Here is a 57671-nt window from a genome sequence, read left to right as displayed (position 1 = left end):
CAGAAGACACCACAGCAGGCGCTGTTCTGGAACCCGCAGGCGACTGAGGCCCGTGTCCCGGCATCACCGCCACCGTCGGCCCGGTGCTCGGCGACGCTGCACCATGAGGCTGCCCATGCAGCAGCGACAGCCACTCATCCACGCTAGCAGGGCGATTTTGAGCTTCTACCGTCATCCCCCGCATCACCGCTTGGCTGACAGCCGGACTCACTTGAGGCCGCAAGTCGCGGGGTGAAGGCATCGGCTGGCTAGTGCGTAAAATTGCAGCCACCGGTACTTGTGCTGTCAGTAAAGTGTAAAGCGTCGCCGCCATACCGTAAACATCTGTGGCGGGCGTATATTTTCCTTGAGCGAAATACTGTTCTGGGGGCGCGTAGCCGTCGGACACCATATTAGTGTGACTTTGGGTTGCACCGGGAGTAAACTCGCGGGCAATGCCAAAGTCAATCAGCACGACTTCCTGAGTACCTTGGCGCAAAAGAATGTTTTGCGGCTTGACATCTCGGTGCAGCAAACCCTTTTGATGAACTGCCTTCAAAGCAGCCCCAATTTGAGTGATGTAGAGAATTGCAAGATTTTCTGGCAGCGGATTATTTGAACCGACTACATCTGCCAAATTCTGACCGGCGATGTAGTCCATCACCATGTAAGGCTGCCCGTCTTCCACAAAGAAATCGCTGACGCGGACAATATTCGGATGGACGCAGGAAGCCAACCGCCTCGCTTCGTCTTGAAACTTGCGATCGAACTCAGCAAAATTGGGTTGCTGCCGCAGAGATTCGTTGAGGGTTTTAATGACTACAGGCTGTCCTAAATAGCGGTGATTTGCCCTGAAAGTTATTCCAAAGCCGCCGCGGCCCAATTCTTGTTCGAGGGTGTACTTTCCACCCTGTAAAGTTTTGCCGATTAGCGCATCCATAGGTTCAGGCGATCGCGTACCAGATAATATGGCTGATTATGGCACGTATGGTCGGCTAAGTTACCAGTCTAAAGGGCGATCGAGGATTGCGATCGGCTCTAAGTAGCAGGTTGGCTTCTAGCTGACGTTGATACTTGCCTCCGGCCTCTGACCAGATGTGAGTGTATCCGATGCTCTTCTGGGAGCGCTGAAATATCGGGATTTTTTCTCCCATCATCATTCAAATTCCTCCTTTTTTCAATTTTCAATTAGGACTTGTGTCACTTTTTGTAACAGAGATGATTGACTGTTTTCACCTATTTTTAAAACATTTTGAGTTAGCGTACTAAAATGTAAAGCTGTGATGGGATGCTCGCTCAGCTCAGATGTGGGAATTGACTCTGCGCCATATCTCTTCCCAATCAAATGATAGGCTCTAAACCCTTTCTTAATCGAGCCGGCAATATTTTGCCTTGGAGGTACATAATACTGAATAAATGTTTTGTTCTTCAAATCCAAACATATCATATTTTGGATTCTGTTGATAGGTTTAATCTCGCTGTTGTAATGGGATACCAAAGGTAAAAATCTACTACTATTTTCACTTTTGTTTTTTCGATCTATTGTTAGTTCTCCGCTTTCCAAGTCTTCAATAATACCAGTCCGTCCAATTAAGGTTGGCGTATACAAGTCGTCTGTATAACAACTAATATACAGCTTTTCTGCGTGATCTACAAAATATTTTTGATCGTTAACTAATTTTTCTGAATTATTTCTTTGCCTTCTTAAAAATCGAAACTTAGATTCTATTTGTTTTAAGTCGTATATGACATTTTTTATGTATATACAACCATCTTTGTAAAGAAATTCTACCGCAACCGCTTTAGGTTCCTTGTTTCTGGGGCTGCGGACATAAATACTAAAAAATTGTTTTTCAGGAAATGATTGAGGAGTAATAGGCAAGCCCAACTTTGGATTTAAAATACTCTGCGCGATCCAGTTCTTAATTCCCAACTCAATCAATACCTTCTGAAATTCTGGGGAAAGATTTATCTTGTATCGTTCGCAGAAACTTTCCCATTGTTTGCTATCTGCTTGTTCTTTTAGATAACAAAAAATAGAGCCCTCTACATCCAATATTTTCCCTTCTGTAAAAGCTTGCGTCTCCTTGTGTAGACTATCTCGAACTCGATCGATTTTCCAATTTGTATAATTAAAAACCGCAAAATTAGTTTTTTCATCTCCCACAGCACGAAATTTTGGTATATTTATCCCCTGTGTGCTACAAAACTGTCCCGTCTCCAAATAGTTAAATCTTTTCTTTAACTGTGAATAGAAATCTACTTGCGATTGATTATCTATTGTTGTTGATGGATACCACAGATTGTCTTTTGCCTGATAAGCCATCGAACCTGCTTCTTCCTCCAAAAGTTTATTGAAAACCAGATAGTTTTTTCCTGCTTCGAGTTGAATATCTGACCATTTAATAGATTCCGTAATTCTCCAGCAAACTTCGTCCTCACCGTCAGGTCCTTGTTCGTAGGTACTGACAGTTTTTCCATCCTTGTAAAATGCGATCGTAGATACCCCTTGATGTTTCAGGAAGCATTGCAGAATTTGTCTGTCAGATTCAGTTAAATCGACTCCTGTATTGTTAATAATCTCTAAGAATTCTACAGATTCTATGTTTTTGATAAAAGGGTTTTCCAAGTAGTGGTCAGCCTGAAAATGAAGAGACTCAAAAGCAATATTGCACTCACTTAAAAACCTCTCAAGTTTTGTCATGAGGTTTTGGTAATGATAAAGCTGAGTTTTTTTGAACTTGTCATAATTTTTGGGATTTTCATCAAATTGCATAAAACAAATATCATTTTTGCTGCGAGCATCTAGATCGCGATAGAAGTAGTAATTCTTATCTTTGTATAGCTTTTTGTAGAGCAACAAATCTCCTAAGTCTTCTCCATCTACAGTCTTGTATTTCTTTTTGTCTTTCTGTAATAAGAATTTTCGGCTTTTTCTAGAAAGTGTTAATGTTAGTACATTATATGGATTGTATTTGATGAACAAATTATGTCCCCAGACAAAAAGAGCATCTTTCGATTTTTTACTGGGATTCATGGAATGAAGTAAGAGTAATTCTTCAAAACCCTTTATGGTATCAACGGATAAGCCTTGAGAAAGAATATAAAACGTGAAAATAAGATTGAAAATTCTTTCTCGATCGCTAGAATTTTCAGTAAATAATTTTTGCCATCCAGAATGACTTTTATTAGGGGATAAATAGAACACGTATTTTTTGCCATTGGTGTAGGAGAGGAAGTATTGAATTTCTGAACTTTCCCGTTTATCCCCACGTTCATCCAGACGTTTTTTGATTTCCTTCTTAATGTGTTTATGCTGCTTTTTATAAAAATTAGCCTGTGCCTCCTCATTTTCAGAATTTTCCTCGTCAGCCGGCCTATATTCAAGCTGAAAATGTTCTATCCCTTGTTCATTTTTAAATAAATACTTAAACAGTTTTTCGGCGACTTTTTGTGGATTTTCTAAAATTTTGAGTTGGTTGGTTCGCGATATATCTGATAATGCTTCTACTTTATTTTTCATGTTATTTCTCCTTTTGAAACAGAAAGTCTGTGAGGATATTGGATTGTACTGGAGAATTGCGATCGTCAAAGAAAATCAAATTTCCCGAAAATAGCGTGGGTGAGTATTGTTGATTTTTTTCTTGGGCGGCGTGCAAATTAAGAAGTAGCCCCCTTGCGGTGCTAAATTCTGGATAGTCTGAAACAATTTCCTTGAGCTTGTTTTCGGTTTTATCCAGCGTCTTTTTTGACAGGCGATTTCCCGAAGCTACGCTCCAAGCTTTAACATCAATACAAAATAACGTATTCTCCTGGACATAGTACAAATCAAACCGCTCGTATAGCTTACGATACTTTTTGAAATCTTGCAATGGCTCAAAACGATAGCTGGATTTTATGTCTTTCCAGTTTTTACCTTGGAAAACTACATCTTCAATCCAGCGTTCCACAAAATTTTCAGCCAGTGAGGGATACAACACATCGTAAAAGAAATGCGGACGCGGAATATAAGTATTAAAAGCTTCCGGTTGTGGCATCAACTTGTTGTACAGTTTGTAGATTGAATCAGTCGAAGGATCTAGGGAGCTAATTTCATTACCTTCTAAGTCATAGCCTCGCTCGCTGATTTTTAGATATTCAGGATATAACCGCTTCTGGTAAGGATAGATTTTTTCCCCATTGATGCTATCACTGATAATCTGGAATTTTTTACCGCTTTCTTCCTCGGAAGCTAAATATGGCGTAAATTCAACTTGTTCTGGGTTGTGATAGAATAATGACTCAATAAAATCAGCAGTAAATAGCCCTGAATCTCGCAACTTTTCCAGATACTTGGCTGGGTCTTTGAAAACTATTGGGTCGCGCAACGCCTCCCACGTTTTTGTGATGTCAAAAGTATGTTTATTAAGATGAAAGCGATCGATTTCCTCCAACATTTGTTTTCTAAACGCTTGGAAAGCCCGAGTGGTATCAATCTCATCAATAACATGATCGTCATAATCCTTAATCGATCGTTTTTTCTCTTCTTCTCGAACGCTTAAGTAAACTTTGTGGTTGTTAACGGAAAATTTCCGAATTTCCTCCTTTTCTTTTTCTTTCCCTTCCAGGTATCTGTAAAAATTCACTAAATTTTTTCTGGTTTCTTCATTAACAAATATTTTTACTACTTGGTTGGGAAAATCGCGTCTCTCAGATCTGCCGATAGCTTGCAAAACTTGTTTCCCTAATAAAATCTGGTGTTGCTGCTGTCGAAATTCTTCAGATTCAGGTCTGCTGAGGTATTTGTTGAAATCTTTGATTTCAATATCAGACTCTCCCAAGCTTACATTACTTTTCATTAAGGCAAAATGGTAATGAGTAATAGCGTATCCAGAATCTTTGGATTTGTTCAGCGATGGGCCCATTACTGTATAGTAACTGTCCATTAACAACACTAAAGAGTCGAAATCTTTTTCATCGCCGCTAGAGTTTTTAATAATCGGATTCAATCCTTTGGAAGCTGATTGATAAGCTGATATAAAGAAAATTTTCTCCCCTTCTTTTTCAACCAGCTCATTCAAATACGTGTTTTGAGCTTTTTTGTCGCAATAAAGACTGTTGAATGATGCCTCGTACAAAATTATTTTAATCCGAATGTTACTCTGATATTTTTGATGCTTCACTTGCACGTAATATATATTTGGATGTTCTGCTGACACCTCAAATATAAAGTCAGCACGATTGAGTAGCTCGCAATATTGAATCAACTTTTTAATCCAGCGTAAAGTTTGAGTAAAAGCAATTGTTTCTTGAATATAGTCATCCTCAAACAGGTAAAACAAGAAACGAATAAACTTTTGAAGTTCTTGGATTTTGTAACTTCCCAGCCAATTCGCATCCTGTTTGAGAGCGTCGATAAAACTTTTTAAAATCTTTTCTTCAAATCGTTCCACAACTTTTTGAGTTGCGTTATTTGGGAAAGACAATAAATCCTCACCGAAAAACTTTACTGCAATCTGTCGCTTCGCCTCACGACTCTCTCTGATGTTTTCGCAAAGCGATACTTCTTCCTCGCTCATTTCCTTAAAGGAACTTTCACCGGATTCACTAGCATTACGCAATTTATCTTTGAAATACTGCATATCATAACTCGTGCTTAAATCTCCTAAAATTCCTCCTGTTGCTGAAATCAGGAAAATCACATTACTATTATTGCATAACATGGAATTTATCTTGAATTCAGGCGAAGTCAATATAGCGGTACTACCAATAGAAACTTCTCTAAGGGCGCGCTCGATCAGATTATTTTTAGGATTTTGATAACGAGAAATTTCTTTGATATTTACGATCGACTTATAACTTTCATAGACATAGGCAATATTTAAGTATTTTAGCAGTTGATTTTGCGAGGGGCTTTCTTCACTTGCCTTTTGGACTTTAGCTATTTGTTTCGACCAAATTTCTAAAGAACGGGATTGAGAATCTTCAGCATCTAAGACGTTAGCTAGAAAATCTTTGATGGTTTTGATTTGCGATCGCACAGCGAGAATGGCATAAATTAACTCTGCTACAGAGGTATTATCTGCAACTTTTTCCTCTGTCATTTGGACGTGCCCGCCAGAAGCTTTGGTTAAAAACAATTTTTGCAGGGGTTCTAGGTTGTAGATGTATAAGTTGTTGTATGCAAAAATGTTCATTAAATCATCACAGATTTTATTGTAAAGCTTTTGAGGAATCAACAAACTTCTATTATTCTCAAATTTTGAAATTACTCTGGATAACATTTCAAACTCTACTATAAGGGGATTTTGTTCATCATTATTGTCGAAAATCCCAACAATTTCTTCCATTGATTCGTCAAGCCCATTTTTAATTTTTACTATTTGTTCTAAAAATTTGATAGAGTTTCCCTCCTCAAAGGTCAACCGTTGATATATGCGGGCGAATTTTTGCAGTTTGGGTTCTAGGGCTTTGTCTTTTTCAAAATGTTCTTGAAATTCGTAAAAAGCTCCCTTGTTCTTATCTATAAAATTTAAAAAATCTCTGTTTTCATTGTTTTGAGTTGAAAACAGCATCGAAAATTCTCTATTGATAGATGACAGCGCATTATTGATGGCCAGTTTTTCAGGAGATATGATATCAATCTTCTTCTCTAGCATAATTTGATAGCCATCTTCCTGCTCATCCAAGGCAAGGATAAACTTTCGGGAGTTGTCTGTATGCTCAATAACGTATTTATCGAGATGACTGCTTTTCTTTACCCATTTTGTACCGTTGTGGATAAAGTACGGAATAAGCGTTTCAAATTTATCATACGTGAGCATCAAAATTCCAGATTTATTTTGCAGAAGATGGAGTGGGAAAAATATTTCAATTAACTTTGAGCATTCAGCAGGACAATTTCTTTTATCTAATTCACATTTGATAAAAAATTCTAAAAAGCTTTCAATTAAATGATTCAGTTCCCGTCTGGCTCTCGTAATTTCAGAATCATTAAAATCCTCATCTCCCAAACCTGTGTTTTTTACATATTCAAGGCGTTTAATCACCTCTTTTACTTTCTCAAGGTTGCGTTTATTTTCCTGAACCTTTTCCTCCGAACATACTTTTTTATCGATTTTCCAAAATTTTGTGTTTTTGAGAATAGAAGATATCAATTCCTTGTATAATTTGATATACTCATCCGTCGTTTTCATTTCTAACGAATTTATTTTATAGACGGGAATATTTTGGTATTGGCTCTCAACTGAAGTTGGAACACATAAGTGTTCTCTCAATGGCGCAACATATATGCCGATTATTTGAAGAGTTGAATGTTCTTCTATGGTTTTATAAATCGCTTGAAACAATTGGTGGGTTTTTCCTGAACCCGTACCATAATTGATAAGTTTTAGTTGGGGACGGTTTTCGAGAAAGCTATCTTCAATAGTTGTAAGGTAGGAATTAATAATTTTGCAACGAACTGCTTCTAACTGCTGATTAAGATCGTCTGTTTGCTTTTGCATTATGTGTTATCACCTTATCTAGAGTAAATACATATCGTGGGATAGTCTTTTCTTTGACTGATACCCATAGTAGCGCCTGAACTCTTGTGCTTTGTATCGTAAATTGCTAAACACCAGTTTTTTGGCATCTTTCTGTGCCTGTTTGGTGTATACTAGATTCCCATTCACCACTCCAAAGAGCGATCGCACTCCTCGATCGACGTTGCCATTCCTTCCCGAATTGATTCCCGCATTCCCGGCACTGAGAGAAGATACAGTGTTTCCTGAACATATGCGGAGTCTGATTCAGACAATAATACTGTATTGCTAGTTTGTCCTGCGATCGCGATCGGTTGGTGCGACTGACTCATGGGAGCGATCGACTGCTGCAACTGCTTCTGGGCTTCATTGATTGGAATCATAATCTTCCACTTTTCTAAATACGCTTTTCTCGATGATGCTCGGTGGCTGTAGACACTCCCTTAATTATGAGCGATCGCTCCCTTGCTGACTTCTATGATATCTATCTAATTCCTTGATGCTATAACCAGTTATCTAAAGGTTCAATCATCAAGGTTGGCAAATGTCGGTGCTAAAGCCAGTGAAAGCCGAGCTTGCCAATCCTTTGCCTCCCCTTCAACCCCAGGATACTCGAGCTTAAAGTTGTCCCAATCTAGATATGCTGAACCCGGTGATTCTGTCCAAGGAAATCCCGATTTCCAAGAAAATTTTGGTGATGCAGCCTGATTCTTCCAATCTTCACTTGAATGAAGCACTTGATAAAGAATGTCAAAGGACAATGAAGTTTGCTCCGCTAAGAGTGTTGCATCATACAAATCTTTGCCTTGTGGATAAGTATCGGTTTCTAACCACAGCAATTTCCATGCCAATGACAGTTCTTTAGAAGCTGCCCACACTAACCTATTTTCACCAATTGACGAAGGGATATAGACCTCAATTGGATCGCACAATAGTTCTTCATTAAAAACCACATCCATATGCAAATCTCCTGAAGGAAAACCGTCTGCTTTCCAAGGAAAAATAATCCTCCTACCTGATGCACGTTCATAAGTCCAAATCTCTGTTATGGAGATTTTGTCAACGTCAATAATCGCATTACCTACATGAGGATTATCTGAAACTATCTGAATTAATCCATTGAACAATTCTCTTGATAAAGGGGAATTGACGCTAATAATATCGTGAGGTCTAAAAACCCAGTCTATATCACCGGGTTCTCTCGCCACATCTCCTAACCATGCTTTCAGTAATAAACTACCTCGTAAGACAAGGTGATCTTTCCAGATTGAACAACTAATAATTTGCAGCAGATAATCCATCACTTGCCGACGCATATTCAGCCATTGAGTTCTAATCTCTGGATCTTGAAATATTGGCTCTCCCAGACGAAATGCTCCCCGAAGATGCTTTTGGGGAATTAGTGCCGGCTCGAAAACTGTTGGGCGTTCAATTTCCTGACCTTGTTCTGAAACAATGATGTATGTCTTCGGATCGTATTTCATTAATCCTCCTTTATATTATGCTTGATAGTTATTCATGTGAAATTGGTGAATTTTTCCCTATTATACATCCTATCAGCGAATTTTATATTGTGCTTAATAATTATTAAGCCTGTGAAATTGGTGATTATTTATTTATTATTCGGGCTATCCTCGGATTTTCTATTGTGCTTGATAATTATCCCTGTGAAATTGGTGATTCTTTCCCTTGAATCCAACCTGCGTCAAGGTCAAGATTACTATCATAGACCACAAATTCTGCTTCGACATCGATCGCTAAATATCTCAAAGTAGCGATCACTTTTAAGAGAGTTTGAAGTTGTTGTTGAGCTTCAACACGACCAACGGAGATACAACGCTGAGTGACAAATCGCTCGTGATATTGGTCACTCCGAGTCTGGAAGAGATTACGAGAGAGATGAGCAGAATGTCTTTCGGCAATGTCAATCAGAGGCAGAATATCAGCAGAAGGTTCAAGCAACAGTTTGATATGATGCTCAAAATAGCGATCGCATGGATGGTTTAGTGCTTCGGCATTAGACTGCGGAACACTCTGATTCCACTGTGGCACCTCAATTTTGATGCGTGTCACCGTGAAGCCTTCAGCATTTAGAGATTGGCTTGAATCAAATGCCGTCTTTAACTCGTTTGTCAGGCTACCTTGCCCATGCCGCGTCAACATTAGTTGAGATACAGTAACCCCACGGTCTAGAACTATATGGAGAAGTTTTAGACCATGATTAATGCCCCATTGTTCAAGCGCCTCTACTCTGTCCAAGTCCTTGAGGCAAACGGTAATGTGAGTTTCAAATTTTCCAGTGAATTCCATGAATTCTTCCTAATAGGTCGGCTCACCGGAGTCGCAGTATAATGCACTATTGAAACGCTTGTCTCGGAACCCTGGCGAGTTGGTAAGCCCCCCGACTCTCCAACAATTGATATTGATTTGGCTGCAATCCTAATTGCTCAAATTTGTCTGGATATCCCAGCACCAAAATAGAGGGAGAAGTTGGGTTTTTAGATTCCTTAATGTAGTCGATCGCCCTTCTGATAGCTCGGTAGTAAGTCACCGGCCCTTGGGTATAAAAAACCAGACTGGGTTTCCAGAAACCAACCATAATAAACTCTTCCCCTGGCAGTTTTTGTTGAACTGCCACCTGTGCTAACTGTCTCAGAGGTAACTGGCGGTTGATATCGACCAAATTGTAGGCGGGAGTAAGACCAAAGATGATAAATGCTACTAACCCGATGAAGTTAGCAACCAAAATCCAGCGCTGTTGCCGCTGCCAAAGTAAAAGTGCGATCGCCACCGCCGCAGTTATCCAAATCGTACCGCCTACAATCAGCAATCCCGACTGCTGAATTGCTTGGGGAAAATTGGGCATAGCCGGGTCGTCTCCGAGCCAGTTGTAGCAGTAGAAAGTTGCTCCGGCTATAATCAGTAAAAATATGACATTGAAAATGTATGTAACTAACAACCCTCGCGGTAAAGAATTAGGTTTTTTTTCTAACTTTATCCGCCTGTTTTGGGGTTCATTGCCTGCAATAATATCGCTCCACAGCAGCGTTACCAAAATCGCAGCGGCGGGGATTAAAGGCAATACATAACTGGGCAATTTGGTCACGGCGATCGTAAAAAAGCCAAAGATGCAGCCGAACCAAAATAGGGCAAATAAACTCAACTGAGCCGATCGCGGTTGACGACGCCAGTAACTGCGCTGCCAAAAACGGGTGCGGGCGATCGCCACGGGCAAATAAATCGACCAAGGTGCAAAACCAACTAGCACTACAAAAAAGTAAAAATACCAAGGCGCCGAGTGCTTGTTGACTACTCCAGTAAAACGCTGGAAATTGTGATAGCCAAAAAAGCTGTCAATATAAGTTTGACCGTTGGCTAAAATAACCAAAATGTACCAAGGCAAGGCGATCGCCAGAATAATCAAGATTCCAGACACCGGACGCATTTCGCGCCAAAGTTGCCGAAAATTTCCCAAATAAAGCCCGAAGCAGCCAACAATCAGCGCTGGCAAGACAATTCCCACAGGCCCCTTAGCCAGAATTGCTAAGGCAATTAGTACGTAAAAAGTCAGATACCACTTATTGGGAAATCGGGAAGCGGAAACAGTGGAAAATTCGGCTTGTTCTCTCTGTTCTTCTAGAGTGTAACCGAGAAAAAATGCGAATAGTGCCGAACACATACAACTAACTAATAGCATATCGGAAACGCCAGTCCGTCCCCAGGCAATAGTTTGGGGATTTAAAGCTATTAGGGCAGCACCAATCCAGGGAGTAGAAAGAAAGAGGGGAAGACGGGGAGAGGGGGAGAGTGGGAGAGTGGGAGAGTGGGAGAGTGAGGGAGGAAACATAGTTACATTCATCCGTGTATCCGTGTCCGTATCCCTGTCGTGCCCTTCCTCCTTCCTTCTTCCTTCTTCCTCCTTCCTTCTTCCTTCTTCCTTCGATAGGGTATAGAATCCCATGCAAGTCAGACCGATCGCGCACAAGGCTGAGGGAAGACGCACGGCCCATTCGTTAACGCCCAGAGTGCGGTAAGCCACCGCCATCAGCCAGTAAATCAACGGCGGCTTGTCAAACCTGGTTTCGCCGTTGAAATAAGGAGTGATCCAATCCCCTGTCAGCGTCATTTGACGGGCGGCTTCGGCAAACAACGGTTCGGTTTCGTCAACTAAACCGATGTTGCCGAGATTCCACAAGAAACCTACCCAGGCGATCGCGCACAGCCATAAAATCGATAGCAGCAAAGGTGCGATCCTCTTCGAGGACTTCGCTAACGGGCGCTTCCTAAACTCTGACAAACTTTTAATAACTTCCTTCACGCAAACTTCCTGCGATTTTAGATTTTAAATTTTCGCTCGCATAGAGAGTCTACCGAAAGATTCGCATTCTCGAAACTCCCAAGTCGATCGAATCCGGTTAAACTCAGATGTTACACCATTCTCAACAAGGCTTTTATGAACAGGCTTTCCGGCCTGTTCCACAATAAAATTCACTCTTTGTGGAACAGGCCGGAAAGCCTGTTCTTGAGAATGGTGCAAGATATCAGTTAAACAGAGATGTTGCACCATTCTCCACAAGACTTTCATGGGCGGGATCTCCTGCCCAACCCCTACTCCCCACAAAAAAATTCACTCTTTGTGGAACAGGCATCTTGCCTGTTCTTGAGAATGGTGCGGCTATGTGAGTTTAACCTCACATAGCCGCACCATTCTCAACAAGACCGGATCAACCGGCTTTCTCGACCAAAATCTCGGCACCTGCAGCTAAGGGTTCACGGCTGCAAAATTAATTGCCATTCTCCGGCTGTGCGGTTCCAAGCGGGCGAGGGTGTCTCCCCGGCGACGTAAGGCCCCCAGTAGTGGCGAGAACCATCCTGAGCAAAAACCACTAAAATGTCTCCCCGTTTGACTTGTAACTTGCCCTCCGGCAGCGATAGCATCAGTCCCTTGTCACCACCTTCTCCGGGCGCAAAATCCCAGTGCGCGGGTTTGCCGTAGGATTTCTCGGCTTGCCGTTTCGACAGCAGGGCCACTCGCACTGGGTGTTCGCTGCGGTTGCTGACGCGCAGACTGCCGGCGGCTTTAGCATCTACAGGGATTGAGGAAAGCAATTCCTCCTCTGACTGTGGGGGGGTTGGTGTTGAGTCGGGTTTGGGCTCGCTGGCGGTGTCTGCAGAAGCTGTCGCGACTGGGGAAACGGGGGGTATTGGGGGGAGTGCGGTGGCTTGTGAGGGCCAATCGCTCGACTGATTGGAACCGTTGGAGATAGTGATTTCAAAACGTCCTAGAAACATTCCTGTAATTAGGACGATCGACACTCCAATTACAATCTGGTAAATTTTAAGTTTCATAAATTTTAGGCTTAAAGGATAGACTGCACCCGCAATGAGTCTTAACTATTTTTAATGTAAAACCAGGGGCTGCTGTGCCACAAGATACAGTTACACTTAAATTTATTGACCGTTCTCGGCGATAAGTCGCCGATCGCTCAATACCATCTTAGATGTTAAATTTGAGATTTTAGATGGCGACATACTGACCCCGGTAAGGATTTGGAGTTGGTCGGGAGGGGCCTTTGTTTACTCATCGGTATAGCTTTTCATACCAGTTGAAAAAAAGAGTGCCACTATATGCGCGTACTCCAAACCCCAATAGTAATCAGTAATTCCCCATCTCAAATCTCAAATCTCAAATCTCAAATTGTATAACTTTTATGCAGAATACCCGAATTAACAGATTAATTGATGTTCTGGGCGATCGCTTCCGAGGCTGGCTGAGCAATCCTTGGCGGCGGATTTCGCTCCTGCTAATTAGTCTGCTATTCGGCACTTTTTTGGGAACAGCTATTTCGACGATCGCCGGACAATCTGCGGATTGGGATATTATCGCGGCCGGGCTGTTGGTGTTGTTGACGGAGTTCGCGAGCTGGCTGGTTTACGGCAGCCCGCGGCCTGTAGCCCGTTCTTTTTGGGTGGATATGCTCTATGCTCTGAAAATTGGCGTGACTTACAATTTATTTGTGGAGGCTTTCAAACTAGGCTCGTGAACGAACCTGACGGTCAACTGAGTACAGTTAGACCGCAGGCTTCTTTTTCCTTTTTTTCAAAGGCTTTTTTGAGTGACGGAGTTCCCCCGCCACTTTTGTAACTCAGACCAATTTTTCTTATGAGTTTGGCTGAATTTTCATCTCGCTCCAAAGATTCTCCACATTGACAAGAATGCCACCGTTCCGATAATTCTTTCGGGACTTTGTTGAGGCAGTTCCAACAGTGCTGGGAAGTTCCCTTTGGATCAACAAATAAAACACTTTTACCTAGTTTCCAGGCGACATATTTCAGAACGTTGGCGAATTGCCCGTGAGCAGCATCAAGCATGGATTTATTCAAACCACTCTTAGCTGACTGACCGTTAGGCAAATAAACCAAATTACCATTCTCAATATCAGTCTTGGGCTTGGCACGTCTAGTTAGATTTTTGACGCTCAAATCTTCAACAACTAAAACCTCACACTTGCTAAGTAGCTCATGTGCAGTTTTAAATTGAAAATCTAATCTAGCTCTAGCTACGAACTGATGGAGTTGGGAAACCTTGTCCTTGATTATTTTCCAAGGTTGAGAACCCTTGACTCTATTAGCTAACTTCGTTTGAAGCCTTGCTAATTTCTGAGCCGATTTCCTCAAAAATCTAGGATTCTCAACTCTTTCGCCATTGGAAAGATAGACGTAATTAGTGACTCCCAAATCAATGCCAACAGTATTTTCGACCGTCGGTTGAATTTCTGCAACCGTTACGGGAACCGTTTTATCTTCTAGCGTCAGGGAAATATACCACCCATCTGCTTTTCTGATAACTGTACCCGTCTTAACTTTGAATCCTTTTGGTATGGAACGGTGAAAGACCATAGGCACTTGACCTATTTTTGTGAGGCTAATACAAATCCTGTTTTGTTCATCTTTGACAATATCTAAGTTGTCTAATTGAGGGTAACTGAAGGATTTGTAGTAGTGAAGCCCTTTGAATCTTGGCTTGCCTCTACGATTGCCGTTTTTGTCGGGCGTGGTGAAGTTTGAAAAGGAAGTTTCAACTCGGTTGACGACATCTTGCAAAACCTGGGAATCTAACACTTTATAATCAGGGAATAATTTTTTAGTGTTTTTCAGGTCAGCTAATTGTATCGTCTGCCACTGTACATATCCGCCTTCAATGTTTGAGAAAACATCACCTTTCCTGGTTAGAGGATTGCCTGACTCATCCTTTTTTCTGCCATCCCTAGTTTGCACTCTAGTCAAGGGAATATTTCGATAAATCTCCTCAACAGGGACTATCGAAACAATCAATGGGCAAGCGTTGATAGGTGTTCTCGTGATTTCCCACCACCTAAATCTTTCGCCGAGTCGGTAGTTGTACTGCCGACGGCAGAGTTCTAAATGAGCCACAATAGTTGCTAGTTGGGGCTTGGTTGGTTTGAGGCGGTATTTGTAAGTGAGTTGCATTTTTAGCTTCTTTTTTCGACCTACCTTAATATACCATTTCTTTTGTTTTAATATCTAGGAAGTACATCAAAGTTAAAGGTACTCGCAATGTCTAATTGTCGGTTTCCGTACCTACACCCGACGAGCCTTTCATCCCTGCGGTAATTCCCAACGGGGTACTTCGCGCAGCGCTCAGATTAATCCCCTCTAAATATACCGAGGGACTTCCCGGCTGGGAGTTAAAAACTTTTTGAATCGGCGCGGGTTTAAGATGAAATATTTGTCAGTTGCGGATAGTATTTGTACAAAACCAGCCCCCGCTAGCGAGAGTTTTGAGCTGATGAATCGATCGACTGTAACCCCTATTGAAATTTTACATCGATGGCAAGCCGGCGATCGCCCGATCGCTCCCGACTTCGATCACCTGGCTTTTTGGGAACTTGCGGATGATTTGCGATCCTCTTCGAGGGCTTCGCTAACGCGCGCTTTTGGCATTACTCCTGACACTGTAGCCGATGTTGTCCGCTGCAAAACCGATTTATTCTTTTCTATTATTGACGAGCTGCATACTTTACCCCTAAAGTCAACTGCTTTTCTCGAAACTTTGTGGAATCTTTGGCTGCCGCTGGCCATGCAATTATCGACTGCCAAACAAAGTTTAAACCGTCCTTTAATTCAAGGAATTTTAGGAGGGCAAGGAACCGGAAAAACTACTTTATGCCAAGTTTTGAGGCTGATTCTGGGAAAATTGGGATATTCTACTGTCAGCCTTTCTTTAGACGATATTTATAAGACTTATGCCGATCGCCAACAACTCCAAAAAGCAGACCCGCGTTTAATTTGGCGCGGCCCCCCCGGCACTCACGATATTGACTTGGGAATCGCAGTTTTAGACAAGTTGCGCGGTTCTCAAACTCGCGAATTAGCAGCAGTTGACAATCCCAAATCTGATGCCCTCAAACCGGATATAATTAATAAAAATATAGAAATTCCCAGATTTGACAAATCTGCCTACGGAGGTGCAGGAGATAGAAGTCAACCCGAAATTATTTCCGGTGCGGATATTGTACTTTTTGAAGGTTGGTTTGTCGGCGTGAATCCGGTGGTTGATGCCCAATTAAACGAGTTTTTGGCGGCTGCACCGTTTCCGATTTCCACAGAAAGCGACTGTCAGTTTGCGCGCGATATGAATGCGAAGCTGCACGACTATCTGCCGCTGTGGAACCGATTAGATCGGTTGATGGTTTTGTATCCCCAAGATTATCGCATTTCTCAAGTGTGGCGCAATCAGGCGGAACGGGAAATGATGGCGGCGGGGAAGTCGGGAATGTCAGAAGCCGAAATTAATCGGTTTGTCGAATATTTCTGGAAAGCGCTGCATCCTGAGTTATTTATTAAGTCGATGGTGGAGGGCGATCGAGTGGATTTGGTAATTGAAATTATGAGCGATCGCACTGTCGGCAAAATCTGTCGGGCGATCGACTTAAATTTAAGCGATTAGGAAGACTTAAAATTAACGCTTTAAGGACACAACCTTGTTGTGTCCCTACCGTATTGCAGCCTTTAAGGACACAACAATGTTGTGTCCCTACTGTATTGCGGCTTATCGTGCACTCACTTGCAGGACTTATGCAAAAAGTGGTTTGACGCGCGAATTAGAGGGGTAAGGCGCGCCATAAGCACCCTACAATACAGAGGTTTTGCATCCAGGATTGAGAATTGCTAAATTAGCTGCCGGGAGTACCAAGTTCGATCGCTTTCTGCATCAAATCGTCGGTAACTTCGCCCGGTGTACCTGCAGGCGTAATGTCCTGAGCCATCGAACGAAAAGCATCGGGATTGCCGCTTGAATCGGCAGGCAGTGGGATCTCTGTAGGAGCGGGAATATCAAATTTAGGTGCAGTTGCAGCGGCTGCAGCTTGAGCGCCGGCACTCGTGCGATCGATGTCACTAACGCTGAATTCTTTTGAAGCTTCGTAGTCTGCTGATACATCAACGGTCGGCAACTTTTGTTCTCCAGCTTCCGCGCTTTCAGTGATCTGCTGAGCGTCAAAGTTCTCAATGTTATTTGGTTCTGTATTGATTTCAGACATAGCCGACTCCTTGCTAGTTTTATTTAACAATTCACTGTATCAATTATTACTTATCTCCCCGGCTTTTTCATCTACCCGCAGATGTATCGTTGGCTTCTATCTTAAGGATGATTTATTCTAGGGTGGCGGCTCAACATTACACAACTTTCCGAAAATAATGCAACTTTAGGCAAGCTCAAAACCCATACATACTCAGCCATTCCCCGTTGTTTAATCTCAAATCTCAAATATCAAATCTCAAATCGTATTACCTCTCGGGGATGGTGACTTGTACTTACAAATCTTGATATTTATATATTCTGGAAACATTTTTAAGGAATTTTATTTATGAACTCACCCGCCGCGACCAATCCTCACTCTCTCTCCAACGACACTCAAAACATAGTTCAGGCAATCAACGGGTTGGGTACAGATGAAAAGCTGGCGCTGCTCTACTTTGTTTATGAAAAAATGGGAGATTCAGTTACACCAGCCGCTCCCGCCGCTGCTGACCCACAATTAGCTCCCATGCTGCTTGATGATTTTTACAAGCTTTCCCATGACCAACAACTGAATATAATGCGAGGTATTGTTAACCGCGACGACACGCCGTATTCTCACGCTTACGGAGCTTTAACTGCTAACAATCAGTTGGTGGTTTGGTATGCTTGGGCTATTGGTATGGGGGAAACAATTGTCGATATCCCCGAAGGATATGAGGCAACTGAGGCTGTCAATGGCGTGTTGGGTCAATTTGAAGGTCTTGAGTTTGAACAGCAAATTTCGGTGCTGCGCGACGTAGCTAATAATATGGGCTACACCGATGTTAAACCAATTGCTACTCAGGCCGAAGTAGGGAAAACTTCTAGTCTTTAGATAAGAGTCTGCTGTTGCAACCTATCCTACACAAACTCTCCTCCTAGCAGAGAGAGACTCAAGAATAAAGGAATTACCCAAAGCCTCTATATGTAGGGTGCGCCTCGGCGCACCCTACCGCTATAATTAGTAGGTAAAACCTTTTTTTGCTCTTAGTCCTATTTATTCTTTCGTGTATTAGAGAGGAACGAAAGTCTTTCTATGGAATGAGAATTAAATAACTTACAATTTTGATGGTTTGTGGGATGGGCGTCCCGCCCGTCCAGAAAGGGCGGGCGGGACGCCCACCCCACGCCCTATCGGAAACACTCCCCTGATACAAGGGGAGGAGAGGAAGCAGGATTATTCTTGTTTCCCTCTTTAATAAGGGGGGACTTGCCGGGGGTGAATTTGACTTTTGCAAGAACTCTAATCATCAATCTTATACCAATTATTAAAAGTCGAAGCACCCAGCGCCGGACTTAGGTGTGGGTGTTTCAATACAGATGCTCCCGTATAATCTATATGTAGCCCTATTTTTCATAACAGGTATAAAAAAGGTTGTCAGTCAGCAAATGAGTTTTTTCGGGTAAACTTTTCGCGGGAATTCCATCCGAAATATCGAACCTTTTTGGGGTTGACTTTCGACCGTAATTGTGCCGCCGATCATCTTGACTAAAGAAGCACAAATAGCTAGTCCTAAACCGGTGCCTGGATATTGGCGAGTTGTGGTTTGGTCGCCTTGGTGGAACTTGTCGAAAATGTGGGGAAGAGCCTTTTCACAGATGCCGATTCCTGTATCCCGAACGGTGATAATTAGCCGATCGCAATTTAATTCCCGCACCTCAATGTAGATGCTGCCCTCATGGGTGAATTTAACCGCGTTGGAAACGACATTGGCCAAAATTTGCCGCAGGCGCAACTTGTCATTAACTATAAACTGATCCTGCAAGCACACGCTGACGGACATGGCCACATTCTTATCGGTGGCTTGATTTCCGAATTCCAAGGCCACATCCATTACTAAATGCGCTAAATGAAATTTTTCAATTTTTAATTCTGTGCGGCCACTCTCGATTTTGGAGAGGTCGAGGATATCGTTAATCAGCAGTAGCAGATTTTTACCGTTATGTAAAATGCGCCCCACCATTTCTTCTTGCTGGGCGGTCAGCAGTTGTTTGTGCTGGCGCAGCAGCAATTGGGAAAACCCGATAATCGAATTCATGGGAGTTCGCAATTCGTGGGACATGATGCCCAAAAATTGCGATTTTAACTTGGCTGCTTCTAGCAGTTGCAATTTTTGCTGTTCAATGCGTCGCCCCTGATTTTCCAGTTCTTCCTGCTGACGAATTAGCAGCTCGTTTTGCAAGTCTAAAAGCTGTTCCTGCTTTTTTAATTTTTCGATCGCCAGCGCGTTGTTAATCGCGATCGCAGCTTGTTGTCCCATAACCGCCAGCAGTTCCTGAGTATGCCTGTCCATCGCCGTGCTGTCTTTCCCGTTGCCGATGGCCAACACACCCAAACGCCCGCTTTGCCCCCACTCGATCGCCGCTGCACAAGCCGCCGCCGGCAGCAAGCCTTTGCGGGACTCCGACCGCCACAGTACAGACTCTCCCGTCGCAAATGCTTTCCACAGCAGCTTGTTTTCCACGTGCGGGGTTTTGCCGTCACCAAAGTTTTCCGTGCCCCCGACAGCGCTGAGTTTGAGGGCGGTGCAATCGGACTCCAGGAGAGCAACTAGGCAAAATTCCGCTCCTGCGATCACCTCCACAGTCGCGTCCGCGATGGCTTGCACCAATTCACCCCAATTACCCGCGCGCTGGCTCAATATATTGGTAAACTGCTCTATCACCTGTAAATCCCGCCCAGCTTCTATTACCGTCGGGGCTTCGCACAATTTTTCAGCGTTGAAGTTAGCTTCCGAGCGCGGTTGATGGCGCCAAAACTCTTGTTCTGCTTGGGGATCGGCTTGAGTTTGTTTGATCGGTTCCATATCCATGTAGGTTCCCACCCACTCCAAAACTTCCTGACTGTCGGGGTTAGCGGGCCATCCTCTGGCCACGTTCCAGCGGTATGTGCCTTCTCGCGTCTGCAGACGAAATAGAATTTCGTAGCTTGGCGGCGGGAACTTAGAAGTGTGCGATCTCGCCAACAGACGAGGGCGGTCTTCTGGGTGGACGCGCGCCAGATAGCCGAAACCTAAAGCTGCTGCTGCTGGTACCCCGGTGTACTCCTCCCAGCGCTGACTGAAATAAGTCGCCCGGCCGTCAGCATTTGTTTTCCAAACTATCTGAGGAATTGCCGAGCACAGGCGATCGTCCTGAGTTTGGCAGTCGCCAACTTGCGGTTGGGGGGATGTTATTTCAGATACTTTGTGTAAGATTTCCGAGTCGGAAAACTCCGAGGGAAAAGACTTATTGCCGTGATACTGAGTCATAACAGGTTATATAAATAAGCGTTGGACTAGAGCCCTAACACCGATTAAAGACTCGTGCTGCTAGCTTTATTGATTTTGAGGGCCCAAGTGCATCAAAATTTTTTATACTTTAAATTTATCTGGGTAGTGGTATCCTTACCTCTATCAACGGGCGGACAATGAGATAATTCAGTTAAACTATTGAAACATTGAGAGCTTACCTGTCCCGATCGGGCTCGTGCAGGCATCGCCGCAAAATAACTTAAAAATTAACTTGCATTCTTGGCGGCTGCATGAGTATGCTTAAAAATGATGTGCGACCTGTAAAACCCTAAATCAGGACACATTCTCAAATTTTCTCAGTTTAGCTGAGTCAGTTGACGATATTTTAAAAATTTAGCGGGCTATTGGAAGAAAGATGAGTAAAATTCGCGTTGCTTTGGTAGAAGACCATGACCTGACAAGAGTCGGCATCCGCACTGCTTTACAACAGCGTGAGACGATAGAAGTTGTCGGCGATGCAGCTAACGCTACAGAGGGATTGAAACTGCTTCAGTCTTCAAAACCTGACGTGGCAATTGTAGACATTGGCTTGCCGGATTTTGATGGCATTGAACTTACACAAAAGTTCAAGAAATCGGTAGCGGAGTCCGATCCTGATACAAAAATTTTGATCCTGACTTTTCAGGACAATGAAGAAGAAGTTCTGGCAGCTTTTGCCGCCGGAGCTGATTCTTACTGCATGAAAGATATTAGCTTCGATCAGTTATTAGATGTAGTAAAAGTAACTCACGAAGGTAACTCTTGGATCGATCCGGCGATCGCCCGTATCGTCCTGAAACAAGCTCGCACTCAGGAACCTGCGCCGGAAGAACCGAAGGCTGAGGGCAAAAGAGTCACAATTAAGGCGGCCGAACCTGAGTTTAGTCACATCATTGAGACTTACCCTTTAACCGAGCGGGAATTAGAGGTTTTGGAACTGATCGTGCAGGGTTACAGCAATGCTGCAATCGCCGAAAAGCTGTACATTACTGTCGGTACAGTCAAGACTCACGTCCGCAATATTTTGAACAAGTTGTGCGCTGATGACCGCACTCAGGCAGCCGTTCTCGCCCTGCGTTCTGGCTTGGTTGGATGAAGCCTTATCATCAGGCCAAATCAAGTTAAAAGTAGGGTGCGCTGGGCGCACCTTACTGCCACTGATTTATGGTGTGCAGTGTACACCGACTGACTAATTGTTACCAAAAAATTAGGGCAGGCAGTGTGCACTAGCCGAGCAATTGTTGGTTGTTAAAAAAGTGATAAAGTTTAAACCCGCATCTATCCCAGTACAGATATTTTTTTAAATATTAAAAAAAACGAATCTACCTTAAGATAGATGCTAAAAAACTATCGTAGTACCAATACTTATTGTTGAGCGATCCCCAGTTAAATAAACTTCGATCGCACTGCCGATATGGCGCGATTTCACTTCATAAAAGGCGCAGGCACAGGCCAGATGACGATACTTTTAGGAATAGTTAAGCCTTAAAGAAATTATATCCGTAGAGTGATGCTGAGTTCGCTTAAATTTGCGAAATTAAAAGTATCTACTGCTACTGAAATATTTTAGAAAGAGGTATTATGGCCGCTCCCATTGAATTCAAGTTATTTGCTCCCTACAACAAAGGAGCTGCCTTGATTGGCTCTTTTTCTAATTGGGAAGATATTCCGATGGAAAAGGACGAAGAAGGTTATTTCCGCACGCGAGTTGAGTTGGAGGATGGCGTTTATCAATACAAATTCCGCGTTCAGTCGAAAAGCTGGTTTGTGGAACCAGATCAGTGGGTAGATGTGGTCGATCCCTACGCGACTGACATCGACAATCCCACTCAAAACGGCATTGTTCGGATCAAAGACGGCGATCGCATTATCGATACCTATGTTTGGAAACACGACGACAAACCGCTGCCAGCCGATCGGGAATTAGTGATTTACGAAATGCACATTGCCGACTTTTCCGGTGGCGAAGATGATCCCTTCGCCCGCGGCCAGTACAAGCACGTCGTCGAAAAACTCGATTACCTAGTCGAACTCGGCATCAACGCGATCGAACTCATGCCCATCAAAGAATACCCAGGCGATTACAGTTGGGGCTACAACCCCCGCTACTTCTTCGCTGCCGAGTCCAGCTACGGAACCACAGAAGAACTCAAAAATCTGATAGACGAGTGTCACGGGCGCGGTATTCGCGTCATCATGGACGGGATTTACAACCACTCGGAAGCATCGAGCCCCCTCACTCAAATCGATCACGATTATTGGTACCACCACGAACCCCGCGATCCTGACAACAATTGGGGCCCGGAATTTAACTACGAATTCTACGACGAAAACTTAGGAACTTTCCCGGCGCGCCAATTTGCTGGCGATACAGTCCGCTTCTGGATTCAAGAATATCATCTCGACGGCATTCGTTTCGACGCGGCGCGACAAATTGCTAACTACGATTTCATGCACTGGGTAGTTCAAGAAGCCAAAGATGCCGCCGGCCCCAAACCGTTTTACACCGTTGCCGAATACATTCCCGACGATCCCAGCATCACCAATCTAGACGGGCCGATGGACGGCTGCTGGCACGACAGTTTCTATCACTCCATAATTCCACAACTCTGCGGCGACAATTTTGATTTAGAACGTCTCAAAGAGGTAATCGACTGCAAGCGGCAAGGTTACTTGGGTGCTACGAATGTAGTCAATTATTTGAGCAATCACGATCACGATCGCGTTTTTGCCGAATTGGGCGATCGCGGGATTTTGGATGAAGCCGCCTTCAAGCGGGCGAAGTTGGGAACCGTGCTGTTAATGACAGCAGTTGGCGTGCCCCTGATTTGGATGGGCGAAGAATTTGGCGAATACAAAGCCAAAACAATTGAGCAAGCTAAAATTGACTGGACGCTGCTAGGAAATGACCTGAATAAAAGTTTGTGGGAATACTACAAAGGCTTGATTCACCTGCGTAAAAATAACCAAGCACTTTACACAGAAAACATCGACTTTTTCCACGAAGACCCCGACTCGAAAGTTTTTGCTTACACTCGCTGGAACGATGAAGGTTCGAGAGTTGTAGTAGTGGCGAATATGTCGGAAAATTATCTGGCAGGTTACAGCGTTCCCCACTTCCCGGCAAACGGAACTTGGCACGAATGGACGGGGAATTATGATATTGAATCTGGCGATGACAATATTATGATTGACTTGCCGGAATACGAAGCGAAAGTGTTTGTTTGGCAGTAAGGCAACGGAGGACAAAGACTTTCGCCGTTTCCCTACCCCAAAATAATCATTATGTAGGAAAAGGGCACTGCCTTTCGTCGTGTCAACTTAATCTATCAGTCCGCCAGTCCTCCCACCCGGCAGTCCGCCAGGGACTGAAGTCCCTGTCTAATAGCTGAAGTCCTCTGAAGAGGACTAATGAGTTTTTCAGTCCTCTTCAGAGGACTTCGGCTTTGAGGCAGGGGTTTCAACCCCTGCCGGACTGCCGGAGTGCGGGTTTAACGCTAAGTTGACACCTATGGGCATGGCGCCGTGTCCTACTCTCCGCGCCGGAAACGGCGAAAGCCTTTGTTCCTACAGATATCGCTCAAAAGAGAAGCTTTTGTTTGTTCCCCGATTGATTTTCTAGGCACAATTGGGTTATAGCCGCCGCCGGTATTGGTTTGCTAAAGAAGTAACCCTGACCCATATCGCACTTATGCGATCGCAAAAACGCCAACTGTTCTGCTGTTTCCACTCCCTCAGCAATCACCTGTAAATTCAGGCCCTGTCCCAAGGCGATCGCCAGTTTCACAATAGTAGCACCGTTGCTGCCCGTCACCAAATCGGCCACGAAGGATTTGTCTATTTTTAAATTATTGAGGGGAAAGTTTTTCAGAGACCACAGCGAAGAATAACCCGTGCCAAAATCGTCCAGAGAAATGTGAATTCCCATGTCCTGCAACTGCTGCAATACCGACACTGTAAAGCTCACATCTGTCATGGCAATGCTCTCGGTAATTTCTATTTCTAAATATTCGGGATTTAACTTGGTTTCTGATAAAATTTCAGCGATGATTTGTACCGTGTGAGGTTGCAGAAACTGGCGGGCTGATAAATTCACCGCTATCCGCATCGGCGGCAATCCCAGTAACTGCCACGCTCGATTTTGCAAGCAAGCAGTCCGCATCACCCATTCGTCAATTTGGCAGATTAATCCTGTTTCCTCAGCTAAGGGAATAAATCGATCGGGAGGAATCAAACCGCGTTCGGGATGCTCCCAGCGAATCAGAGCTTCCACGCCCACTATTTTGCCAGTATTTAAATTTATTTGCGGTTGATAGTACAGGACAAACTCAGATTTGTTGAGAGCTTTGTAAAGATGATTTTCTAAGTTAAGATCCTCGGAGACTTTACTGCCGATCGCCTGCGTGTAAAACTGATAATTATTGCGACCTTTCTGTTTAGCTTTGTACATCGCAGCATCAGCATTTTTTAGCAGAGTTTCTGCATCTTCTCCGTCGTAAGGAGCCAAAGCAATTCCCAAGCTCGCCTTAATATAAAGTTCCAAACCATCAAAATCAAAAGGACTGCTTAAACTCTGGATAATTAACTGGCAAATCTTAGTTGCTTCCTCCGGGGTGTTGATATTGTACAGCAGCACAGTAAATTCATCTCCGCCCCAACGAGCCATCGAATCCCCCACGCGCAAACAGTTAGTCAACCGCCGAGACACACTTTGCAGCAACAAATCGCCCACAGGATGACCGAGAGTATCGTTAACATTTTTAAATCTATCTAAATCTAGAAAGATTACCGCCAGCATTTCTCCATTTTGGTGAGCGCTAGCTAAAGCTAAAGACAGCCTTTCATTAAACAGTAATCTATTAGGTAAACCAGTTAAGGGGTCGTGAGAAGCTTGATGCCGGATCATCGCCTCTACACGCCTCTGCATTGCAGCCATGTACAGGTGAGTTCCTAAAGATTGTGCTAGCTTCTGTTCCTCGCTAGTCCACTTTTGAGCTTCGGCTGTTTTGATTTCTTTCCAAGCTGCAAAGGACTGTCTGGGACGATCGTTCCGGGCGTCCGAACTGCAACGGCCCGCCCACAAAATTTCGGTTTGTATAGGGCTGCGAAAAACGGTGAGACAGCCGATGCACTGTTGGCGGTATTGCAGCGGTACGGCCAAAAATGATCTAATGGAAGCTGCGACTAAATTGGCAGATACAGATTTAAGTTGAGGTTCTTTATAAATATCGGAAATTGCGTACAAGTGCGGTACGATAAAACTGGAAACATTGCTGTCAATTGAGCTGTAATGCTGCGAATATAGATTTTCAAAAATACCTAATTGGCTTGTATGATTAGCAGTTTGTCCTCGATCGTCTTGGCTTGCCCTCCACATAATCTGCTGCCAAAACGGGCTGAGTTCAAGGTCGATGTCTGCAGGCTGCTGGCCACAGGTATAAAGCAAAGCCGGCCGATCGCCAAACTCGGCTGCAAGGTAGAGTCGCCCTCCCGAACCACGCAAATGCTTGACAGTTTGTTCGAGAACTGCTTTCCGAATTTCGTTGAGTTCCAGAGGAGAATGCAGCAAACTGGTAATTTGGTTGATAACGGCTTCGTCGCGTGCTTGCTGTCTAGCTTGACTGAGTAGAAAAGATTGGGCGATCGCAATTGAAAGTTGATCCACAAGCAACTGCACCATTTTCAATTCTCGATCGCTAAACCGTTTCGGTTGGCTGTGATGAGACACCAACAGTCCCCAAAGGTGATTTTGATGCAAAATCGGCACCGTCAGAGAAGATCGTGCCCCCATAGCCTTCAGATATTCAGCGTGACAGGGGTCTACAGGACGATAGCTAATATCTTCAACTGCTAAAGTTTTGCCGGTTTCGGGACAATCTAACCGATTAATTGTTTGATGCTTCAATTCCACATCTACAATCACTCGCTGCCGCGCTTTGAGAAACATTTCCCGAGCACTCTGGGGAATGTCGCCTGCTGGAAAGCGCAAACCCAGCATAGATGGCAACTTGTCGCCGTCGATCGACTCAGCAATCACCTCACCGCTACCGTCGGCCTCAAAGCGATAAACTTTTACTCGATCGCTTTCTAAAAAGCTGCGGATTTCTCGCGCCGTTGTCGTCAAAATCTCTTGGAGTTCTAAAGAGTTGCGGATGCGATTGGTAATTCGATTGAGTAAAATCTCTTGTTCTAAAGTCGATCGTGACATTTGTGTAACTTTGGTGCGGGTCATCGCTTTTGATCTCCCGGGCTGCTGACAGCATTTTTGCGAGCCACAGTCTTAACTTGTCCTGTATTATACATTACAACACTTTCGCGGCGTCTAGGGGCTTGACCCAACCCTGGAGCGAGAAACTCGGTTTCTGGGGATATTTCTGGTTTTTAGACAAATTTCGGTGAGAAACCGGGTTTTTCACAGCACTTATATCAATTCCGGTAACGCCGGAATGATGGTTGACTGTTGACTGTTGATTGTTGACTGTTGACTGTTGACTGTTGACTGTTGACTGTTGACTGTTGATTGTTGATTGTTGACTGTTGACTGTTGACTGTTGACTCGATTTTATGATTCCGATGCAACCGGAAACGATATGACAAGGCAAGGAAAGATCGTTCTGACCATTAGTGAGGACTCAAGTCCGATCGAGTTCGATCGGACTTGAGTCCTCAATACAAAGCAATTGCACAGCTACAAGACAAAAGCTATAGAGAAACCGGCTTGACCAACCCGTATTCTGCCCTCTGGAGGGAGAATACTGGTTGGTCAAGCCGGCTGGCAAGTATTTATACCTTAAAAGGTCTCGTTAAGCCGACGCCCAAATTTCCCGAATTCTGTCCGGTAAAAAGCCAGCTATTTCCTGAATTCGCTCCTCGGACAGCTCATCCTTCGTTGCGGAAAATACAGCGGCGATCGCAGTTTCCGGTTTTACTCCTGAAGGAAGTGCGCCTTCTAGTTCCACCCTCCGTGCAAACAAATTGCCATCGATCCCCGCAGGTGCAGGCGGGCCGGTCAAAGGCTGACGTATGCGGCTGAGCAATCCCACCAGCGGATTGGTATCTTTCCAGAGGTCTGCTATTTCTTGTTGCAGGGTTTTGTCATCCGTAGGCAAAACTTCTTTGTGCAATTCAGATTCCACGTGCTCGATGGCTTCTTTTGTCATCACATCGCGCATGACCCGGTAGACTATTTCGGTAATGTCGCGGGCATCAAAAATATCCTCCAAGTGACCGTTTACCATCACTTTTTCCAAAAACGGCATATCCTTTGAAGCGATAGGAACTGCCGATCCTTCCTGGTGGAGCGACATCGGAGGATTAGTCTCCATTTTGTGTAACAGTTTCTGGCCTTTTTCTGTTAACTCAGCTTCTTGAAATGCCACTAAAGGCGGCAATAACTCAGCTCCTCCATAAGGCTCGCCACTAAACTGAGCTTTGATAAATTCCCTTTGGTTGAGGTAGTCCAAATGACCTAGCAATTCCGCTTCCGCCACCGGGTGACCGACATATTCTTCCGCTGCGTTCCTAATTTCCGACTCTCCCCTGGCGTTTCCGCTGCCAATCTTTTTGAGCAAAATGTAAGTCAGGTCGTCTCTGATTGGAATTGTCATTAAAACCTCCTAGGTTAATATCCGGTAAAGCTTAAGTAAAAACTGAATTTTTTTACTGGCTTAAATTGTGATGATTACTGCTTAAAAACATTGAAGTATAAAGTAGAGTAATCAAGTATCTCTCAGCAGGTGGAAGTTATTAAAATCAAGTAGCGGTTAGAATCTTCCTTTAGGTAGATCCTTGTATGGAAACCCATCTCTAATGTGGTTAATATCCTAAAAAGCTGTCGCCACTATTCAATGCTATTAAGCGAGGATGCTTTATTGGTAAGAGTTTTCGTAATTAGTGCGTATTTTTACCAAGGCTGACGCACCAAGAGGGGCTCACCTGGTAATTGGCGCTGGGAGATGTAGAATTAAGCAGATGCTATGGGGTCAATCAACTGCGGTCGTTTTGCCTGCAGCTTGTAGCGATATTGTATCGGCTTAGACCAAAAATTGGTCATGGGAGAGCTACAACAAATACGAGCCAATCTGTTTCAAGTGCCGCAGCGCCACTTGAAGAATGCCTCGGAGACAAATTTTTTGATGGTTGCGATCGGCATTTATGAATTACCCTAATTGGAACAATAAATTGGAATCCTCGTCTTTTACTAGCGGTCAACCCCCGGTTGACCAGCGTCCTTTAGTTTTGGCTGTAGACGACAACCCGGACAACTTAGAGCTGCTGACACAAATACTCGATTTATTCGGCTGCGAGTGCGTGGGAGCAGTTGACGGGTACGCAGCTCTTTCAGCAGCAGTCGATCGACAGCCCGACCTAATCGTACTCGACATTTGCCTGCCCGATATAGACGGTATGGAAGTAGTAAAGCGCGCCCAACAAAACCCCCAGATCAGACATATTCCGATTGTTGCTGTCACAGCACTAGCAAAACCAGAAGACCGCGCTCGAATTCTCCAAGCTGGCTGCGTGGAATACCTTTCCAAACCTTTTAACATCAAAGATTTAGAAACAGTTATCCGCCAGCACATCAACTCTCCACTGGCTTTGGTGGAGTTTTAGATTTATAATTAGAATCACGAACTTGAGGTGCAGAGTCCAAAATTGCGATCGTCCCAGTGCGGCCTGTCTCCAAGGTCGCATCGCGGAGCAAATCAATGACTCCCACGCCCAAAACCTTTTGGATTAATTCTTTCAGTGGCAATTCCAGAAGAGATTCTAATTGTGTTCGCACCTGCAACGCCAAATCTTGCTGACCGTTCTGAGCCAGCAGTTTTTCCGGTTGAGTAAGCCCATTTTCGACAACAATTATCAATTTGTTATCCAAAAGATTGCAGAGCGCCTGACTCGTTGGGTGTCCGAGTTGAGAGCGGTACAAAGCTTGAATTCCCTGCGAAAGAGTCCGTTCTAATTTACCCCGAGTAGGTTCTAAGGTTTCCCCTGTCATATTTTTTCTTTAAACCATAATAGATAAAAAAGACTGTTAGCAGTTAACAGTTAACTGTTAGCTGTTAACTGCTAACTGCTAACTGTTAGAAATAACCGTCGCGTTAGCCGACAGTAACTTCATTAGTTTCCACCCCAGTTGCACCCTTAACACCTTTAGCAATTGTCACCAACTTGTTGACAATTTCCTGACTGGGAACTGTACCTTTGAGAACTACCGTAGTGCCAAGTTGAGCCACATAAACAGTCTCAATATCCGCAACATCTGGATTTGCATCGAAAGCCTGAGCCACCCGTTTAGCTAAACCGCTTTGATCGTATTCTCCGTTCAAGCCCATGCGTTCCGGCGGGATTGTCTGAGCGCTCGCAGCAGGTTGAGCTTGAGCTTGAGATTGAGCTACAGGTGCTTGGTAAGCAGGAGCGTCAACTGTTTCTTGATTGTCTTTTTTTTCTAAACCAAACAATCTTTTTAGCCAGCCCATAGAGTTTGTCCTCCGACAAAGTTTGTGTTAATTGACGTGTTAATTGACGTGTTAATTCACGGTTGGCAAATCGCCCTGTAATTGTTATTCTCAATACCAGGAATTACGATCGCACTCTTGGATGCAGAAACCGAGTTTTTTTTACAAAAAAGTATCGTTACAGCCATCCGCCCCGGTAGAAAAACCAGGTTTGTTGAGTTTGGTGCGCCCATCCTAAATACAATTTACTGTTGTACAACTACGCCGATCATCTGCCTGGAGACATAATTCTCCCGCTCTCAAACAAATACTTGCGCTGACCATTCCGGCAAATCAAACTTAAACCCTTCTTCCCCAACTTCTACTATTTTGTTGTACATCCACTCGTGCCAAGTTCCCCCAGCCGGAAACTTAGGAATGCTGTTACCAGATAGATAAGTATCCGAAAAATTAGCGACAACTACTGCTCGCGTTCCCTCATCGCTCCAGCGGTAATAAGCCAGCACTTTGGCTTCGGGATTTTCGTGGATAAATTCAATATTGTCGGTATAAAGTGCCGGCAAATGTTGTCGCAGCCGAATCATGTGTTTGTAGTATTCCAATAACTCATGATTTGGCGGATTTTTCAACAAAGACCATTGCAGGGCGTTGCTGATTTATGGTATGAAAGGCTAAATATGCAAGTCATAGAAACCAGTATCTACAAAGCTTCGGGATTTTCAACTTATTTTTTTTCATACCCTGATTAAGCAACGCCCTGAATTTTAGTGCGGAAATAACCTCTGTCATTTTTTTCTAAGGGATATTTTTTCCATAAGGAAAGGAAAAGAAGCCGAGCAGTGTAGCTGCTTTGTTGTTGGAAGCAAAGAGTTTGAATTCAATTGCAGCGGCCATGAATAGCTTGTTTGCAGAACTTATAAGTGTGATTAGTATTAATTTTTACAATTTTGCAAATCTGTCGGCATCGTTGTTAAGAGTTAACCCTGTAACTCTTATGTTGTAAGGTGTACAGTGGGCAGCCGGAGGATTTAGTAGTGCACACTACGCACCAGCACGCGGGGAAGCATCTCATATTTGTAAAAACAGTTCTTCTGGCTCCTTCCTTCTTCCTTCTTCCTCTTTTCTCCTGGCTCCTGGCTCCTGACTCCTAACTCCAATTTCTAGCTTGGCTGCTTTCATTGAGATGCTCCCGCACCCGGAAACCTGATTTTAATCAAAAATGTAGTTAAAGTAACTAAAAATTATTAAGCGCTGTTTATGAAAAATAGTCGGGACTGTTTTTAGTTAGTAGTCTGAAACCCTAGATTTTCCGTTGGTAGCGAACTTGCCTTGGAGCCTTGAAACCCTTATTCGACGGTGGGTATCAAAAACTGTCCGAAGTATTGTATGAAAAGTAATTTAACTTTTGATAACTAAATAAATCGTGGTCAATATTTAATATTTGTAACTAAAGAAACATTTTTTACCCTACAGGAATAATACCGTAGAAAGATGTCATTTAATGCGGAAACAGCGAGGATGAGCGTGTAATTATCAGGCAAGGGAAACCAGAAAAATGAATCCTTTATTCAACTGGGTTTTCCTGCGACTTTAAGCCAAGTTTGAGCCGAGAATAGCAATGATTATTTTTGCTTATGTCTTGGTATCACTTGTTTTATAGTTTTTGACTGGTAAACTTTGTAGAACCTTTAATCAGCTTTAACGACTGCTGCTACCTCAGTAATTGGTAATTGGTGAAAATCTCATTCGTCCCTATTACCCGTTAGATATTCTGAGCAGTGGCTTAAGGCTCTAAAAGTTTAATGTGGGATGTTGGCGAATTACCGTTACTGTAAAACTCTGGAGTGTTAAAAATGCTAAAACAAATGTGTTGGTTGCCCAGATTGGGACGCAATGGAGAAAAGATATTGCACTTACGCACCGATGCCCGTCAAGGGTGGCGGCCTTATACAGCTTTTCCGCAGTTCGCTGTATCCGACTACCGGGAACCGGGCGGTTCTAAGGGATGGGCAACATATCAGAAGCTGAGAACTCAAGGGTGGAATTTAATATCGACCGCAGAAGGGCAGCAGTCGATTTTTGGCGAACAGAAAAGTGCTTAAACAACCCGAAACCGCAGCAATAAAAGAAGAGGTAAAATCCTCTTCTTTTTATTACTTTTGGAGAGAGCAACTGGGTTTTTAACCATCCTACTTGGTAGAATGGGTAAGGTGTGCAGTGCTCACCTTACCTAATTTTCAGATGTTTGCCAGTTGCAAGTAAATTAGGCGATCGCCCTTTCTGTCTCTGCTGTAGTTGCTAGGTTATGGAGCACCGGCTGGCGAGTTCTCAAGTTAAACCGGTATCCGTGGGGGAGGATGTGCAACTTGGCGCCGCAAATCGCTAAAGCCTCATCCTTCAACAGTCCATCTACATTGTCGTGGAGTTTTTCCGACTCGTCGATGACAGTTACAGCGCTTTCGCCAATGACTTCCAACTCGTCACCGTGGACTAAAATAGCTGTATTTTCGTCAATACCAAATCCCAACACGGCCGGTTGCAGCAAGAGTGCCGAAACTAAGCGTCCCAGACGACCTCGCTGGGCGAAATGCTGGTCGATGACAACTCCTGGAAGGAAACCCATTCCGGGGCCCATTGCTACCACATCAACGCGGGGATTTGTCTCCGAGTCTCCTTCAATAATCATCATGTCTGGCATCATTGCCGCGCCGGCACTGGTGCCCCCAATGATAATTCCTTCAGAGAAGCGTTTGTGCATAGCTGCGTCGAGTTTTGTGTCTTTCAAGCAGCTAATAATCCGCGCTTGATCTCCGCCGGTAAAGAATATGCCAGTGGCTTGTTCGATCGCTTCTAAATACTCTGGATTGCCGGCCTCTTCGGGTTTCTGGGTGTCAACAACTCGCACATCTTCAGCGCCAAGTCGCTCAAACACTCGGATGTAATTATCTCCTACTTCTCCCGGCAGGCTTGTCGCAGCCGTCATGATCACAATGCGGGCTTTAGTGCCTCCGGCGCAGCGCAAGAATTCCCGCAGAATTTTGCAGTCCCCCTCCTTGTCTTCTGCGCCACCAATAATTAGCAACTTCCCCTGAATTTCGTTGCTCGCCATATTATCTCCACTGTTAATTTATTAATAATTTCACTAAAACACAAACTTCTTTTTCCCGAAAACCGCCAAAAGGTATATCTAGATACCAAAAACCTCTCCGACTTCTACCCCTCCCGGACGCATACAGCTCAAGCGTTCTGCTTGTTTTTTACTCTTGCTCCAGGCTGTAACGATGGTTTTGTAAACAGTCCTGGAGGCACTAGACTAAAGAAACCGGAAATAGGAACGAAAATTCTGCGTGTGAACGGAAAACCTTAACTGAGAAACCCCGGTTTTTGAGAGAGCTGTTGCGTCCGGGACTGGTAAAAAATACCGGTTTCTGCCTCTAGGACTATCTATTTAACTCATCCTTGACGATCGACAAAACAAACTTACCCCCCCTAACAGGAGATAGGGGGGGTCAAGAAATGAGCTTAAACTATGGGGCCCACGCGCGCGCGGTGATCAATCCGGTTTCTGATCCGATTCTTCGCTAATCCTCCTCTGATTGCTCGTAGAAATCCGGTTGATGAGCGTAAGTCCTCAATTAGCCCGATCGCCCGTTAGTGCGAGCGATCGATCAAATTGCTCAATATGGTACTCGCGCGTTCTAAAGGTAGGTGTCTGGGTTTGCCGTTCCAGACAATCTGATATTCGTTGCTGTTTTGACCATCGCCGTAGCCAGAAATTAGCTTCCGGTGAAATGCTTCCTCAGCTAAGTGGTGAACTTTTTCCCTGAGAGCAGTTTGTGCGATCTTCATAATTTGCTGCCTCTTAAATTTTCTTTCACTGTCATAAACAATTATAAGTACAGAGTGTACCTCTCAAAAGTTATAGCTTTTTTTTGGGAGGGGGGAAAGAAGTAGTCATTAGTCATAAGTGCTTAGTCATCAATGCTTAGTCATCAATGCTTAGTTATCAATGCTTAGTCATCAATACTTAGTCTGATGTTGAAGGAAGAAGGAATATTTTCCCACTCTCACCCTCTCCCCCTCTCCCCATCTCCCCTACTCTCCCACTCCCCCTTTCGGGCAATACTCAAGGCAGAATGGGTCGGAGTATTTGTCTCACTGCTGGAATATCTATGCCCGCAGGTAGTATCCCATGCACCGACTATAAAGTTACCGTAAAAAATTAGGTCAAAGGAGGTTAGAAAATGCTGCAAGAAAAAACCACTGAAACAGCCCGCGTCAATGCTCGAAAAACCGATATTTTTGATGTTTTCAACTTCAAACACTATATCGGGCCCAACCCTTATTTAGACACCGCGGCTTTAGTTTTTGATTTCGCGGTGACGGGGGCGAGCGAACCTTTGCCGATCGCACATTACCAGGAAATTATTAGCGAGCGCTACCCGCAACTGCTGCACGAAACTTTCTCAAACCATGCCCAACTGTTCGGCCGTACCGCCTCAGAAGTAGCAAAACTCGACATGGGTTTGCACTTCCAAAACTGGAACATCAAGCCGTTTTCTCAGTTTTACAGAATCAGCATAGAAGCACTTCACGCCCGCACCGCCAGAGCCGTAGTGTACGCAGTTTGGGATTGGTTTGAAGCCATCAATCAAAATCAAGACTTTCCCTTGGAATCACAAATGGGCGCGCTGCAAAATATGTTCCGGCAGTCAGTTTACGGAGGCCCGACAGTTTATTCGTTAATGCGATCGGCATCCCAAAAAGGCATTCCCGCATTTTATTTGTGGGATGAAGGACTCATGCAATATGGGTACGGCAAAAAACTGGTTCGCGGCTCTGCAACTACCTTTGATTGTGACAGCCACTTAGACTCAGATTTTACCACGCGCAAAGACGATTGTAAAGCTTTTCTCGCTACATTAGGATTTCCTGTTCCCAAAGGCGATATCGTCTCCACAGAAAACGGAGCTGTGGCAGTTGCTAGAGAAATTGGCTACCCAGTTGCTATCAAACCAGTAGTCGGTCATAAAGGGATTGGGGTAACAGCAGATGTCCAGGATGCCGAGGAATTGCAGGCGGCTTTTAAAAGAGCAGTTAAGGCCATTCCCGAAACAGATCCGGTGCGAGTAATTGTGGAAAACAGCATCAAAGGATCGGATTTTAGGCTGCTGTGCGTTGACGGCAAATTTGTTTCTGCAACTGAACGCCGGCCCGCTTCGGTAACAGGTGATGGCGACTCAACAATTCGCGAATTGATCCGCCGTGAAAACCGCAAACCAGAACGTTTGGATACGCCAACTTCGGCGATGAGCAAAATTCAGTCCGACGAAGCGATGGAAATGTATCTGGAAGAACAAGGGCTGTCATTGGATAGTGTGCCAACTCGCGATCGCACTGTGTATCTACGCAAAGTCGCTAATCTTTCCGCAGGCGGCATCAGCATCGACGCTACCCGCACTATTCACCCGGATAACATTGTTTTGGCTCAAGATATCGCCCTACATTTTCGGTTAACTTGTTTGGGGATTGATGTCATAACAGAAACTCTCGCCAAATCTTGGAAAACCGGCAATTTTGGGATTATCGAGATCAATGCCGCGCCGGGAATTTTTATGCACCTCAACCCCGCTGTCGGCGAAGGAGTTGATGTGCCTTCCCATATTATCGAAACTTTCTTTGAATCGGGAAAATCAGCCAGAATTCCGATTATTACTTTCAACAGAATTTCGGTACATGACCTACAAGAAACCATCGACCATATTCTGTTGCAGCATCCCGATTGGACAATCGGTGCTGTTTGTCGCGGTGGACTTTTTGTTAACCGTTCTGAAAAAGTTTTGAATAAGAATTACCATCTCAACTTGCAAAGTTTGCTGCGGAATCCCAAGCTCGATTTGTTAATTGCTGAATATCCAGAAGAGATTTTGGAAGCTGAGGGAATGTTTTATCGGGGCAGCAATATGGTGGTGCTGGACAATCCCGGAGAAACTGAGATGATGTTGGTCAGAGAAAGCACTGATGACGATACTGTGGTGGTGAGGGAAGGAAATAGTATTTCTCTTCGCCGCCAGGGATTGATCGAACAGTATACTCTGGGGGATGATGAACCGTTTACACGGGTTTATTTGAAGGAAATAGGGACTGTTTTGTAAGCGGTTCCACCTTAAAGTTGGCTTTGTAGGGCGGGTATTGAGTACCCGCCCCACCAGATCAAGGCTTTTTCTTGTTCCCCGGTTCTTCCGGGGCAGGAAGTTGGGAACGCCGAGATTGGAACAGAGTTCGTTACACTTAGTTACAATTGGTTTTAATTCCTCAGTCGTGGATGCACTATTCCTAAGAAACCCGGTTTCTTCCCAACTTTCTCGTTACCACACCAATATTTTCGTAGAAATTGGGTTTCTCAGGGTAAGTCCTATTGCTGCGATCGTAAGTTTTTAGACAATCTCGTTTGTGCGCTGTCGATCGTGCTATCAAGGAATTTCACAAGTCCTTAAACGAATTGCACTCCGGTGGCAGAAGGTGTGGGAATATGAATGTTGCGAGCAATTGGTTTAATTCGCTGACCGAAAGTTTACAGTCGCACCGTCGCTACATTCCAGCAGCGCTGACTCTTTGCACAGGGACAAGTTTGTCATTGGCAGCCGCAGCCGTTGTGTGGCATTCGGAAAACCAACGAATGCAAGCTGAATTTCATCAGCAAGCCGATCGCCTGAATGTGACTTTGCAGCAAAGCATCAACAAAAATTTAGAAGTTCTGTACTCACTTGAAGGATTCTACAGGGCATCTACTGAAGTTACCCGACAAGATTTTAAGCAATTCACTCAACCTGCACTTGCCCGAAATACTGCTATACATTCTGTTAACTGGATTCGGCGCGTGCCGGCTGCCCAAAAAACAGCTTACGAACGGACAATTCGAGCCGAAGATTTTCCGGCTTTTCAAATTTACGAACTAACTCCTGACAAAAAGCAGGTCAAAGCAAAAGTGCGATCGGAATACTTTCCCATTATTTACAGAGGAGCATTAGAAGAAAATAACAAAGTGCTCGGTTTTGATGTTGCCTCCAGCCCGGATCGCAAAGCAGCTTTAGAGAAATCGGTGAATACCGGGAAAATAGCCGCTTCCGCGCGAATTAGATTAGTCAGCAACAATCAACCGGGATTGCAAGTATTTCTACCAGTACCCCGCCGCACAACTTCTGCAGATAACTCGGTCAAGGGCCGCCAAAACCTCATGGGAGTTATTGCGGGTCTGTTTCAGATTACGAGTATGGTCGATTCCTCTTTAGAATCGCTAAATTTAGACAAGATTAATTTTTACCTCTATGACAACTCTGCTATAGAGAAAGAACGCTTTCTGGTGCGCTACGACTCACAAGCTAAGCAGTTGATAGATAACCCAAAACACGAAAAGCCAGAGTTAACTAATTTGCGGGGAAAAATCTGTCAAAATCCTCGTGCTTGCACTCGCTTATTTAACGTAGCAGACCGCCAGTGGATGCTGCTAGTTTTGCCTGGAAAGGGGTACAACAGTATGAGGACGTATCAGGGTTCGCTGGCAATTGGTGCGATCGGGCTATTGATGACTGGCAGCTTGACGATTTACCTGTTGATGTCTCTAGAACGTACTGCAAAAGTAGAACAGCAAGTGTACGATCGTACAATTCAACTAAAACAGCGCACCGCTGAACTAGAAACGGCACTAAAAAATTTGCAGGCAGCTCAATTTAAACTCATCCAAACTGAAAAAATGTCCAGCCTGGGGCAGTTGGTGGCTGGAGTTGCCCACGAAATTAACAATCCTGTCAACTTCATCTCTGGCAACCTGATCCATACAGGCGCATATACTAGAGAATTGCTCGAACTTGTGGAAATATACCAGCAGCAATATCCGAACCCAACGCCAGAAGTGCAAGCGAAACTAAAAGATATTGATTTGGAGTTTATCAGTGAAGACTTGCCTAAAATCCTAAAATCTATGAATATGGGAGCGGAACGGATCAGCCAGATCGTGCTTTCTCTGCGGAATTTTTCGCGCTTGGATGAAGCTGCAATGAAGTCGGTTGACATTCACCAAGGCATTGACAGCACCTTGATGATTTTGGATAGTCGGCTGAAACCAAAAGGTGATTTTCCGGGCATTAAACTCATCAAAGAATACGGAAATTTGCCATTAGTAGAGTGCTGGGCGGGACAATTGAATCAGGTATTTATGAATGTTTTGAGCAATGCTATTGATGTTTTATCTGATGCAGAAAATCAAAAAAGGCTCGAAAACAACGCCTCGACTTCTGCATTTTTACCTACTATTCTGATTCGCACTGAACTTTTAAGTTCTAATTGTGTATGCGTGCGAATCGCTGACAATGGAACGGGCATGACGGAGAATGTCAAAAAACGTTTGTTTGATCCGTTTTTTACTACCAAGCCTGTAGGCAAAGGTACTGGCTTGGGATTGTCTATCTGCTATCAAATAGTGGACAAACATCAAGGTTCGCTCAGGTGCGTATCGGCTCCGGGAGAGGGAACTGAATTCTGGATTGAGGTGCCGGTGCGACAACAGTCTAAGCAATCTGTTTCTAAGGTTTTACCTGCGGTAGGTGCCAGTTGGAATTAGCGGGAGAAATCTCGCTTCTAGCTGAGTCTTGCTGGGAGCATCTCACTTTTGCAGCCAAGCTAGAAATTGGAGTTTGGAGGCAGGAGACACGAGGCAGGAGGCAGGAGGAAAGAGGAAGAAGAAAGGAGCCAAGAGGCAGGAGGCAGGAGGAAAGAGGAAGAAGGAAGGAGCCAGAAGAAGTGTTTTTACAAATATGAGATGCTCCCTAATTCCTATTTAGAAAAGGTGAACTATCCGCACTCTACTTGGGAAAGGTGCGGATTTCGCACTCTACTTTCAACACTCTACTTTCAACAGTCAACAGTCAACAGTCAACTATTATAGTTATTAGCAAGCGCGTGCTAATTCCCACTGGAATATTGCCGAAAACAAATATCTGGGGTTTTACCAGTCGTAACAATTTATAATTGTAGCAATGCCAAATTACCAATTATTAACTACGATGTCTTTACAATCTATTAGCATACCGCCCACAACGGATCGCAAACCTGTCGCTTTGATGGTCGCTTTACATGGATGGGGTGCTAATGCTCGGGATTTGACTTCCTTAGCACCCTTTTTCAATTTGCCGGATTATCAGTTTGTATTTCCCGATGCCCCCTTTCCCCATCCCCAGGTAACGAGCGGCAAAGCGTGGTATAACCTTCAAACCAAAGACGCTCAGGGATTGGTAGAAAGCCGGCAATTGCTGAGGGAATTTTTGCTGTCTTTGGAAAGCACCACGGGCGTGCCTTTGTCTCGCACGATTTTAGGTGGTTTTTCTCAAGGCGGAGCCATGACTCTAGATGTGGGATTGACTTTGCCCTTAGCTGGTTTAATTTGTCTGAGTGGTTATTTACACCAGATTTCGCCAGTTGCTGGGAGTGTTTTGCCACCTGTTTTAATCGTACACGGTACTCAAGATACTATTGTGCCTGTTAGTGCTGCTGTACGATCGCGCGAGAGTTTGACGGCTTGGGGAGCTGCGGTGCAGTATCGAGAATTTAACATGGGACACGAGATTCTGCCGGAAGTTATAGAGGTAATGCGAAGTTTTGTTCTAGAAACTGTGTCGAAATCTGATTAAAGGTTTAGTATATAGTATGGCGGAAGTCTCGGGCAGGGGAAAAAAATGAAAACTTTAACCAAAGCATCGCGCGATATTGCTGTACTTACTTCTCAGGACGTGGCAGAATTGGCTGTCCGTTTGGAAGTTGACGATTATACAGATCCTTTTGAGGGATTGAATGATTGGCATTTGTTGCGATCGCTTGCCTTTCAGCGGCCGGAGCTGGTTGAACCTTATCTCCACCTTCTGGATATGGAAGCCTACGACGAAGCATAGACTGAAAAATCTAGCTCAAAAATTTCGACGGAATTGAGGAAGAAGTTAGCAGCATATTTTGTTGCGGATTAAACAGATGAATGAGGGATTTTAGTCTGTCTTTATCTTAATTTCTTTCTTGATTCTTTTTTATGGCTGAAGGAAGAAGGAAGAAGGAAGAAGGAAGAAGGAAGAAGGAAGAAGGAAGAAGGAAGAAGGAAGAAGGAAGAAAGAATGAGGAGATGCGATCGGGCAATTCTCCGCACTGGTTTCAGGAATTCATCAAGTTCTCATAACCTCGAAGGTTGCTGTATTACCAAAAATCATGAAGGGCAGACGAATTTTAATCGGGGTTAGCGGCGGGATTGCAACTTATAAAGTTTGCGAAGTAGTTTCCACTTTAGCGAAAGCTGGAGCGGAAGTTAAAGCTATTCTTACTGATGCGGCCGGCGAGTTTGTCACGCCTTTGACTTTTGCTACTCTGTGCCGCAATCCTGCTTTTACTGACAAAGATTTTTGGCAACCAAGTCACGGGCGCCCCCTGCATATTCAACTGGGAGAATGGGCGGAAGTTTTTGTAATTGCTCCCCTGACAGCTAATACTTTGGCTAAGTTGGCGGGGGGTTTTGCTGATAATTTGCTGACTAATACTGTCTTAGCTTCTACGTGCCCAATTTTGCTGGCACCGGCGATGAATACGGATATGTGGGAACAGCCGGCGGTGCAGCGCAATTGGCGGGAAGTGTTGAGTTATCGGCGCTATCATGCTGCGAATCCGGGGGCGGGAATGCTGGCGTGCGATCGCGCCGGTGTCGGCCGGATGGCAGAACCTTATGAGATTTTGCCTCATATTGAATCGCTGTTGTATGCGAAGGGCGATCGAGATTTAGCGGGTAAGCGGGTGTTAATAAGTGCGGGAGGAACGCGGGAACACCTCGATCCGGTGCGGTTTATCGGCAATCCTTCCAGTGGCAAAATGGGTATAGCTTTGGCGCAAGCTGCACAGCACCGCGGCGCGACAGTGACGCTGGTACACAGTATAACTGGCGAATTGCCGCTCTCAGGTGTGCGGGCGATCGCAGTTGCGAGTGCAGAAGAAATGCGGCAGGCGATGCTGCAATGCTTTCACGAGGCGGATTTGACGGTGATGGCTGCGGCGGTAGCGGATGTGAAGCCGGCTGAGTACAGTAGTGAAAAATTGCCGAAGCGATCGCTCCCGAATTGTTTGCCTTTGGCACCGGTAGCGGATATTGTGGCAGAGTTGGGAAAATTGAAACAGTCGCACCAAAAATTAATCGGGTTTGCAGCACAAACTGGGGATATTGTCAAGCCTGCTTTGGAGAAATTGCGATCGAAGAAACTGGATGTAATTGCCGCCAACCCGATCGATCAAATAGGTGCAGGTTTTGGCAGCAATACCAATCAAGCAATATTAATTAATGCCGCCGGGAAGCAAGTAGAAATAGCACCTTGCAGCAAGCTAGAAATGGCTCACCGGTTGTTAGATTTTGTGAGGGAAGGGTGAGGTCGCGATTTACTCATTAACTGGGATTAATTACTACTGGTTCGGGCGATAATTCTGATTCCCCCAAATCCGTTGATTCCGAGTCAACCGACAACTCAGTATCTGCGACAGTAATTTCTAGTTTAAATCCTAATGCTTCGAGCAATTCTACCAAACTGTAAATTTCCGAACCGCCGCTTTCAGTCAGCATCTTATCGAGTTTTTCGTGATGTTCTTTTGCTGAATCAGAAAGAGCATTCATCCTGATTTTAGCCTCAATTACCTTTCTGATGGCATTTCTCAGGAGTGCGGGTTCAGGGTCTTTTTCTTCCAAGATAGCCCCGATAAAACCAGCAGCGTGTTCGGCATCTTTGAGAGATTCAATTAGGGACTCGCGGTAGCTATCACTCGTAGGCATTTTCATTTCTTTCATAGTCGGCCGAATACTCCTTCGCTTTGCGAATATCTTGTTCTTGGGTACTTTTATCCCCACTACAGAGCAGAAGCACAATTGTGGCTCCTATTTGTCTAAAATAAATCCGGTAGCCAGGGCCGTAGTTAATCCTGAGTTCGTAGACACCATCTCCTACTGGCTTATAATCCCCCAGATTGCCGAGACTAACTCGCTCAAGCCTTGCATCAACCTTGACTTGGGCTTTGCCATCTCGTAGGGCGTAGTACCACTCTAAGAAAGGAATTCTGCCATCAGGTCGGATGTAACGTCGAATTTCCCTCTCTTGTACTTCCATGATTTTATCCTAATTCATTAACAATTCCTATCGTAAGTGCGGTGACAGTGCATTAAGTGGGCAAATAAATCATACTTAAGACAGAGGTATTCGATCCACAAAATAGTAAACCTTGTTTCAGGAAACACAGTTTAAATCTAACAGGGGATTGTGAATGAATTTTAAGTCGATCGCAAAAACCAATCTACTATTCGGCAGCCTGATAATTAGCCTCGGATTGCAAGCACTTCCAGCAGCAGCGCAAGCAGTCACCGACGCGCAAGTTTCCGCCCTCGTAGAAGCGCTGCGACAAGCCGCCCCGCCACAAGCCGCAAATGACGGAATGTACAGTCAGTGGCAAGTTTTACCGAACAATATTTCCCGCTGGGCAAAATTCTGTACCAAACAAGATTTAACACCCCAACAATTTGAGGCCGACGCGACAAAAGCCAAATCAATTGTTACCTGTATCGTGGGCGATTTGCTGCGCGACGAATACAAAGCTAGCAGCAACAATGAAACAGCCGCTGTACGCCGCGCCGCTTGCTGGTGGATGACAGGGGACTCCGCAGCTTGCAAAAGTGGCGCAACTGCTACTTATGCCGATAAAGTTGTCAACGTTTACCAGAAGCAGCAACCTAAAAAGTAAAGTTGGTGCTGGCGAAATTTAGATCTTTTTGACCGCAGATGGACGCAGAGGGTTTTGTGCTGATGGACAGATAATAGGAATTTGATATCAAATTCAATTATCCTATAAGCGCCAAAGATTCTTGAGAACATTAATCAGCTCTTTCTGTCGTCGAGCGATTACTTCTGGCGTCCATTCCTGTTCCCGCAGCACTTGGGTAGTAAGCACAAAGGGTGAAACGCCCGTTTTAGTGGTGAAATACTTCTGTTTTTTCACATCAAAATCATAATTTTGTGCCAGAGTGTTTTTCGCAGAAGATAGCAAAACTAAGTTGCCAAGACGATGTAAATATTGATCGCGCTCTTCCTGACTAGGAAACCACTTCATCCACTCACTATTAGCCCCTGGATTTTGGGGAAGTACGTGCTCGACAGTAATGTTAGAGAAGTTGTAAGATGCTTCACCTTCTGACAGAGCAGCATCTAGGCGTACCAAGACATAACGACGAATTTTTTTAATTACATAAAGGTCACTATCGAGGACTCTAAGGATATTGTTTGACTCTTCAGGAGTAAACTGGAGCGGTGAATAGGGATTGAATAAATCTTCCTCTTGCTCAATAGCAGTAAGCAATCTGCTGTAACGTTCAATGCGCTCATTGATATTGGCGCGGACAATCATTAAACCTGCGGCTAGGCGGTCTAAATCAGTAAAAAAACGCACCAAGTTATCGGGGTTATTAGGGTTTCGAGATAGGTAGAGAATGGCAGGTGGTATCCAGTCAAAATTATCAATTTCATTTAACCATTTAAATAGTTGATTAATTTCCTCTGCACGCCAAACGCTTTCATACCTTAAGTTCAGAATTTCCGAAAAAGCCTTAGCATAAGGAGCTAAAATTTCATCAATGAATTGCTGAGAGCCAGCCGCCGGATTGATGTTTTCTTGAAACTCTTTAAGGACGCTCTTGCTAAGTTTTTTCTTTTGCTTAATCATGCGAATATGAGAAAACAAATCTTTAAATAACTCGCGTCCCAGATTCTCCTCGGTATCTTCCCACTTTATAGTATATTTTTCTTGTTGGCTTTCGGGTATTTTTCCGATAATTTCCGCTTTCAAGATATCAGTTATGGAGAGATCCAATCCCCTGTTGTTCAACACAGAAAATATCCGATACGCAGAGTCAAAGTCAGGCGTAGAAACCACTACCAAGAAGCACTGGGTAATGAGGAACTGGGCAAGACGTATACGGTGGGATTCGGCGATGGTCTGCAAACGTTGCAAGAATAAATGTGCATTTTCTTTAATAAGCTTCTGACTATCCATCAGCTCAGCATTGTTCAAGTTTTTGAGCTTGTTAATACCACCTTCATTTTGAATATATTCCTTGAAAAATTCTGCATCTCGCTCGCGCAAAGTCAGACGGTAACGATTATCTATACCCGCGATTAAGCTGCCTCTTTGGTATAGATAAGTGGTCAAGTCATTGGCGTGTTCTGTTGGCAATGATGCTCTGAGAGCAGCTAGTAGTATGCTGAGAGTTGTTAGACGTTGCTGACCATCTACAATTTCAGCCTCTGGCGGCCCAGATTTGATCAAAACAATGCTGCCTAGAAAGTACGGGTTGAGTTTATCAATCGTGTCGTTACCATCTCCCAATGATGTTAGGAGGTCTTCCAGCAGTTCTCCAGCTTGCTCATTTGTCCAAGCATAGGGACGCTGGTAGAGGGGAATGGTAAACATAAAGTCATCGCTAAAGATTTTCCTAATGGGGTGTTCCTCACCCTTGATGCTGACACGGTTCATGCTTGGTTCCTGTGTTAGGTGTGGTTGGTAATTGCTTCCCGAAAGTCAATTTTCCCTGTTGCTAGAATACCATGATCAAGCTTGGAAAGGCGAACTCTCATCTTAGCCTGTGCAGGCTGGTTTCATTCGTCCCGCCGCAGGCTTCAATCTAATCCTGAATTATCCATTTTCCGCCTGACTTCTCATCAACTTTTGCACGCTGGCTAAAGCCCGATTTAATTCATAACTTTTTCTTTCTGAATTCTGCAAAAAAGCCTGCTGTTCTTCTTCAATCATTAACACATCCTGCCGCACCAAACCATCTAATAACTTTTGAGCAGCACCGAAACAACTATCTTTGATAAACTTGCGAAACCAAACAGGCAATTTGTGCAGCCGCCAAAACGCATTTAATGAGGTAAAATGAATTAAATAAGCGCGAGTTGCTGTCTCACTGACCGGACAAACCAAGCAGTAAATCTTAAAGTCGCTTCCCAAAGTTGAAACCCAGTGCGGGTAAATATAGCTCACCTCTAGCGGTTCCGGGTGCAGTCGGCGCAGAGATTTAAAAAATAACTGAGAAATTGACCAAATTTTATCTATTTTGTAATAACTTTGTGCTTGATAGCGAGCAGTTACTTGATGCTCATTTTCGTCTAAAGTATCTAACACGGGATTTGCCCAAGCTTGCCAATCATCGTGCAAGTGCCCGTGGTACATATCCATCAAGTTTTCAATTAAAAATGAATAGTGTGCCTGACAGTCGATGACTGAAACAGTGGCAATATAATTGAGATGTTCCCACTCGGGCAAATCCAATAAATCTATTTTATCGGCTTGCGTTTCGTCGCCGGGAAACAGCCAGATAAAACCGTTTTGTTCCTTGACTGGATAGGATCGAATTTTGCAGTTAGGTAGCTTTTGATTTTCTGCTAAATAATCGACTTCTGCACATTCTCCCCTTGCATTTAACCGCCATCCGTGGTAAGCACATTCGATTAAATCGCCTTTAACTTGACCGTGGCTGAGTTTAACTTGCCGGTGCGGACATCTATCTTCTAAAGCGTTGATTTTGCCTGCACTGTCGCGGAAAAGTACGATCGCCCGATTCCAGATTTTCGCAGCTAGCGGCTGAGTTTGCACCTCGGTGCTGCGGGCGATCGCATACCAGCGATCGAGATTAATGCCCAACTCGCGGATGTGAGTTTTTTCTCCCCTTGCAGATTCCGATTTTATCGCGTTGTTTTGCATTACAAATGTTCCCAAATTACGCCCATAAAACAACCCAATTTTACAAAATAACAGCCGGGAAAGCAACGACCGTAAATTTTTCTAAATTTCCGTTCTGACAAATACCTATCGCTAGCTAAATGCTTCAACCACCCTGGCGACAATCGAAATTTTAATAATCTTAAAGCATTGCGAAATCCGTAGGTGGAACAGTCGAGTCTAAAATCTCTCGCAGCACCTAATATGTAGCCTATTGTAGCCGGAGTCTCGACTTCTGATATATTATCTAAAAACACGATTTTTCCGTGCGGATTTAACAATTTTTTAATTGCGTCGAGGGCGGCGGGGAGGTTGGGCAGGTGGTGAAAAGTAGCAGCACTAACTATTAAATCAAATTGGCGATCGAGCGCTAATTGACTGGCATCCATTTGGATGTATTCGATATTGGGGGCTGAGCGTTTTTGACGGGCTATATCTAGCATTTTTGCTGACAAATCGACGGCGACAACATTATCGTAATACTGGGCTAATTCAAAAGCCAGAATTCCCGAACCGCAGCCAATATCTAATACTGCACCTTTGCTGGTCGATAGATTTTTAGTAAAGAAATCGTTCTGGTTTTGCAAGGTGGCGGCGAAATCGTATTCTGTTGCAAAAGCATCAAAGGTTACAGATTTATTGCGAATTTTGCAGTTACTATTTAGCATCTATTATTGCTTTATACTCATTCAATAATATTTTAACCGCATATCCACCCCGCTTAACGCAGATATTTTTTTTGTTCGCAAGCTCTGCCTTTTCTAGTCAAGGAAACCACCCCCACAAACCGTAACTCATCTTAAAAAAAGAATGCAAGTGTAGGAAACCTCTAAACCCTTATTAAATCAGTCATTCCCATTTCTTCAAATCTCTAATCTAAAATCTAAAAGGGTATGACAGGGGGCGGGCTTCACCGAGGATAGCAGCCGATAATTGACGATTTATAAAACCCGCCCCACTGCAAACCTTAGATTTTTAACACGCCTTCGGGATTCACCGTCAAGAGCGATCGCCTCTGCAAACCCTCCTGAGATAAAATAGCATTAGCTGCCAACAAACCGCTGCTAACCGCCCTTTCCATTAAACCGCACGGAAACGGCATTTTCACCCAATCTCCCGCAAACAAAAGATTCGGAACAGCGCAGCAAGTCTCCGGTCTTTCCGCATAACTACCGGGCGGATATCCTGAGAAATTCTTTTGATTTACCAATTCCCGGTGCAGCATATTTGCCTCTTTTAATTCCGGTACAATTTCGTACAATTCTTGCTCAAAAGTAGCCAGCAAAACTTCCTGGTTTGGAAATTCCTTCTCCTTGTAACAATAAGCGTGCAGTTCCACTACACTACCGCCAGTTTTCTGATTCCACTCGATGAACTGATCCTGAATTTTGTGGTAAAGCGTAATGCTGTCAGTCAGTTTGTAGCCGGAAAGCGAACTGAAATTGCTGTGCTCCCAGGGAAATTCGCGATCGAACCAAAAACGACCCACCGCAAACGGATCGGCTATTTTCAAACTCTCGATCCGGCTCTGCACCTGCGGATTCACCTCACCGCTAGCTAAACTAAACAAATGCTGCATTCCCGGAACATCTGCCGCCAAAACATAATAATCAGCCTTCAATGTTTCTCCCAAATTTTGCGGCTGCGATTGGTTAACTTTTGCGGCTAACTGTATTTCATCTGCTTTTTCATCGACTACCTTAAATCGAGGCAAATCCCGCTGAGCAGGCCCGCTCACAACCCGCCCTTCGGCATCAAAAACTGCCCCGTGACAAGGACAGTGAAATTGACCGTCGTTTTGTTTCTGAACTGTGCAGCCTTGGTGAGTACAGCTCAGAGAAATTGCCTCTTTTCCCGACGGTGCGGCGGCAAATACGCTGTCCCCACCGCCGAAATATTCGGTAGAGTTGCTGTCAGTTAACAGCGCGTTTCGCTTCACCCAAAAAGGTATTTTACTTTGCACGTCTCCTGACTGATAACTCAGAGAATCAATCTTGCCGTTTTCCCAGCGAATTTCACTGACTGCGACATCTGTCAATACTTTGCCGCCTTTGCTTTCAATGGCTCTGGCAATAGGCTGCACCAAACTCGTGCCCATATCTTGCCGCGTACCGTTGAAGGCCAAACCCTCTGGATTTCCGAAAAAGTAAAAGTGGAAAAATTGCATTAATTCTCCCGCGCTCAATTCGTCTGGAGCGTTGAGGCTGGACTTGGCAAAAGGCAGAAAATACAAGTCATAAAGTCCGCGCGGAAATTCACCTTTTACCCAGTCCGCAACTGATATATTGTCGAGGCGATCGAAAGTTTTTTGAGTTTGAAAACCGCCGATTTCTCGAAATACTTGCCAGTGAGCGGGTTTTGTAAGATTGATTCCCCATTTTAGCCGATTGGGAGAAGATATCCCCAAGTCAACTATATTCCAGGGGAAAGCTGAATGGTTGGGACGGAAAACTTCGGGTTTGTATTTGCCGTCTCGAAACACAACGGCGTAGGATTCTAAAGATATAAAGTTATCGGTAATTTCTAGTTCTTCAACCACACTTTTGAGGTTGTAGTATTGCGGAAAAAAACCGTGGAAACCGTGTTCCATCATAAAAGTTTCGTTCCCGACTTGTATCGGCCAACTAGCAATTTTACCGCCGAGTTGGGGCGATTTGTCCAGCAGCGTCACGGCGAAACCCCGCTGACTGAGCTCGTAAGCACAGGCGAGCCCGGCCAAGCCTCCGCCTACAACTGCAACGGTTTTGCGCTGATTCAGCATTCGCGGCAAGTCAATAGAATCTTGCACAAAAACGGCGGGCTCTGGCTTGGAAAATCGAGAGTAGCCCACCAGCCCGCCTGCGGCACCGACTCCGAGGAATTTGAGGGCGGTTCTTCGAGAAACTGGTTGGGATAGCGGTGGATTGGTTGATTGACTCATCAGCGGTACGCGATAACGGGCTTTAAACACAAATACGCCATAAGGCATATATCATAGACCGAAATCAGGATATGTGAAGAAATACTAAGACACATCCCCCAATCGGATCGCACTTGGCACGGTTCGATCGCACACAATGTATAGCAGAAGGAAGAAGGCTTTACTTATTTAGAAGAAAAGAAGAAAAAAGCGATCGCCCGCCTAGCGTAAAATCATCTAAATAATTAATGGTTTTTATTTATGTTGCTCAACTCTTGGCAACCGCCACCAATGATGTTTAAAAACTAGCTGGTTTTCAGGCAAATTTTTAGGCGAAAAGCAGTCTTGGCGAATTGTACGAAATAACCTGGCCGATATCCGAGGCAAAACAATTAACCAGTCGAGCTTTAAGTAAGTTGGGGCGAAAAATATAACTATTTTAAAATAAGTAAATACAGATAATATATCTACTGAGGTCACTCAATATATCGGCGATCGATGCAGGGTATTCCTCACTTAATACCAAGACAAAACTCGATTCAACCTGAGAAGTGCGGATGTGCAGCAAAAATTAAAAGACGCCCGTATAGCTAATGCCGGTTAAACTCACATCTTGCACCATTCTTAAGAACGGGCTCTTCGGCCCGTTCCACAAAAGATGAATTTTTTGTGGAACAGGCAAGATGCCTGTTCATAAAAGGATTATTGAGAATGGTGCAACATCTCAGTTTTTTGCGTAAGCCCTGTTTATGCAAAACCCCAGCATAATTTACAAACTTTTACATAAATCGCGAATTTCTTGGCGTGGGGCCTATGTTGCTGCTGGTATCCACACCCTGCGATAGATATTTGGGATTGGTCTTGAATGCTATAATCGTGCGGCGATCGCCAGCACAGTCAATCGATTTTAGATTTTAGATTTTAGATTTTAGATTGAAGCATTGACCCCACGGATAAATACGTTCGGCAAGTTTCATCGGATACAGGTTTTTTATTTCTGGACGAATGAATCCGGGGGTTTGTATCCTGGATGCTTTCGGTCAAAATTCCCACCCACATCCCAACTTTTGCCAACTGCTGCCACCAACGGCGCCCTTAACCGCCCCAAAATCATGCACTACCAATCCCAGCAGCAACGCCAAAAACACACGACTCAGAAAAAAATTAAAAAAGCTATTTTTTACTGTTTGACAGCAATATTTTTCTGCTGGAGTACCGCGAACCTCGCTACAATTGCCCAAAACACAGGCCAGGGCGGGCTTAACGGGCAAGAAATGAGAAATTTGCTCGATCGGGGCAACCTCACCGAAGCCGTAACCAGAATCGAACAAAACTGGGAACAAGACTATCAAAAATACTTTGAACAAGACTTTGCAGCCCGTGCGAAAACCGCCGAAGCAATATCAAAAACTCTCTCCCGCCTAGCAGTTCAAACCAAGAAAAAACCCGCCTTAATTTACGCTATCCCGCGCACCGACCAACTAGAATTAATCTTAATATTGCCCGATCGCCCGCCCATTCACCGCAGCGTCCCCGAAGCAAAACAAGAGAAACTGCTCTCAGTAGTCCAAGAATTCGGCAGCGAAATCACCAACCCCGTAAAACTCAACACCACCAGCTATCTCGCACCAGCCCAACAACTCTACAAATGGATAATTGCCCCCCTAGAAACAGATTTGCAAACAGCAAAAATTGAAACCTTGCTGTTCTGCGTCGGCGCAGGTTTGCGAACCGTACCCCTAGCAGCAATGCACGACGGAAAGCAATTTCTGATCCAAAAATACAGCCTCTCCCGCATCCCCGCCTTCAAACTCACAGACATCAATTACGCCGACCTCAGAAACGTGCAAGTCCTAGCAATGGGAGCATCAGATTTCGCAGAAACGGCGAACAAAGAACCGCTACCAGCAGTGCCATTAGAACTAAGCGCGATCGCCCGACAGTGGCCCGGTCAATCCTTTCTCAACCAAGACTTCACCATAGTAAACTTGCAATCCCAGCGACTGCAACAAAAATACGGAATCATCCACCTCGCCACCCACGCCGAATTCCGCCCCGGAATCCCAAATAACTCCTACATTCAATTTTGGGACACCCAACTGGGTCTCGATCAAATGAGAGATTTAAAATGGAACAATCCGCCCCTCGAACTATTAGTATTAAGCGCCTGTAGAACCGCCTTGGGAGACAAAGAAGCAGAACTCGGATTTGCAGGTTTAGCACTGCAATCAGGCGCAAAATCAGCCCTCGCCAGCTTGTGGTACGTCAGCGATGCGGGGACTCTCGCCTTGATGACAGAGTTTTACCAGCAGTTAAAAATCCGCAGGCCAAACGACCCTCCAATCATTAAAGCTGAAGCAATGCGGCAAGCACAAATTGCCGCGATCGAAGGCAAAGTAACGATCGAAGGCGGTCAACTGCGAAGTGCGCGAGGGGACACTCCCTTGCCCCCGTCCATCCCCAAACTCGACAGCAAAGATTTATCCCATCCGTATTATTGGGCAGCATTCAGCATTATCGGCAGTCCTTGGTAAGTGGGCCTCTTGACCGACACAGGTGATAGGCTATAAAACATAAGTAATTTAATATCTGTAGCTGTCGCTCAACAAACCACCACCAACCTGTGACGAATCAAGCGGGAGCCTTCAAGGGGAAACAACAATGAAAAAATTAGAATTTTTGCTACAGAAAGAGGGCGATCGCGCCTGGTTGCCCCTAGAAACCTCCGACGTGGAAATTCTAGAAGGTAAATACCGCGTGGTTGCTCGCATTCAGCACCCCAACACCGACATCGAAATTCGCGTTACCCATACCTCCTTCGACCCAGGGGCGCAGCGGAAAGTCCAAAGCCGATCGGCCCGCACCAACCCCGAAGGATTAGTCGTGATCATTCCCTACACCAGGCTCAAACCCGGACTGTGGGAACTCTCCTGCTTGCCAGATCCCAAATCAACACCACTAAAACCTTGGCAGTACGGCGTTCAGTTGGAAGTATTGCCCGCAGAATCGGAAACCTGCGAACCCCTACCGCCGATCGACCTCGAACCCGCTGCTTCCACCGCAGCCCCACAAATCGCTTCCCCGGTCGATCGCGCAGCCCCACAAATCCCTTCCCCGGTCGATAGCCCCGCACCAACCCAAATCCCAGCAGCCGATTCAGCACCGCAGCAGACCAAAATCTACCAATTTCCTATTCCCCAAACCCCCGAACCCAAACCGGGCGTCAAACTCGAACTCGTCCTCGATCGAGAAACCTTCGTCACCCAACTCGGTCGCCCCTTAATCATTTCCGGCAAAATCGACATTCCCCAACACCCCCAACCAAGCAGAAAAACAGCAACTCTCATCCCCGAATCCGAAGCGATCGAACTCAAACAACTCATCGGTTCAGCACAACTGCACATTTACCTGCGCGACCCCCAAACCTCAAAAATTCTCGCAGAAATCCAGCAGCCGATGCCAGAACAAGTTCCCCCCTGCATCTTTGCCTGCGTCACTTACATCCCAACCGAGTGTAAAAGCCGCCTAATTTTAGGAGAAGCAATTCTCAGCAGCGGCGGCGTCACCCTAGCCACCAAACTATTCACAATTACAGCCCGTTTAGAGCACCTTCTACAGGAAATTAAAGACAATTTCATCGAAGAAAAGCATCAAGCCGAACCCTCCCCAACAGCCTCAAAACCGTCTGGAAGCGCCAAAAATATATCCTTCCTCAAGCTAGTAGAAAAATCCTTAGACCCTCCCTCCCCCGCCGAAGTCCCAACCACTGAAGCCCTACCCCCTCTACTGGCTTCGCGTCACACCCCAAGTGCAGGCGGTCTAGAATTGCCCGCATTCGGTAACAAACTGCCCGACAGCAGCCGATCGCAATTGCTCTCGGAAATATCCAATTCGCCTCAAACTGCCGCAGAGTCGATCGACCCACAAACCAAACCTTTAGACCTCCCAAATCCCACTCAAACAGCCGAAATCGGAGCGATCGACCAAAAACCCGAAAACAGCCCCCAACCAGAAACAAAAGCCCCAGAAACCCCGCCAGCACCCACAAAACAGGCATTTCAAACCTTAAACGTCCAAAATAGATTTTGGTCGCGACTGAGTTCCTTAGCCAGCAACGGCGAATCCCCCGAATGGCTCAAAGCAACCACCCTGTCACCAACTGCAAAAGCCGCCGCCAATAGCAGCGACGAAATTGCCGTTGTGGAAGAAAGCAGCGCAACCCAGCAGCAACCCGAAACCAGCGAAACAATTTCCGATCCCAAATCTACTAGCCCGGAAGCCAGAGAATTTGTGGTTTTTGACGAGCCCCCGCAGCCGAAACAAGTTGCTCAAAAAACCGCAACTGTCGTCGCAGAAGACACTCCCCCAACTCCCTACGTTTTGCCAGAAGACGAGTTAGTACCGATGCCCATTTTGGAATTGCCGCGCGCCGAAATCATCGCGGGCCAGGCTGTAAAAGTGCAAGTGCAACTCCCGGAATTAATGCCCCGGATTTATGTGAAAGTTTGGGTGTACGATCGGCAAACCTACCTGATTCTCGACGGCCCGCGCTGGATTAGCGAATTTAAAGCTAACGGGTTTGGAAATGTTAGAGCAAGTGTCGAGTTAGAGATTCCCTACGGCTGCATGGAAGTCGAATTTGAGGCGATCGCCGTCGAAATGCAAACTCAGCGGGAAAGCCACAAAATAAGCGTTCACCGCCAAGTTTTACCCCCAGCCGGGCCAAGTTTGCCCCTCGAAGGGTAAGCCGAAATCCGCGTGCATCCCCGTTCATCCGCTGACATCTGCGGTTAAAAAATCCTACTTAGGATCGCGAATTAAATAATTTACACTCTTGAAAGTGGGGAGTAGGGGTTGGGCCTAAGAGCCCGCCCTTTCTGGACGGGCGGGACGCCCATCCCACAAGAACCATCACGCATTGTAAGTTATTTAATTCTCATTCCTTACTTCCGGGCCAACTGCCGAAACTTCTTCTTAAACTTATTCTTATACACGTAGATCGATCGCTGTAAATCCTCAACTTGCAGCGACATATCTGCAGCCAAACCCGTGCGGTTCCAAACATCCTCCTGACACTTGCGGCGGCAAAAATTCATCGGTTCCGAGTAAACTTTCCCACTAGATAAAGTTGGCTTCGGCCCGCACCAGTGAATCACAGTCGCCTGAGTGCGATCGCCCGCAGGCCCGCTTGACTCAACCGGAAACCGCTTTCTCAGCAAATCCTGGTCAAAATCCGGCACCAACAACTGCATATCCACATTCTGCACCCGCAGTCGATTTTCTTGTGCCGCCCGGAAAATCATAAAGTTCAAAAACCCCATTTCTCCGTACTTAAATATCCCCGGATTTGCCGCCGTAAAATCTAAAATTTCCACGTATTCTTCCAAGCTAAAAACGCCGCGTTTAGCAAAGAAAGTACCCGTGCAGAAATAGTTCGATCGCGATTCCGACCAACGAAAATTTGGGAAATGCTTCTCAACGCCCGGAATGTCAAAGAAAAACTCCGAAACATCCGCATCCGGGTAATCGTAACAAGGCTTGTCTACAATAAAATCAAAGTCTTGAAAATTAGCCAACTTGAGAACATCGCCCCAGACGATCGTATCGGCATCCAAAACCATAAAATTTGACCAAGGACTTTCCCAGAAAGCAATCATTTTAGTTTTGCCCCAACCAAAACTTCTTTTTCTGAGAACTTCTTCAGAAACGGTTGTGCGATCGATCACTCGCACCCCGTAGGACTTTTCCAAAGCACTCACAGAAAACGTACCGTCAATCAACAGACAAATCGGCACATCTCCCAGGAAATATCGGATGCTAGCACAGCAACCCTTAGCAAACAGATAATCTTGGTCGCAGCAGGCAATAATAATACCAAAATCTTCCATAAACCCTCACTCTTTTACTAATACCACTTACCCAAAATAATGCAAGTGTAGGCCCGTGTTTCCAACTTGTATGTCATCAGTTATTTCCAATTCTTTAATCGAAAATCGAAAATCGAAAATGGTATAACTTGCCCACCCACAGCGTTTCGGTTTTTTGTTCTGACAGCAGCTCTATTTTTGAGTTTGGCATTTTAGCCAGCTTAGCACTAAACTCCTGCGATCGTCCGTAGGCAAAAACATCGTTAAAACCTCTAGGAATCATGGATCTAGTGGTCTGTCAAGCCACTGAGCTTTCCTTGCGCCAACAGCGGGTCAAGCACCACCAGTTCAGTGGCACTCAAACAACAAAAAAGTTGTGTTAAAATAGCGGGAAATTAAACCGGGCGACGGGCGGTATCAAAAATGGCGATCGCCGTGGCAAGTCCCGACTGCTGGGAACCTCAGAAAACCAAAATTGGTCAAGTCTGAAATTGGGTTCGGACGAGGTAAATTTACCATCCTCGATCCCTCAGTTCCCGACTCCTGGCGGGAAATAGCCCCCTCCGGGCCACAACGTTTAAAGTTAGGTTAAAAAGCTTGACATAAGAGGATAGAAAGCTGTATAAGGAATGCGACAAGAATCCACAATCCTACCTATAACTGTCTGTTAAGTCTGGTGTAACCGAGGACTCTGGGCAGTTGTCAGTTAGAGGCAGATTGTGGTCGATCCCGTATAAGCAGTTGTCGATCGCCTGCAGAGCAACTCAAGCAAATCTGGCGATCGAGAGATGAAATTAGCAGGTGATGGTATAATCAGCCGTAAGGTAATGTGGGCTTGACCTGAATTGATGCCTGGGCGGTACAAGGGCCCGGCCCGCTACGTTCAAGCAGAAGTAGACACGCCTACTGTGAATCAACAGTTATGGATAGGTTCTATTTTTTTGGCAGTTATTGTCAACAGGCAAGCAACCACAAAAATTAGCAGTTGGGAATTGCTGCTCGTCGAGTTGAATAGAGTGTGAAGGTGTGAGGAAAATGAACAGAACTTTTTGGAATTTACTGCTAGTATCCCCGGCAATTCTGGGGCTATCATCAGTCATGAGTGCCACTGCGATCGCCGCAGAAGTGACCGCAACCGCTGAAGCCAACCAGCTAGCTACAGCTCAGTCATCTGAGTCAAAAATTGCAGAAATAGTTGGAGAAATAGTTGCAGAACCAGTTGCAGCAGCCCCTGCTGCCCCAGAAAAGCTGGCTTTAAACAGCAGCGTCGAAGCGGCCCCAACCCCGGTCGTTAACGAAGCAGATGCTGAAAAACTCGCCTTAATCGAACCACAAACCAGCGAAGCAGGACTGCAAACAACACTGCAAACAACAGGGAGCGACATCGAGTTAGCAGCCCCAATCGCTCCGGCCAGCGCAGCAGCAGCGACTGAACCCCTAGCAGCAGCAGGCACTGCCGAATCCTCGCCCCAAGCATCAGACTTGGCAGTGCAAAGCAGCCAGACAGAAGTTGCTGGGAAAATTGAAGTGCCAGCAGTAGCCAGCACCCCAGCTACTAAGGTAGAAATTGCTCAAACACCAGCCGCCGGAATGGGCGGCCCTATCGTCCCTGTCGCTCCCCAAGCGCTGCCGGCCCAAAAGTCGGGAACCATGTCCCAGGTGACATCAGTCTCTCAGCTCTCCGACGTGCGGCCGACAGATTGGGCATTCCAAGCCCTGCAATCCCTAGTCGAACGCTACAGTTGTATCGTAGGTTATCCCGACGGCACCTTCCGCGGCAACCGCGCCCTGACTCGCTACGAATTTGCAGCCGGCGTCAACGCTTGCTTAGACAACATAACCAAACTAATTGGGTCAACAGGTAACTTGGTTACCCGAGACGACTTAGCCATCCTGCAACGCCTGCAAGAAGAATTTGCAGCCGAACTCGCTACCCTGCGCGGACGAGTAGACGGCCTAGAAGCTCGCACCGCAGAACTCGAAGCCAACCAGTTCTCCACCACCACCAAATTGGCTGGAGAAGCCATTTTTGCCGTCAGCGACACCTTCGTCGGAGATGGTATCAACCTTGAGGACGATAGAACAGTCACCAACTTCGGCTACCGGGTGCGGTTGAACTTCAACACCAGCTTCACCGGTCGAGACTTACTCAGAACTCGCTTGCAAGCAGTCAACACCGCCCGCTACGATAGAGCCACGGCTACCGGTACCAACATGGCTCGCTTGGCCTTTGACGGCGATGATGGCAGCCAATTCACACTAGACGAACTGTACTATCGGTTCCCGATGGGTGCCGGTACAGTCTTTGTCGGTCCTAAAGGACTTGACCTAGATGAAATTGCAGACCAGGCTTCTACCTTTGGTAACTCTACGAGTTCGGGTTCACTTTCCAGATTTGGAGTACGCAACCCGGCAGTATTCCGCGGCCCGCAGGGAGCAGGCGCAAGTGTGACTTTCAACTTGGGCAGCCTCCGAGCTACCGCAGGCTATCTGGCGGGCGACGGCGACGCTCCCAACCCTGCAAACGGCCAGGGCGTTTTCAACGGTTCTTTCAGCGCTCTGGGTCAGATAGGCTTTTTTAGCAGACCGTTTGACTTGGGCTTGACTTACACCCGGAAATACAATCGGGCAGGCGATGTTAACCTCATGGGCGGCGTCGGCAGTGCCTTGGCTAACCGGCCCTTCGATCAATCACCCACCGCATCAGATAACTTTGGCGTGCAAGTTAACTTCAAACCCAGCAGTCGCTTTCAGATTGGCGGTTGGTACGGTTATACGAAGGCTGAACAACTGCGGGGCGGCAACAATGACGCTACCATCCAGAATGGTGCTATCACTGTGGCCCTGGGAGATTTTGCCCGACAAGGCAACGTCCTCGGCTTCGTCTTCGGTGTACCGCCAAAAGTTACCGAGAGTGATGTCGCCAGAAACCGCAACACCTCTTATCACTTAGAGGGTTTCTATCGCTTCCAAGTCAATGACTTTATCTCAGTGACACCGGGCGTTTACGTGATTATGAATCCCGAACACAACAACAGAAACGACGATATCTGGGTAGGACTCCTCCGTACAACCTTTAGTTTCTAAGGTTTCCAGACATCTAGTTACAGCTAAAAGCGGCAGGCGACTGCCGCTTTTATTTATTGGTCATCAGTCGATCGATTTTAGATTTTAGATTTTAGATTTTAGATTTTCAACAGTCATTAGTCATTAGTCATTAGTCATTAGTCATTAGTCATTAGTCATTAGTCATTAGTCATTAGTCATTAGTCAT

General features: G+C 45.1%; 48 protein-coding genes (1 of these 48 running past the window's edge). 19 read left to right on the top strand and 29 right to left on the bottom strand.

The features are described from left to right. The 10 genes from QUB04_RS10970 to QUB04_RS10925 form a co-directional block, all read right to left on the bottom strand. Window positions 1-919 carry the 5' portion of a serine/threonine-protein kinase gene (locus QUB04_RS10970; protein ID WP_333284091.1) on the bottom strand. Its footprint begins 863 nt before the window's first position, so the window shows 919 of its 1782 coding nt (coding positions 1-919); it begins with the start codon at window positions 917-919; the stop codon falls past the left edge of the window. A gap of 55 nt (window positions 920-974) precedes the next feature. Then, on the bottom strand, window positions 975-1139 hold the full coding sequence (locus QUB04_RS10965; protein ID WP_333284089.1) for a hypothetical protein: 165 nt from the start codon (window positions 1137-1139) through the stop codon (window positions 975-977). A 17-nt stretch (window positions 1140-1156) separates the two neighbouring features. Continuing rightward, the gene (locus QUB04_RS10960) at window positions 1157-3502 is read right to left on the bottom strand and encodes a hypothetical protein (RefSeq protein ID WP_333284087.1); all 2346 of its coding nucleotides are present in this window, start codon (window positions 3500-3502) and stop codon (window positions 1157-1159) included. 1 nt (window position 3503) lies between these two features. After that, entirely contained in the window at window positions 3504-7463 is a 3960-nt protein-coding gene (locus QUB04_RS10955; protein WP_333284085.1) for a hypothetical protein, read from the bottom strand. Between the two features lie 164 nt (window positions 7464-7627). Then, a complete protein-coding gene (locus QUB04_RS10950; protein WP_333284083.1) occupies window positions 7628-7864 on the bottom strand; it encodes a type II toxin-antitoxin system Phd/YefM family antitoxin in 237 nt (78 codons plus the stop codon). 141 nt (window positions 7865-8005) lie between these two features. Continuing rightward, the gene (locus tag QUB04_RS10945) at window positions 8006-8965 is read right to left on the bottom strand and encodes a nucleotidyl transferase AbiEii/AbiGii toxin family protein (RefSeq protein ID WP_333284081.1); all 960 of its coding nucleotides are present in this window, start codon (window positions 8963-8965) and stop codon (window positions 8006-8008) included. 175 nt (window positions 8966-9140) lie between these two features. After that, on the bottom strand, window positions 9141-9791 hold the full coding sequence (locus QUB04_RS10940) for a hypothetical protein (protein WP_333284079.1): 651 nt from the start codon (window positions 9789-9791) through the stop codon (window positions 9141-9143). 46 nt (window positions 9792-9837) lie between these two features. Further along, a complete protein-coding gene (locus QUB04_RS10935; RefSeq protein WP_333284078.1) occupies window positions 9838-11799 on the bottom strand; it encodes a glycosyltransferase family 39 protein in 1962 nt (653 codons plus the stop codon). A gap of 24 nt (window positions 11800-11823) precedes the next feature. Further along, window positions 11824-12066: a hypothetical protein gene (locus QUB04_RS10930; RefSeq protein WP_333284076.1), complete on the bottom strand. Its 243-nt coding sequence runs from the start codon at window positions 12064-12066 to the stop codon at window positions 11824-11826. Between the two features lie 185 nt (window positions 12067-12251). Next, the gene (locus QUB04_RS10925) at window positions 12252-12830 is read right to left on the bottom strand and encodes a hypothetical protein (protein WP_333284075.1); all 579 of its coding nucleotides are present in this window, start codon (window positions 12828-12830) and stop codon (window positions 12252-12254) included. 362 nt (window positions 12831-13192) lie between these two features. On the opposite strand from QUB04_RS10925, the gene QUB04_RS10920 reads away from it, so the two are divergent. After that, window positions 13193-13525 (top strand): DUF565 domain-containing protein, encoded by a 333-nt coding sequence (locus QUB04_RS10920; RefSeq protein ID WP_333173246.1) that lies wholly within the window; start codon window positions 13193-13195, stop codon window positions 13523-13525. Between the two features lie 13 nt (window positions 13526-13538). On the opposite strand, the gene QUB04_RS10915 is transcribed toward QUB04_RS10920, so the two are convergent. After that, window positions 13539-14972: a transposase gene (locus QUB04_RS10915; RefSeq protein WP_333284073.1), complete on the bottom strand. Its 1434-nt coding sequence runs from the start codon at window positions 14970-14972 to the stop codon at window positions 13539-13541. Between the two features lie 319 nt (window positions 14973-15291). Here QUB04_RS10915 and QUB04_RS10910 point away from each other — a divergent pair, with 319 nt between their 5' ends. After that, window positions 15292-16452, top strand: coding sequence for a glycerate kinase (locus tag QUB04_RS10910; RefSeq protein WP_333284200.1), 1161 nt, complete (start codon window positions 15292-15294; stop codon window positions 16450-16452). Between the two features lie 226 nt (window positions 16453-16678). On the opposite strand, the gene QUB04_RS10905 is transcribed toward QUB04_RS10910, so the two are convergent. Next, the gene (locus QUB04_RS10905) at window positions 16679-17044 is read right to left on the bottom strand and encodes a hypothetical protein (RefSeq protein ID WP_333284071.1); all 366 of its coding nucleotides are present in this window, start codon (window positions 17042-17044) and stop codon (window positions 16679-16681) included. Window positions 17045-17371: 327 nt separating this feature from the next. Between QUB04_RS10905 and QUB04_RS10900 the strand changes: the two genes are divergently transcribed. Beyond that, window positions 17372-17899 (top strand): orange carotenoid protein N-terminal domain-containing protein, encoded by a 528-nt coding sequence (locus QUB04_RS10900; protein ID WP_333284069.1) that lies wholly within the window; start codon window positions 17372-17374, stop codon window positions 17897-17899. A gap of 547 nt (window positions 17900-18446) precedes the next feature. Here QUB04_RS10900 and QUB04_RS10895 read toward each other — a convergent pair. Continuing rightward, the gene (locus QUB04_RS10895) at window positions 18447-20315 is read right to left on the bottom strand and encodes a PAS domain-containing sensor histidine kinase (RefSeq protein ID WP_333284067.1); all 1869 of its coding nucleotides are present in this window, start codon (window positions 20313-20315) and stop codon (window positions 18447-18449) included. 397 nt (window positions 20316-20712) lie between these two features. On the opposite strand from QUB04_RS10895, the gene QUB04_RS10890 reads away from it, so the two are divergent. Both QUB04_RS10890 and QUB04_RS10885 read left to right on the top strand, forming a co-directional pair. Further along, window positions 20713-21432: a response regulator transcription factor gene (locus QUB04_RS10890; RefSeq protein WP_333284065.1), complete on the top strand. Its 720-nt coding sequence runs from the start codon at window positions 20713-20715 to the stop codon at window positions 21430-21432. Window positions 21433-21917: 485 nt separating this feature from the next. Further along, on the top strand, window positions 21918-23570 hold the full coding sequence (locus QUB04_RS10885; protein WP_333284063.1) for an alpha-amylase family glycosyl hydrolase: 1653 nt from the start codon (window positions 21918-21920) through the stop codon (window positions 23568-23570). A gap of 346 nt (window positions 23571-23916) precedes the next feature. Here QUB04_RS10885 and QUB04_RS10880 read toward each other — a convergent pair whose 3' ends face one another. From QUB04_RS10880 to QUB04_RS10870, 3 genes are all read right to left on the bottom strand, one after another. After that, window positions 23917-26568, bottom strand: a complete 2652-nt coding sequence (locus QUB04_RS10880) for an EAL domain-containing protein (protein ID WP_333284061.1) — start codon at window positions 26566-26568, stop codon at window positions 23917-23919. A 70-nt stretch (window positions 26569-26638) separates the two neighbouring features. Next, the gene (locus QUB04_RS10875; protein WP_333284059.1) at window positions 26639-26938 is read right to left on the bottom strand and encodes a hypothetical protein; all 300 of its coding nucleotides are present in this window, start codon (window positions 26936-26938) and stop codon (window positions 26639-26641) included. Window positions 26939-27139: 201 nt separating this feature from the next. Further along, entirely contained in the window at window positions 27140-27943 is an 804-nt protein-coding gene (locus tag QUB04_RS10870; protein WP_333284057.1) for a DUF2267 domain-containing protein, read from the bottom strand. A 547-nt stretch (window positions 27944-28490) separates the two neighbouring features. On the opposite strand from QUB04_RS10870, the gene QUB04_RS10865 reads away from it, so the two are divergent. Further along, window positions 28491-28949, top strand: coding sequence for a response regulator (locus QUB04_RS10865; RefSeq protein WP_333284055.1), 459 nt, complete (start codon window positions 28491-28493; stop codon window positions 28947-28949). Here the strand turns inward: QUB04_RS10865 and QUB04_RS10860 are convergent. From QUB04_RS10860 to QUB04_RS10850, 3 genes are all read right to left on the bottom strand, one after another. Next, the gene (locus QUB04_RS10860; RefSeq protein ID WP_333284053.1) at window positions 28918-29334 is read right to left on the bottom strand and encodes a DUF2294 domain-containing protein; all 417 of its coding nucleotides are present in this window, start codon (window positions 29332-29334) and stop codon (window positions 28918-28920) included. The two genes, QUB04_RS10865 and QUB04_RS10860, sit on opposite strands and share 32 nt — an antisense overlap. Before the next feature lie 103 nt (window positions 29335-29437). Continuing rightward, window positions 29438-29815: a BON domain-containing protein gene (locus QUB04_RS10855; protein WP_333284051.1), complete on the bottom strand. Its 378-nt coding sequence runs from the start codon at window positions 29813-29815 to the stop codon at window positions 29438-29440. Between the two features lie 278 nt (window positions 29816-30093). After that, the gene (locus tag QUB04_RS10850) at window positions 30094-30423 is read right to left on the bottom strand and encodes an alpha amylase C-terminal domain-containing protein (RefSeq protein WP_333284050.1); all 330 of its coding nucleotides are present in this window, start codon (window positions 30421-30423) and stop codon (window positions 30094-30096) included. A 1224-nt stretch (window positions 30424-31647) separates the two neighbouring features. Between QUB04_RS10850 and QUB04_RS10845 the strand changes: the two genes are divergently transcribed. Further along, complete coding sequence (locus QUB04_RS10845; RefSeq protein WP_333145102.1) at window positions 31648-31896, top strand: hypothetical protein; 249 nt, start codon at window positions 31648-31650, stop codon at window positions 31894-31896. Between the two features lie 161 nt (window positions 31897-32057). Here the strand turns inward: QUB04_RS10845 and QUB04_RS10840 are convergent, their stop codons facing one another. Both QUB04_RS10840 and QUB04_RS10835 read right to left on the bottom strand, forming a co-directional pair. Beyond that, complete coding sequence (locus QUB04_RS10840) at window positions 32058-32903, bottom strand: cyanophycinase (protein ID WP_333284048.1); 846 nt, start codon at window positions 32901-32903, stop codon at window positions 32058-32060. A 542-nt stretch (window positions 32904-33445) separates the two neighbouring features. Next, window positions 33446-33643, bottom strand: a complete 198-nt coding sequence (locus QUB04_RS10835) for a hypothetical protein (RefSeq protein ID WP_333057913.1) — start codon at window positions 33641-33643, stop codon at window positions 33446-33448. A gap of 395 nt (window positions 33644-34038) precedes the next feature. Here QUB04_RS10835 and QUB04_RS10830 point away from each other — a divergent pair, with 395 nt between their 5' ends. The 7 genes from QUB04_RS10830 to coaBC all read left to right on the top strand — a co-directional run bounded on the left by QUB04_RS10830 (window position 34039) and on the right by coaBC (window position 41242). After that, complete coding sequence (locus QUB04_RS10830) at window positions 34039-35949, top strand: ATP-binding protein (protein WP_333284046.1); 1911 nt, start codon at window positions 34039-34041, stop codon at window positions 35947-35949. A gap of 377 nt (window positions 35950-36326) precedes the next feature. Beyond that, the gene (locus QUB04_RS10825) at window positions 36327-38414 is read left to right on the top strand and encodes a CHASE domain-containing protein (protein ID WP_333284044.1); all 2088 of its coding nucleotides are present in this window, start codon (window positions 36327-36329) and stop codon (window positions 38412-38414) included. Continuing rightward, entirely contained in the window at window positions 38405-38611 is a 207-nt protein-coding gene (locus QUB04_RS10820; RefSeq protein ID WP_333284042.1) for a hypothetical protein, read from the top strand. The genes QUB04_RS10825 and QUB04_RS10820 overlap by 10 nt, the downstream gene beginning before the upstream one ends. Before the next feature lie 245 nt (window positions 38612-38856). Continuing rightward, window positions 38857-39480: an alpha/beta hydrolase gene (locus QUB04_RS10815; RefSeq protein WP_333284198.1), complete on the top strand. Its 624-nt coding sequence runs from the start codon at window positions 38857-38859 to the stop codon at window positions 39478-39480. Window positions 39481-39525: 45 nt separating this feature from the next. Next, window positions 39526-39738 carry a protein IsiD gene (isiD, locus tag QUB04_RS10810; protein WP_006632739.1) on the top strand — a complete coding sequence of 71 codons (213 nt, stop codon included), beginning with the start codon at window positions 39526-39528 and terminating at the stop codon, window positions 39736-39738. 131 nt (window positions 39739-39869) lie between these two features. Then, window positions 39870-40013: a hypothetical protein gene (locus tag QUB04_RS10805; RefSeq protein WP_333284040.1), complete on the top strand. Its 144-nt coding sequence runs from the start codon at window positions 39870-39872 to the stop codon at window positions 40011-40013. A gap of 29 nt (window positions 40014-40042) precedes the next feature. Continuing rightward, entirely contained in the window at window positions 40043-41242 is a 1200-nt protein-coding gene (coaBC, locus tag QUB04_RS10800) for a bifunctional phosphopantothenoylcysteine decarboxylase/phosphopantothenate--cysteine ligase CoaBC (protein WP_333284038.1), read from the top strand. Window positions 41243-41258: 16 nt separating this feature from the next. On the opposite strand, the gene QUB04_RS10795 is transcribed toward coaBC, so the two are convergent. Then, a complete protein-coding gene (locus tag QUB04_RS10795) occupies window positions 41259-41639 on the bottom strand; it encodes a transcriptional regulator (protein WP_333284036.1) in 381 nt (126 codons plus the stop codon). After that, complete coding sequence (locus QUB04_RS10790) at window positions 41626-41970, bottom strand: type II toxin-antitoxin system RelE/ParE family toxin (protein WP_333284034.1); 345 nt, start codon at window positions 41968-41970, stop codon at window positions 41626-41628. Before QUB04_RS10790 ends, QUB04_RS10795 begins: the two co-directional genes overlap by 14 nt. A gap of 154 nt (window positions 41971-42124) precedes the next feature. Between QUB04_RS10790 and QUB04_RS10785 the strand changes: the two genes are divergently transcribed. Further along, on the top strand, window positions 42125-42598 hold the full coding sequence (locus QUB04_RS10785; RefSeq protein ID WP_333284032.1) for a hypothetical protein: 474 nt from the start codon (window positions 42125-42127) through the stop codon (window positions 42596-42598). Window positions 42599-42700: 102 nt separating this feature from the next. Here QUB04_RS10785 and QUB04_RS10780 read toward each other — a convergent pair whose 3' ends face one another. From QUB04_RS10780 to QUB04_RS10765, 4 genes are all read right to left on the bottom strand, one after another. Further along, on the bottom strand, window positions 42701-44383 hold the full coding sequence (locus QUB04_RS10780) for a DUF262 domain-containing HNH endonuclease family protein (RefSeq protein ID WP_333284030.1): 1683 nt from the start codon (window positions 44381-44383) through the stop codon (window positions 42701-42703). 159 nt (window positions 44384-44542) lie between these two features. Beyond that, window positions 44543-45613 carry an aromatic ring-hydroxylating dioxygenase subunit alpha gene (locus tag QUB04_RS10775; protein ID WP_333284028.1) on the bottom strand — a complete coding sequence of 357 codons (1071 nt, stop codon included), beginning with the start codon at window positions 45611-45613 and terminating at the stop codon, window positions 44543-44545. Then, window positions 45613-46299, bottom strand: a complete 687-nt coding sequence (locus QUB04_RS10770; protein ID WP_333284026.1) for a class I SAM-dependent methyltransferase — start codon at window positions 46297-46299, stop codon at window positions 45613-45615. Before QUB04_RS10770 ends, QUB04_RS10775 begins: the two co-directional genes overlap by 1 nt. Before the next feature lie 299 nt (window positions 46300-46598). Beyond that, window positions 46599-48599 (bottom strand): FAD-dependent oxidoreductase, encoded by a 2001-nt coding sequence (locus tag QUB04_RS10765; protein WP_445301045.1) that lies wholly within the window; start codon window positions 48597-48599, stop codon window positions 46599-46601. Between the two features lie 1043 nt (window positions 48600-49642). Between QUB04_RS10765 and QUB04_RS10760 the strand changes: the two genes are divergently transcribed. Both QUB04_RS10760 and QUB04_RS10755 read left to right on the top strand, forming a co-directional pair. Further along, window positions 49643-51064, top strand: coding sequence for a CHAT domain-containing protein (locus tag QUB04_RS10760; RefSeq protein ID WP_333284024.1), 1422 nt, complete (start codon window positions 49643-49645; stop codon window positions 51062-51064). A 127-nt stretch (window positions 51065-51191) separates the two neighbouring features. After that, complete coding sequence (locus QUB04_RS10755) at window positions 51192-53276, top strand: hypothetical protein (protein WP_333284022.1); 2085 nt, start codon at window positions 51192-51194, stop codon at window positions 53274-53276. Between the two features lie 197 nt (window positions 53277-53473). Here the strand turns inward: QUB04_RS10755 and QUB04_RS10750 are convergent, their stop codons facing one another. Together QUB04_RS10750 and QUB04_RS10745 are read right to left on the bottom strand one after the other, a co-directional pair. After that, window positions 53474-54418 (bottom strand): hypothetical protein, encoded by a 945-nt coding sequence (locus QUB04_RS10750; RefSeq protein ID WP_333284020.1) that lies wholly within the window; start codon window positions 54416-54418, stop codon window positions 53474-53476. 94 nt (window positions 54419-54512) lie between these two features. Beyond that, a complete protein-coding gene (locus QUB04_RS10745) occupies window positions 54513-54680 on the bottom strand; it encodes a hypothetical protein (protein WP_333284018.1) in 168 nt (55 codons plus the stop codon). 565 nt (window positions 54681-55245) lie between these two features. On the opposite strand from QUB04_RS10745, the gene QUB04_RS10740 reads away from it, so the two are divergent. After that, window positions 55246-55419 carry a hypothetical protein gene (locus tag QUB04_RS10740; RefSeq protein ID WP_333284016.1) on the top strand — a complete coding sequence of 58 codons (174 nt, stop codon included), beginning with the start codon at window positions 55246-55248 and terminating at the stop codon, window positions 55417-55419. A 13-nt stretch (window positions 55420-55432) separates the two neighbouring features. After that, the gene (locus QUB04_RS10735) at window positions 55433-57484 is read left to right on the top strand and encodes an iron uptake porin (protein WP_333284013.1); all 2052 of its coding nucleotides are present in this window, start codon (window positions 55433-55435) and stop codon (window positions 57482-57484) included. The last annotated feature ends 187 nt before the right edge of the window (window positions 57485-57671 follow it).

The sequence above is a fragment of the Microcoleus sp. D2_18a_B4 genome (assembly GCF_036702475.1).
Lineage (GTDB): Bacteria > Cyanobacteriota > Cyanobacteriia > Cyanobacteriales > Microcoleaceae > Microcoleus.
The sequence above is the reverse complement of the archived record's forward strand: the minus strand, read 5'-3'. Positions and strand labels throughout refer to the sequence as shown.

Coding starts and splice junctions, on each gene's coding strand:
- QUB04_RS10965 (WP_333284089.1), bottom strand. CDS start 1,139: ATGATGATGGGAGAAAAAATCCCGATATTTCAGCGCTCCCAGAAGAGC.
- QUB04_RS10960 (WP_333284087.1), bottom strand. CDS start 3,502: ATGAAAAATAAAGTAGAAGCATTATCAGATATATCGCGAACCAACCAA.
- QUB04_RS10955 (WP_333284085.1), bottom strand. CDS start 7,463: ATGCAAAAGCAAACAGACGATCTTAATCAGCAGTTAGAAGCAGTTCGT.
- QUB04_RS10950 (WP_333284083.1), bottom strand. CDS start 7,864: ATGATTCCAATCAATGAAGCCCAGAAGCAGTTGCAGCAGTCGATCGCT.
- QUB04_RS10945 (WP_333284081.1), bottom strand. CDS start 8,965: ATGAAATACGATCCGAAGACATACATCATTGTTTCAGAACAAGGTCAG.
- QUB04_RS10940 (WP_333284079.1), bottom strand. CDS start 9,791: ATGGAATTCACTGGAAAATTTGAAACTCACATTACCGTTTGCCTCAAG.
- QUB04_RS10930 (WP_333284076.1), bottom strand. CDS start 12,066: ATGAAAGTCTTGTGGAGAATGGTGCAACATCTCTGTTTAACTGATATC.
- QUB04_RS10925 (WP_333284075.1), bottom strand. CDS start 12,830: ATGAAACTTAAAATTTACCAGATTGTAATTGGAGTGTCGATCGTCCTA.
- QUB04_RS10920 (WP_333173246.1), top strand. CDS start 13,193: ATGCAGAATACCCGAATTAACAGATTAATTGATGTTCTGGGCGATCGC.
- QUB04_RS10915 (WP_333284073.1), bottom strand. CDS start 14,972: ATGCAACTCACTTACAAATACCGCCTCAAACCAACCAAGCCCCAACTA.
- QUB04_RS10910 (WP_333284200.1), top strand. CDS start 15,292: ATGAATCGATCGACTGTAACCCCTATTGAAATTTTACATCGATGGCAA.
- QUB04_RS10905 (WP_333284071.1), bottom strand. CDS start 17,044: ATGTCTGAAATCAATACAGAACCAAATAACATTGAGAACTTTGACGCT.
- QUB04_RS10900 (WP_333284069.1), top strand. CDS start 17,372: ATGAACTCACCCGCCGCGACCAATCCTCACTCTCTCTCCAACGACACT.
- QUB04_RS10895 (WP_333284067.1), bottom strand. CDS start 20,315: ATGACTCAGTATCACGGCAATAAGTCTTTTCCCTCGGAGTTTTCCGAC.
- QUB04_RS10890 (WP_333284065.1), top strand. CDS start 20,713: ATGAGTAAAATTCGCGTTGCTTTGGTAGAAGACCATGACCTGACAAGA.
- QUB04_RS10885 (WP_333284063.1), top strand. CDS start 21,918: ATGGCCGCTCCCATTGAATTCAAGTTATTTGCTCCCTACAACAAAGGA.
- QUB04_RS10880 (WP_333284061.1), bottom strand. CDS start 26,568: ATGACCCGCACCAAAGTTACACAAATGTCACGATCGACTTTAGAACAA.
- QUB04_RS10870 (WP_333284057.1), bottom strand. CDS start 27,943: ATGACAATTCCAATCAGAGACGACCTGACTTACATTTTGCTCAAAAAG.
- QUB04_RS10865 (WP_333284055.1), top strand. CDS start 28,491: ATGAATTACCCTAATTGGAACAATAAATTGGAATCCTCGTCTTTTACT.
- QUB04_RS10860 (WP_333284053.1), bottom strand. CDS start 29,334: ATGACAGGGGAAACCTTAGAACCTACTCGGGGTAAATTAGAACGGACT.
- QUB04_RS10855 (WP_333284051.1), bottom strand. CDS start 29,815: ATGGGCTGGCTAAAAAGATTGTTTGGTTTAGAAAAAAAAGACAATCAA.
- QUB04_RS10845 (WP_333145102.1), top strand. CDS start 31,648: ATGCTAAAACAAATGTGTTGGTTGCCCAGATTGGGACGCAATGGAGAA.
- QUB04_RS10840 (WP_333284048.1), bottom strand. CDS start 32,903: ATGGCGAGCAACGAAATTCAGGGGAAGTTGCTAATTATTGGTGGCGCA.
- QUB04_RS10835 (WP_333057913.1), bottom strand. CDS start 33,643: ATGAAGATCGCACAAACTGCTCTCAGGGAAAAAGTTCACCACTTAGCT.
- QUB04_RS10830 (WP_333284046.1), top strand. CDS start 34,039: ATGCTGCAAGAAAAAACCACTGAAACAGCCCGCGTCAATGCTCGAAAA.
- QUB04_RS10825 (WP_333284044.1), top strand. CDS start 36,327: ATGAATGTTGCGAGCAATTGGTTTAATTCGCTGACCGAAAGTTTACAG.
- QUB04_RS10815 (WP_333284198.1), top strand. CDS start 38,857: ATGTCTTTACAATCTATTAGCATACCGCCCACAACGGATCGCAAACCT.
- isiD (WP_006632739.1), top strand. CDS start 39,526: ATGAAAACTTTAACCAAAGCATCGCGCGATATTGCTGTACTTACTTCT.
- QUB04_RS10805 (WP_333284040.1), top strand. CDS start 39,870: ATGGCTGAAGGAAGAAGGAAGAAGGAAGAAGGAAGAAGGAAGAAGGAA.
- coaBC (WP_333284038.1), top strand. CDS start 40,043: ATGAAGGGCAGACGAATTTTAATCGGGGTTAGCGGCGGGATTGCAACT.
- QUB04_RS10795 (WP_333284036.1), bottom strand. CDS start 41,639: ATGCCTACGAGTGATAGCTACCGCGAGTCCCTAATTGAATCTCTCAAA.
- QUB04_RS10790 (WP_333284034.1), bottom strand. CDS start 41,970: ATGGAAGTACAAGAGAGGGAAATTCGACGTTACATCCGACCTGATGGC.
- QUB04_RS10785 (WP_333284032.1), top strand. CDS start 42,125: ATGAATTTTAAGTCGATCGCAAAAACCAATCTACTATTCGGCAGCCTG.
- QUB04_RS10780 (WP_333284030.1), bottom strand. CDS start 44,383: ATGAACCGTGTCAGCATCAAGGGTGAGGAACACCCCATTAGGAAAATC.
- QUB04_RS10775 (WP_333284028.1), bottom strand. CDS start 45,613: ATGCAAAACAACGCGATAAAATCGGAATCTGCAAGGGGAGAAAAAACT.
- QUB04_RS10770 (WP_333284026.1), bottom strand. CDS start 46,299: ATGCTAAATAGTAACTGCAAAATTCGCAATAAATCTGTAACCTTTGAT.
- QUB04_RS10765 (WP_445301045.1), bottom strand. CDS start 48,599: ATGCCTTATGGCGTATTTGTGTTTAAAGCCCGTTATCGCGTACCGCTG.
- QUB04_RS10760 (WP_333284024.1), top strand. CDS start 49,643: ATGCACTACCAATCCCAGCAGCAACGCCAAAAACACACGACTCAGAAA.
- QUB04_RS10755 (WP_333284022.1), top strand. CDS start 51,192: ATGAAAAAATTAGAATTTTTGCTACAGAAAGAGGGCGATCGCGCCTGG.
- QUB04_RS10750 (WP_333284020.1), bottom strand. CDS start 54,418: ATGGAAGATTTTGGTATTATTATTGCCTGCTGCGACCAAGATTATCTG.
- QUB04_RS10745 (WP_333284018.1), bottom strand. CDS start 54,680: ATGATTCCTAGAGGTTTTAACGATGTTTTTGCCTACGGACGATCGCAG.
- QUB04_RS10740 (WP_333284016.1), top strand. CDS start 55,246: ATGCCTGGGCGGTACAAGGGCCCGGCCCGCTACGTTCAAGCAGAAGTA.
- QUB04_RS10735 (WP_333284013.1), top strand. CDS start 55,433: ATGAACAGAACTTTTTGGAATTTACTGCTAGTATCCCCGGCAATTCTG.